The sequence below is a fragment of the Nonomuraea terrae genome, from assembly GCF_004348995.1.
GTDB classification, from domain to species: Bacteria; Actinomycetota; Actinomycetes; order Streptosporangiales; family Streptosporangiaceae; genus Nonomuraea; species Nonomuraea terrae.
This window is the reverse complement of sequence record NZ_SMKQ01000045.1, coordinates 1-50,359: the sequence shown is the minus strand read 5'-3', so window position 1 is coordinate 50,359 and position 50,359 is coordinate 1. Positions and strand designations below refer to the sequence as shown.

The 50,359-nt window shown below is 72.8% G+C and carries 49 protein-coding genes and 1 pseudogene; 24 read left to right on the top strand and 26 right to left on the bottom strand.

Annotated elements, in window-relative coordinates; all coding sequences use genetic code 11:
* Positions 1-115 precede the first annotated feature (115 nt).
* The 5 genes from E1286_RS17395 to E1286_RS17375 form a co-directional block, all read right to left on the bottom strand.
* Positions 116-508, bottom strand: coding sequence for a hypothetical protein (locus tag E1286_RS17395; protein WP_132613729.1), 393 nt, complete (start codon positions 506-508; stop codon positions 116-118).
* Positions 509-595: 87 nt separating this feature from the next.
* Positions 596-958: a cupin domain-containing protein gene (locus tag E1286_RS17390; protein ID WP_132613727.1), complete on the bottom strand. Its 363-nt coding sequence runs from the start codon at positions 956-958 to the stop codon at positions 596-598.
* Between the two features lie 78 nt (positions 959-1,036).
* Complete coding sequence (locus E1286_RS17385) at positions 1,037-1,576, bottom strand: dihydrofolate reductase family protein (protein WP_132613725.1); 540 nt, start codon at positions 1,574-1,576, stop codon at positions 1,037-1,039.
* A 73-nt stretch (positions 1,577-1,649) separates the two neighbouring features.
* The gene (locus E1286_RS17380) at positions 1,650-4,001 is read right to left on the bottom strand and encodes an ABC transporter permease (protein ID WP_132613723.1); all 2,352 of its coding nucleotides are present in this window, start codon (positions 3,999-4,001) and stop codon (positions 1,650-1,652) included.
* The gene (locus E1286_RS17375; protein WP_132613721.1) at positions 3,998-4,708 is read right to left on the bottom strand and encodes an ABC transporter ATP-binding protein; all 711 of its coding nucleotides are present in this window, start codon (positions 4,706-4,708) and stop codon (positions 3,998-4,000) included. The genes E1286_RS17380 and E1286_RS17375 overlap by 4 nt, the downstream gene beginning before the upstream one ends.
* A gap of 128 nt (positions 4,709-4,836) precedes the next feature.
* Here E1286_RS17375 and E1286_RS17370 point away from each other — a divergent pair, with 128 nt between their 5' ends.
* Together E1286_RS17370 and E1286_RS17365 are read left to right on the top strand one after the other, a co-directional pair.
* A complete protein-coding gene (locus tag E1286_RS17370) occupies positions 4,837-5,649 on the top strand; it encodes a sensor histidine kinase (protein ID WP_223190053.1) in 813 nt (270 codons plus the stop codon).
* Positions 5,646-6,317 (top strand): response regulator, encoded by a 672-nt coding sequence (locus tag E1286_RS17365; RefSeq protein WP_132613719.1) that lies wholly within the window; start codon positions 5,646-5,648, stop codon positions 6,315-6,317. Before E1286_RS17370 ends, E1286_RS17365 begins: the two co-directional genes overlap by 4 nt.
* A gap of 329 nt (positions 6,318-6,646) precedes the next feature.
* On the opposite strand, the gene E1286_RS17360 is transcribed toward E1286_RS17365, so the two are convergent.
* Positions 6,647-8,179 (bottom strand): alpha/beta hydrolase, encoded by a 1,533-nt coding sequence (locus E1286_RS17360; protein ID WP_132613717.1) that lies wholly within the window; start codon positions 8,177-8,179, stop codon positions 6,647-6,649.
* A gap of 162 nt (positions 8,180-8,341) precedes the next feature.
* Here E1286_RS17360 and E1286_RS17355 point away from each other — a divergent pair, with 162 nt between their 5' ends.
* The 3 genes and pseudogenes from E1286_RS17355 (at position 8,342) to E1286_RS17345 (ending at position 12,299) form a co-directional block, all read left to right on the top strand.
* Positions 8,342-8,869 (top strand): MarR family winged helix-turn-helix transcriptional regulator, encoded by a 528-nt coding sequence (locus tag E1286_RS17355; protein ID WP_132613715.1) that lies wholly within the window; start codon positions 8,342-8,344, stop codon positions 8,867-8,869.
* 116 nt (positions 8,870-8,985) lie between these two features.
* A pseudogene (locus E1286_RS17350) lies at positions 8,986-9,888 on the top strand (LLM class flavin-dependent oxidoreductase); the annotation flags it as partial.
* 11 nt (positions 9,889-9,899) lie between these two features.
* Positions 9,900-12,299, top strand: a complete 2,400-nt coding sequence (locus tag E1286_RS17345; protein ID WP_132613711.1) for an LLM class flavin-dependent oxidoreductase — start codon at positions 9,900-9,902, stop codon at positions 12,297-12,299.
* On the opposite strand, the gene E1286_RS17340 is transcribed toward E1286_RS17345, so the two are convergent.
* Positions 12,274-13,014 carry an SAM-dependent methyltransferase gene (locus E1286_RS17340; RefSeq protein ID WP_132613709.1) on the bottom strand — a complete coding sequence of 247 codons (741 nt, stop codon included), beginning with the start codon at positions 13,012-13,014 and terminating at the stop codon, positions 12,274-12,276. The two genes, E1286_RS17345 and E1286_RS17340, sit on opposite strands and share 26 nt — an antisense overlap.
* A gap of 49 nt (positions 13,015-13,063) precedes the next feature.
* A complete protein-coding gene (locus E1286_RS17335; protein WP_223190052.1) occupies positions 13,064-14,374 on the bottom strand; it encodes an ankyrin repeat domain-containing protein in 1,311 nt (436 codons plus the stop codon).
* 244 nt (positions 14,375-14,618) lie between these two features.
* On the opposite strand from E1286_RS17335, the gene E1286_RS17330 reads away from it, so the two are divergent.
* Genes E1286_RS17330 through E1286_RS17315 form a run of 4 tightly spaced genes read left to right on the top strand, consistent with a single transcriptional unit; the run spans position 14,619 to position 17,633 of the window.
* A complete protein-coding gene (locus E1286_RS17330) occupies positions 14,619-15,026 on the top strand; it encodes a TOBE domain-containing protein (RefSeq protein WP_132613706.1) in 408 nt (135 codons plus the stop codon).
* Positions 15,023-15,766, top strand: a complete 744-nt coding sequence (gene modA / locus E1286_RS17325; protein ID WP_132613704.1) for a molybdate ABC transporter substrate-binding protein — start codon at positions 15,023-15,025, stop codon at positions 15,764-15,766. The genes E1286_RS17330 and modA overlap by 4 nt, the downstream gene beginning before the upstream one ends.
* Positions 15,763-16,593 carry an ABC transporter permease gene (locus tag E1286_RS17320; RefSeq protein ID WP_132613702.1) on the top strand — a complete coding sequence of 277 codons (831 nt, stop codon included), beginning with the start codon at positions 15,763-15,765 and terminating at the stop codon, positions 16,591-16,593. The genes modA and E1286_RS17320 overlap by 4 nt, the downstream gene beginning before the upstream one ends.
* On the top strand, positions 16,590-17,633 hold the full coding sequence (locus E1286_RS17315) for an ABC transporter ATP-binding protein (protein WP_132613700.1): 1,044 nt from the start codon (positions 16,590-16,592) through the stop codon (positions 17,631-17,633). The genes E1286_RS17320 and E1286_RS17315 overlap by 4 nt, the downstream gene beginning before the upstream one ends.
* Here the strand turns inward: E1286_RS17315 and E1286_RS17310 are convergent.
* A complete protein-coding gene (locus tag E1286_RS17310; protein WP_223190050.1) occupies positions 17,630-18,985 on the bottom strand; it encodes an MFS transporter in 1,356 nt (451 codons plus the stop codon). The genes E1286_RS17315 and E1286_RS17310 overlap by 4 nt on opposite strands.
* A 167-nt stretch (positions 18,986-19,152) precedes the next feature.
* Here E1286_RS17310 and E1286_RS17305 point away from each other — a divergent pair, with 167 nt between their 5' ends.
* Positions 19,153-19,833 carry a TetR family transcriptional regulator gene (locus E1286_RS17305; RefSeq protein ID WP_132613696.1) on the top strand — a complete coding sequence of 227 codons (681 nt, stop codon included), beginning with the start codon at positions 19,153-19,155 and terminating at the stop codon, positions 19,831-19,833.
* 3 nt (positions 19,834-19,836) lie between these two features.
* On the opposite strand, the gene E1286_RS17300 is transcribed toward E1286_RS17305, so the two are convergent.
* Positions 19,837-20,853 (bottom strand): aminotransferase class V-fold PLP-dependent enzyme, encoded by a 1,017-nt coding sequence (locus E1286_RS17300; protein WP_132613694.1) that lies wholly within the window; start codon positions 20,851-20,853, stop codon positions 19,837-19,839.
* A gap of 18 nt (positions 20,854-20,871) precedes the next feature.
* A complete protein-coding gene (locus E1286_RS17295) occupies positions 20,872-23,901 on the bottom strand; it encodes a hypothetical protein (RefSeq protein ID WP_132613692.1) in 3,030 nt (1,009 codons plus the stop codon).
* A 127-nt stretch (positions 23,902-24,028) separates the two neighbouring features.
* Between E1286_RS17295 and E1286_RS17290 the strand changes: the two genes are divergently transcribed.
* The 9 genes from E1286_RS17290 (at position 24,029) to E1286_RS17250 (ending at position 33,589) form a co-directional block, all read left to right on the top strand.
* Complete coding sequence (locus E1286_RS17290) at positions 24,029-24,763, top strand: GntR family transcriptional regulator (RefSeq protein ID WP_165969773.1); 735 nt, start codon at positions 24,029-24,031, stop codon at positions 24,761-24,763.
* A gap of 75 nt (positions 24,764-24,838) precedes the next feature.
* Positions 24,839-25,972 carry an N-methyl-L-tryptophan oxidase gene (solA, locus tag E1286_RS17285; RefSeq protein WP_132613688.1) on the top strand — a complete coding sequence of 378 codons (1,134 nt, stop codon included), beginning with the start codon at positions 24,839-24,841 and terminating at the stop codon, positions 25,970-25,972.
* A complete protein-coding gene (locus E1286_RS17280) occupies positions 25,969-27,021 on the top strand; it encodes an ABC transporter substrate-binding protein (protein WP_132613686.1) in 1,053 nt (350 codons plus the stop codon). Before solA ends, E1286_RS17280 begins: the two co-directional genes overlap by 4 nt.
* Complete coding sequence (locus E1286_RS17275; protein ID WP_132613684.1) at positions 27,018-28,061, top strand: ABC transporter substrate-binding protein; 1,044 nt, start codon at positions 27,018-27,020, stop codon at positions 28,059-28,061. The genes E1286_RS17280 and E1286_RS17275 overlap by 4 nt, the downstream gene beginning before the upstream one ends.
* On the top strand, positions 28,058-29,158 hold the full coding sequence (locus E1286_RS17270) for an ABC transporter ATP-binding protein (RefSeq protein ID WP_132613682.1): 1,101 nt from the start codon (positions 28,058-28,060) through the stop codon (positions 29,156-29,158). The genes E1286_RS17275 and E1286_RS17270 overlap by 4 nt, the downstream gene beginning before the upstream one ends.
* Positions 29,122-29,994, top strand: a complete 873-nt coding sequence (locus tag E1286_RS17265; protein WP_132613680.1) for an ABC transporter permease — start codon at positions 29,122-29,124, stop codon at positions 29,992-29,994. Before E1286_RS17270 ends, E1286_RS17265 begins: the two co-directional genes overlap by 37 nt.
* The gene (locus E1286_RS17260) at positions 29,991-30,797 is read left to right on the top strand and encodes an ABC transporter permease (RefSeq protein ID WP_132613678.1); all 807 of its coding nucleotides are present in this window, start codon (positions 29,991-29,993) and stop codon (positions 30,795-30,797) included. The genes E1286_RS17265 and E1286_RS17260 overlap by 4 nt, the downstream gene beginning before the upstream one ends.
* Before the next feature lie 11 nt (positions 30,798-30,808).
* Positions 30,809-31,945 (top strand): NAD(P)/FAD-dependent oxidoreductase, encoded by a 1,137-nt coding sequence (locus E1286_RS17255; protein ID WP_132613676.1) that lies wholly within the window; start codon positions 30,809-30,811, stop codon positions 31,943-31,945.
* 87 nt (positions 31,946-32,032) lie between these two features.
* Positions 32,033-33,589, top strand: coding sequence for an AMP-binding protein (locus E1286_RS17250; RefSeq protein WP_246074928.1), 1,557 nt, complete (start codon positions 32,033-32,035; stop codon positions 33,587-33,589).
* 7 nt (positions 33,590-33,596) lie between these two features.
* Here E1286_RS17250 and E1286_RS17245 read toward each other — a convergent pair whose 3' ends face one another.
* The 10 genes from E1286_RS17245 to mdcA form a co-directional block, all read right to left on the bottom strand.
* Entirely contained in the window at positions 33,597-34,001 is a 405-nt protein-coding gene (locus tag E1286_RS17245; RefSeq protein WP_132613674.1) for a YybH family protein, read from the bottom strand.
* A gap of 65 nt (positions 34,002-34,066) precedes the next feature.
* A complete protein-coding gene (locus E1286_RS47860) occupies positions 34,067-34,225 on the bottom strand; it encodes a hypothetical protein (RefSeq protein ID WP_165969772.1) in 159 nt (52 codons plus the stop codon).
* Positions 34,226-34,298: 73 nt separating this feature from the next.
* Positions 34,299-35,519, bottom strand: a complete 1,221-nt coding sequence (locus E1286_RS17240; RefSeq protein WP_223190048.1) for an aldo/keto reductase — start codon at positions 35,517-35,519, stop codon at positions 34,299-34,301.
* Between the two features lie 471 nt (positions 35,520-35,990).
* Complete coding sequence (locus E1286_RS17235; RefSeq protein WP_132613672.1) at positions 35,991-36,833, bottom strand: alpha/beta fold hydrolase; 843 nt, start codon at positions 36,831-36,833, stop codon at positions 35,991-35,993.
* On the bottom strand, positions 36,830-37,792 hold the full coding sequence (gene mdcH / locus E1286_RS17230; RefSeq protein WP_165969771.1) for a malonate decarboxylase subunit epsilon: 963 nt from the start codon (positions 37,790-37,792) through the stop codon (positions 36,830-36,832). Before mdcH ends, E1286_RS17235 begins: the two co-directional genes overlap by 4 nt.
* Positions 37,789-38,388, bottom strand: coding sequence for a malonate decarboxylase holo-ACP synthase (locus E1286_RS17225; RefSeq protein ID WP_132613667.1), 600 nt, complete (start codon positions 38,386-38,388; stop codon positions 37,789-37,791). Before E1286_RS17225 ends, mdcH begins: the two co-directional genes overlap by 4 nt.
* Positions 38,379-40,025 carry a biotin-independent malonate decarboxylase subunit beta gene (gene mdcD / locus E1286_RS17220; protein ID WP_132613665.1) on the bottom strand — a complete coding sequence of 549 codons (1,647 nt, stop codon included), beginning with the start codon at positions 40,023-40,025 and terminating at the stop codon, positions 38,379-38,381. The genes E1286_RS17225 and mdcD overlap by 10 nt, the downstream gene beginning before the upstream one ends.
* Positions 40,022-40,312: a malonate decarboxylase subunit delta gene (locus tag E1286_RS17215; protein WP_132613663.1), complete on the bottom strand. Its 291-nt coding sequence runs from the start codon at positions 40,310-40,312 to the stop codon at positions 40,022-40,024. The genes mdcD and E1286_RS17215 overlap by 4 nt, the downstream gene beginning before the upstream one ends.
* On the bottom strand, positions 40,300-41,157 hold the full coding sequence (locus E1286_RS17210) for a triphosphoribosyl-dephospho-CoA synthase (RefSeq protein WP_223190044.1): 858 nt from the start codon (positions 41,155-41,157) through the stop codon (positions 40,300-40,302). The genes E1286_RS17215 and E1286_RS17210 overlap by 13 nt, the downstream gene beginning before the upstream one ends.
* Before the next feature lie 7 nt (positions 41,158-41,164).
* The gene (mdcA, locus tag E1286_RS17205; protein ID WP_132613659.1) at positions 41,165-42,817 is read right to left on the bottom strand and encodes a malonate decarboxylase subunit alpha; all 1,653 of its coding nucleotides are present in this window, start codon (positions 42,815-42,817) and stop codon (positions 41,165-41,167) included.
* A gap of 635 nt (positions 42,818-43,452) precedes the next feature.
* On the opposite strand from mdcA, the gene E1286_RS17200 reads away from it, so the two are divergent.
* The 3 genes from E1286_RS17200 (at position 43,453) to E1286_RS17190 (ending at position 44,676) form a co-directional block, all read left to right on the top strand.
* Positions 43,453-43,971, top strand: a complete 519-nt coding sequence (locus tag E1286_RS17200) for a hypothetical protein (protein WP_132613657.1) — start codon at positions 43,453-43,455, stop codon at positions 43,969-43,971.
* A gap of 199 nt (positions 43,972-44,170) precedes the next feature.
* Positions 44,171-44,437, top strand: coding sequence for a hypothetical protein (locus E1286_RS17195; RefSeq protein WP_132613655.1), 267 nt, complete (start codon positions 44,171-44,173; stop codon positions 44,435-44,437).
* Between the two features lie 23 nt (positions 44,438-44,460).
* Positions 44,461-44,676, top strand: coding sequence for a tautomerase family protein (locus E1286_RS17190; protein ID WP_132613653.1), 216 nt, complete (start codon positions 44,461-44,463; stop codon positions 44,674-44,676).
* Positions 44,677-44,684: 8 nt separating this feature from the next.
* Here the strand turns inward: E1286_RS17190 and E1286_RS17185 are convergent, their stop codons facing one another.
* On the bottom strand, positions 44,685-45,377 hold the full coding sequence (locus E1286_RS17185) for a cation efflux transmembrane domain-containing protein (RefSeq protein WP_246074926.1): 693 nt from the start codon (positions 45,375-45,377) through the stop codon (positions 44,685-44,687).
* 144 nt (positions 45,378-45,521) lie between these two features.
* Here E1286_RS17185 and aroQ point away from each other — a divergent pair, with 144 nt between their 5' ends.
* Positions 45,522-45,977 (top strand): type II 3-dehydroquinate dehydratase, encoded by a 456-nt coding sequence (gene aroQ, locus E1286_RS17180; RefSeq protein WP_132613651.1) that lies wholly within the window; start codon positions 45,522-45,524, stop codon positions 45,975-45,977.
* Positions 45,978-45,985: 8 nt separating this feature from the next.
* Here aroQ and E1286_RS17175 read toward each other — a convergent pair whose 3' ends face one another.
* Entirely contained in the window at positions 45,986-46,561 is a 576-nt protein-coding gene (locus tag E1286_RS17175) for a TetR/AcrR family transcriptional regulator (protein WP_132613649.1), read from the bottom strand.
* 116 nt (positions 46,562-46,677) lie between these two features.
* Here E1286_RS17175 and E1286_RS17170 point away from each other — a divergent pair, with 116 nt between their 5' ends.
* A complete protein-coding gene (locus E1286_RS17170) occupies positions 46,678-47,478 on the top strand; it encodes an alpha/beta fold hydrolase (RefSeq protein WP_132613647.1) in 801 nt (266 codons plus the stop codon).
* Positions 47,479-47,480: 2 nt separating this feature from the next.
* On the opposite strand, the gene E1286_RS17165 is transcribed toward E1286_RS17170, so the two are convergent.
* The 3 genes from E1286_RS17165 to E1286_RS47855 all read right to left on the bottom strand — a co-directional run bounded on the left by E1286_RS17165 (position 47,481) and on the right by E1286_RS47855 (position 50,045).
* A complete protein-coding gene (locus tag E1286_RS17165) occupies positions 47,481-48,146 on the bottom strand; it encodes a GntR family transcriptional regulator (protein ID WP_223190042.1) in 666 nt (221 codons plus the stop codon).
* A 282-nt stretch (positions 48,147-48,428) separates the two neighbouring features.
* Positions 48,429-49,451, bottom strand: coding sequence for a carboxymuconolactone decarboxylase family protein (locus E1286_RS17160; protein WP_132613645.1), 1,023 nt, complete (start codon positions 49,449-49,451; stop codon positions 48,429-48,431).
* 87 nt (positions 49,452-49,538) lie between these two features.
* The gene (locus tag E1286_RS47855) at positions 49,539-50,045 is read right to left on the bottom strand and encodes an MmyB family transcriptional regulator (RefSeq protein ID WP_165969774.1); all 507 of its coding nucleotides are present in this window, start codon (positions 50,043-50,045) and stop codon (positions 49,539-49,541) included.
* Between the last annotated feature and the right edge of the window lie 314 nt (positions 50,046-50,359).

The following is a 50,359-nucleotide window of genomic DNA, read 5'->3' as shown; positions in this document are numbered from 1 at the left end:
CCCGTACGCCCGCCCCGCGAAGGGCGCCGCCCGGGTTTCACGAGCGGCGGCCAGACGCAGGTGCTCATGGCCTTCGCGCGACGAGGAAGGGCGTTGCGAGGTCGGGCCGGTTACCTCAAGGGCGCTTGGCCATCCATACGGTCCTGGTGGTGCGGACCGTGAGGTCGTCGCGCCGCAGGACGCCGACGGGCCCGTCACTGTCGATGAGGGTGTCGAGCGTGGCCAGGTCGTCGGCGCTCACCTGGCCGTCGAGGTGGGACCGGATGCGCCGCAGGGACACCTGGGCGTAGCGGGCGGTGGACGTGGGGAACGGGGGCCTCAAGTCGATGGCCAAGGGCCGCGCGGCCTCGATGACGAAGCCGGCTCCGGACAGGGAAGGGCCCCAGTCGTGGTCCTGTCCTGCGGTCAGGGCGGAGTGGCAGCGCGCTTCGAGCCCGGGGTGGCCGAGGTCGACGTCGTCGGGCAGGAACGGCCGGCGTACCCACCTCCGGCCCTCGTCGTGAACCACTTGCCGCCGCGAAGGGCCACGATGAGCGCCCGGTCCTGGACCGGGCGCTCATCGTGGCACCGTGCGTCCGGGTGGGTGTCCCCGTGGTCAGACGCCGGTGGCCTTGGCGTAGTCCGTCATGCGGCCTGAGAAGTCGTGGATGACGACCTGCTCGTCGCCCACCACCCAGGCGTCGTGTCCCGGCGGGCAGTCGAAGACGTCGCCGGGGCCCACCTCGGATTCGGCGCCGTCCTCCATGCGGATGCGCATGCGTCCCGTGGCGACGAACGCGTAGTGGTGCACCTGGCAGGAGTCCGTGCCGCTGATCTCCCGGAGCGACTCCGACCAGCGCCAGCCGGGCTCGTACGTGGCCACCGCGAACGTCAGACCGCTGAGGTTGCACAGCTCCAGGTGGCCCCTCGGGAAGTCGCGGCGTTCGTCCGGCTTGTCGATGCTCTTGACCTCGATCATGACGTGCCCCCTTCCGTCAGTTCCAGTTTTGCACCGGCCCTGTACTCCGACAAACCCGCCTGACCTGTGCCTATACCGCTATTTCCGGCGTTCGATGGCGTACGTGGACTGCACGACGCCCGCCCCGAACGTCCGGGTGGACACGTGCACGAGCGGAATGTCGCCGCCCACCGGCCCGAACAGCGGCAGCCCGGACCCGATCAGCACCGGAACAGTCGTGATCGTCATCCTGTCGATCAACCCCTCCCGCAGGAAGGTGCGGATGACCTGGCCGCCGTCGACGTACACGCCCTTGACGCCGCGTTCGGTGAGACCCTTCAGGCACGAGTCGAGGTCGCGGTAGACGGTGACGCGCGGGTCGGCGCCCTCCTCCAGGGTGGTGCTGAGCACCGCGCAGTGCCGGTCCTCGTGTGGCCACGTCTCGAAGGAGAGCCCCGCCTCGTACGTGCCGCGCCCGGTCACGACCGCGTCGATGCCGGCGATGAACGCGTCGTAGCCGAGGTCGTCGCCGGCCGCCTCGCCCCGGCTGACGAGCCACTCGAGGTCGCCGTCCTCCCGCGCGATGAACCCGTCGAGGCTGACGCCGATGAACACGGAGCAGGTGAAGGGTACGGGCATGCGTGCCTCCGATTAATAAATGTTGGTTCGTTTACTAACCTATCGAGCGCCGGCCGGATGTGTAAACGCCGATTCACTCACCCCGCAGGACGGTCGCGATCGTGAGCCGCGCAGCCGACCGCGCCGGCACGTACGCACCCAGCACCGCGATCACCACCCCCGCCAGCGCGAGCGGCACGAGCAACGGCGCACTCCAGACCTCGATCATGAACGCGGGCATCACGATGTCGGCCGCCCGTGCCATGGCCGGCACGACGACCCGGTGCGCCGCGACGCCGACCGGGACGCCGAGCAGCCCGCCCGCCGCGCCCAGCGCCGCCATCGAGGTCACCATCATCACCGTGACCTGGCGCGGCGTCATCCCGACCGACTTCAGCGTGCCGAGGTCGCGCCGCCGCTCCCTGGTGGTGAGCACGACCGTGTTGAACACCCCCAGCGCCGCCACCGTGCCCAGCAGCACGGTCAGCAGGGACGCGAACCCGATGACAGTCACGGCGTTCTGGTCGGTCCGGCTCTTGGCGACGGGGCGCAGGCCGGGGTCGGCGGCCCTGACCGCAGCGTGGTACGCCTCGAGGTCGGCGTCAGGTGCCAGGCGGACCTCGTACTGCGTGGCCTTCGCCGACGGCGAAAGCGCGGTGAGGGTCCGCCAGTCGGCGTGGATCAGGTCGGGTTCGCCGCTCATGGTGACGCCGACGACGGTGGCCTGTGTCCGCGCGCGGCCCAGGGAGAGCGTGAGCCGGTCGCCCACCCGCAGGCCCTGCTGCTCCAGGAACGCCGGGGACGCCACCATCTCGCCCGGTCCCTCCAGCCAGCGGCCCTCGACGATCGTCTCACCCAGCGTCGCCGAGTCGCCCCGCAGGAACCTGCCCATGATCGGCTGTGGCTGCCCGACGACGTGGAGGTCGATCCAGGCGTCGGCGGTCACGTACACGGTGCCGGGCAGGCCGCGCAGCAGCGTCTCGATCCCGGCGTCCCCGTGCCGGGGCGGCGTCTCGCGGAAGCGGGCCTGGCCCACGTGGATCACGGTGTGGACGTGGCCGACGCGCTGGGCGGCCGCGCCGTACGCGGTCATCGTGCCGGACAGCCCGGCCGCCAGCGTCACGGTCGCCGCGCCGAGCACGACGGCCGCCAGCGTCAGCGCCGTGCGGGCCGGCCGCGCGAACGGCAGCCCCAGCCCCAGGCTGACCGGGCGGGGCAGCCGGGCCCCGGACAGCAGTCGATGGACGCGCCGCCCTCTCCCGGACGGCTGACCGCCGCCCGCGCTGATCGCCGGGGCCGCGGGCATCCGATGCGCGCGCAGCGCGGGCACGAGCGCGGCCAGCGTGACGACGGCCGTCATCCCCGCGAGTGCGGCGGCGTAGACCCACGGGCTGAGCGCGACGTTGAACACGCTGAGCCCGATGTCGTCGAGCAGCGGCCGCGCGGCCAGGCCGCCCACGACCGTGCCGAGCGCGGCGCCGGCCGACGCGGGCACCAGGATCATCGCCAGGTAGACGGCGACGACCTGGTTGGGCGTGAACCCGAGCGCCTTGAGCATCCCGATGTGCCGGAACCCGGCCACGACCGCGCCGCCCACCACGTTCGCCACGATGATGACCGCGACGACGAGCCCCAGCACGCCGAACCCGGCCAGGAACGGCAGGAACGCCGACGCCGTGCGGCCGTGGTCACGCTTGACGGCCAGGTACGACTGCGTGCCCAGCAGCGAGCCGGCCGGCAGCGCCGCCGTGATCGCGTCCGCCGCCCGACGGACGTCGGCGTCGGTGCCTGCGCCGCCGAGGCGGTAGAGCATCTGCGCGGCGGACGGGCGCAGCTCCTCGGCCTGCGCCGGGGTGACCCACGACTCCGCCGACCTGCTGAGGCTGGAGGCCAGGCCGACGACCGTGAACCCCTGCGGGCGCTCCGGCACCGTGAACCGCACCCCGAGCAGGTAGGACCAGTGCGGGTTGGGCGGCCGGTCCAGGACGATCTCGCCCGGGCGGGCGGGCCACCGCCCGCTCCACAGGTCCAGCCGGTCCACCGGGCCGCCGGGACCGGCGCGCCCGACGACCGTCAGCGGGCCGGGCGGCAGGTGCTCGACCGTGTCCGGGATCGTTACCGTGGCCTGCGCGAACGGCCCCGAGGCCGCCGTCACCGCCGGGACGGGGCGGGCCGGCGCGGACGCCGGGGCCTTGGCCGGGTCGTACACGGCCACGAGGTGCGCGCCGCGCTGGGCGGCGAAGGCCCGGTCGAACGGCGCGGAGACGCTCTCCAGCAGGCCCAGCGCGACGACGACGGACACCGTCGAGCAGAACACCACGATCCCGACGACGGCCGTCTGCACCCGCCGCCTGCGCACCCCGGCCCGCGCCACCTGCCACACGGCGCCCGCCCCGGCCAGCGGCCCTGCGCCGCCGCGCGCCTCGGGGAACACGCTCTCGGTCATGCGGTGTGCTCCAGGGTGTGCTCGGCGACCACCCGGCCGTCGGCCAGCTCCACGAGGCGGCCGGCGCAGCGGGTCGCCAGGCCGGCGTCGTGCGTGACCAGCAGCAGCGTCTGGCCGATCTGGTTGAGGTCGATCAGCAGGTCCATCACCTGCTCGCCCGAACGGCTGTCCAGGGCGCCCGTGGGTTCGTCGGCCAGCAGCAGGGCCGGGCGGTTCATCAGCGCCCTGGCCACCGCCACCCGCTGCCGTTCGCCGCCGCTCAGCGCCGACGGGTAGGCGTCCCGGCGGTCGGCGATGCCGAGCTCGTCGAACAGCTCCAGCGCCCGGTCGCGGGCCTGCCGCGCCGGGACGCCGGTGAGCTGGGCGGCCAGGGCGGCGTTGTCCAGCGCCGGCAGGTCGTCGATGAGGTTGAAGAACTGGAAGACCATGCCGATGTTCCGGCGGCGGAACAGGGCCAGCGCCGTCTCGGTCATCGCCCCCAGGTCCCGGCCGCAGACCTCGGCCGTGCCCGTCGTCGGGCGGTCCAGACCGGCGATCATGTTGAGCAGCGTCGACTTGCCGCAGCCGGACGGCCCCATCACGGCGACCGCCTCACCCGCGCGGATCGCCAGCGACACCCCGTCCAGGGCCGTGGCCGTCCCGTACTCCTTGCGCACGCCGTCGAGCCGTACGACGAGGCGGGCGTCGTGATCGTGGTGAGAGTCCATGGCCCGAACCTAGATCCGGAACCGGGCGCCGTCATCGGACCCCGGATGTAACGCGCGACGGTCGTCATCCCGGGGATGTACGGCTCCGGGAGGATGCGGAGGTGGGCGCGCCGCGTGAAGATGTCCCCGTGGGGGAATGGATGATCGCCGCTCTGGCGCTCGCGTGCGGGGCCGCGGGCGGGCTCGCGGCGGCGCTCGTATGCACGCGCCGCCGCTACCGGGCGGCGCTGGCCGAGCAGGGCCGGCTGCTCGACCGCGAGCGTGACCGCGCGGCCCGTGCGGCCGTCGACGCCGAACGCGCCCGCATCGCGGCCGAGCTGCACGACATCGTCAGCCACAACGTGAGCCTCATGGTCGTGCAGGCGGGCGCCGCCCGCGAGGTGCTGCCCACGATGCCGGGCGAGGCCGAGAACGCGCTCAGGGCCGTCGAGGCGGCCGGCCGCGACGCCATGACAGAGCTGCGCCACCTGCTCGGCCTGCTCGCCCCCGCCCAGGACGGATCCGACGAGCCGGACGAGCTGGCGCCCCAGCCGGGGCTGGGCCAGCTCGGCGCGCTGGCCGACCGGATCGCGTTCGCCGGGCTGCCGGTCGAGGTGCGCGTCTCCGGGGAGGCGCGCCCGGTGCCCGCCGGGGTCGACGTGACCGCGTACCGGATCGTCCAGGAGGCGCTGACGAACGCGCTCAAGCACGGCGACGGCGCCAAGGCCGAGGTGGTCGTCCGCTACACCGACCAGTATCTGCGGGTGGAGGTGCTCAACAGCGGGCCCAGCGTGCTCACCGGAGGCGCCCGCCCGGCGCCGCCGGACGCGGGGGCCGGAACCGGGCGCGGGCTGCTGGGGCTGCGCGAACGGGTCGCCGTCTACGGCGGCGAGCTCGACGCGCGCCGCCGGCTCGGCGGCGGCTACCGCGTCCGCGCCCGCATCCCCCTGGAGCGCGCGTGAGTGACACGGGCGCGGGGCCGCGGGTGCTGATCGCCGACGACCAGGAGCTGGTACGGGCGGGCTTCCGGCTCATCCTCACCGCCCGTGGGATCGATGTGGCGGGCGAGGCCGCCGACGGGGCCGAGGCCGTGGCGATGGCCCGCCGGCTCGCCCCCGACGTCGTGCTGATGGACATCCGCATGCCCGTCATGGACGGCCTGGAGGCGGCGCGCCGGGTGCTGGCCCACGATCCGCGCTGCCGCGTGATCATGCTGACCACCTTCGACCTCGACCGGTACGTCTACACCGCCCTCAGCCTCGGCGCCAGCGGCTTCCTGCTCAAGGACGTCACCCCCGAGCACCTGGCCGCCGCCGTGCGCCTGGTCGGCACCGGCGACGCGCTGCTCGCCCCCTCGATCACCCGCCGCCTCGTCGAACGCTACGCCGCCGCCCAGCCGCCCGCCGCCGTCCACCGCGACCTGGCCGCCCTGACGCCGCGCGAGCGCGAGGTCTTCACGCTGCTCGGCCAGGGCCTGTCCAACGCCGAGCTGGCCGCCGCCCTGCGCCTGAGCGAGGCCACCGTGAAGACGCACGTCGCGCGCATCTTCGCCAAGCTCGGCCTGCGCGACCGCGCCCAGGCCGTGGTCCTGGCGTACGAGACGGGCCTCGTCATCCCCGACCGGCGCTGATCGGCCCGTACATGCCGCGGGCACGGTGACGGGCCGGAGGAGTGTTCGCGGCGCACATCGGGGCGGCCGCCGCCTGGTTGCCGTCGCGGTTCGCACTTTGTCGAGCGGAGCTCGCCGATGAGCCGATACCGGGTCTCCATGGATATCGGCGGCATGGACTCCCCGGGGGACATCTCGTTCGTGCACGGCACCACCCAGGGGCTGAACGCCTTCCTCGAACGGCGTGGTGTGAAGGTGCTGCTGAAGAAGCGGCGGATCGAAGCCCATGTGCGCCGTGCACAGCGAAACGGCGCGCCGCTGTGCGACGCGCCGTTCCCGTGTCCGTTCTCCTACGACAGGTTGTACGTCCACCCAGGCAGCCCGGGCATCGGGCCCGGGAGCGGCCGGGCGCGCAGCGGGCTCACCTCGGCGGGCGGTACGGCCTCGCATCGCGCGCCGTTGGCGGGCACGGTGAGCGAGGTCAGGTACGCGTCGATGGCCTCCGTCGGGCAGGGACCGCGGCCGTAGATGCCGTGCCCCCAGCCCTCGTACGTGAGCAGCCTGGCCTCGTGCCCGATCTGCCGCGCCGCGTTGACCGCCCACGGGTAGCCGGTGGCGGGGTCGTGCAGGGCGTTGCCGAGCAGCAGCGTGGGCGTGCCCGACACGCGCAGGCGGTGCTGCGGGTTCGGGATGGGGGCGGGCGTGCCGAGGCAGGCCGCCGTGATCGGGTGGGCCGCCGCGCTGACCAGCATGTCCGGGGCGATCCTGGCCGACCGCTCCAGCAGCCGCGCCCACTCGCGGTGGTCGCGCACGGGCAGCAGCCAGTCCTGGCAGAAGATCCGGGTGGAGTCGTTGATCACCTGCTCCTGCTGGGCGGCGGCCGGCGGCGTCACGATCGCCCGCGCCGTGCCCTCACCGCTCTCCAGAGCCGCCAGCAGCTCGGCCAGCTGCTGGTACGCCGGCCCGTAGAACGCGCCGAACGCCTGGGAGACGAGACTCATCCTGGTGAGCGTGACGCCGGGCTCGCCGGGGAACTCCAGCTCGCCCCGGTCGGCCCGGGCCAGCAGTTCCTTCCACACCGCCCGCACGTCGCGTCCGTGCAGCGCGCACGAGGCGGTCGCCTCGCACCAGGAGACGAACTCGTCGAAGGAGTCCTGCGCGGTCCACGCCTCGGTGTCGAGGAAGGCCTTCGTGCCGAGGCTGTGGTCCATGTTGCTGTCGAGCATGAGGGCGCGCACCCGGCCGGGGTAGCGCTCGGCGTACAGCTGGCCGATGAGGGTGCCGTACGAGATGCCGTAGTAGGTGAGCTTGTCGTCGCCGAGGGCGGCGCGCAGGGCGTCGAGGTCGCGGACGACGCTGCCGGTGTCGACGTGGTCGTACAGCGCGCCCGTGCGCTCCCGGCAGTCCTGCCGGTAGCGCTCGTTGTGGGCCAGCAGCGCGTCGAAGTCGGCCTGGCTGTCGATGGACAGCGTGTCGGGGGCCTGCCTGGCGAGCTCCAGGGAGCACAGGATCGGATGGCTGCGGGCCACGCCGCGCGGGTCGAAGCCCACGATGTCGAAGCGGCTGGTGAGCTCCGGCGTGAAGCCCATTCCGCCGAGCACGGCGCTCACGCCGGACCCGCCGGGGCCGCCCGGGTTGATCACGAGGGAGCCGATGCGGGCCTCGGGGTCGGTGGCCTTGCGGCGGGCGACGGCGAGTTCGAACGTCTCGCCGTCCGGTTCGTCCCAGTCCACGGGAACGGTGAGCGTGCCGCACTCGGCCGTGGCGTCCTCGGAGCACGGGGCCCACGCGATGGACGTGGTCGTGGCGGCGGCCGGGACCGCGGGGAGGAGGGACAGGAAGAGGGAGCCTAAGAGACTGAGGATCAGTGCTGTTCTTCGCATATCACGCCCAATCATCGGGAAAATCCGATCATTGAGCAGAACGTCTTACAGGTCCATCCGACTCAAGGATGAACCGCGGGTCATCCTTGAGATGTGTGGTGTGACAGATCTTTCGGTAAGCGGAAAATCTGACGGCGCACGGACGGTGGGTAGGATGCGCGCATGAGCAGCGAGCGGCCAGAAACCACCCCTGAGGAAATCTCCCGCGACGTGTCGGAGAACTTCGGCTGGACGCTCGGGGTGCTGCTGCGCGCGTACCACGGCTCGGTGGTCTCCGCGATCGGCGACTTCCCGCACGGGCCGCGGGGCTACCAGACGCTCGCCGCCGTCGTGGGCGGCGACCACCCGACCCAGCTCGCCCTGGCCGCCCATCTCGGCATCGACAGGACTGTCCTGACGTATCTGATCGACGACCTGGTGGGGGCGGGCCTCGTGGAGCGGCGGCTCAACCCGGCCGACCGCCGCCGGCGCCGCATCGTGGCCACGCCCGAGGGCGAGCGCGCGTTCCGGGAGCTGGAAGGGCGCGTCCACGACGCCGAGGACGCCCTGCTCGGCGCGCTCACCTCCGCCGAACGGGCGACGTTCCGGAGGTTGCTGACGCGGGTGGCCTGCGACGTGCGCGACATCGAGCCCGCCAACGACCCCTGCTCCGTGGCCGAGGAGATGCTCTCCGACGGCACTCGCCGCTGACCGTGGAATGACCGGGCCGGAATAACCGGACAGAACCTGCTGTTCTGCCGATCGTCTGGCATTGGATATTCTTCGGGACAACATATCTGCCTTGTGGGGGCAGAGGAGGAGCGCGCATGCCTGACTACGGCCACGACCTGCTGTTCGGGTCGTTCATCACCCCGGCGAACGCCACGCCGCACGAGGTCGTCGCCCTGGCGCAGGAGTCGGAGGCCGCGGGGCTGGACCTCGTGACCTTCCAGGACCACCCCTACCAGGCGGCCTTCCTCGACACCTGGACGCTGCTGTCGTACGTCGCCGCGCGGACGGAGCGCATCCGCCTGTCGGGCAACGTCATCAACCTCCCGCTCCGCCCGCCGGCCGTGCTCGCCCGCGCCGCGGCCAGCCTCGACCTGCTCAGCGGGGGCCGGTTCGAGCTGGGCCTCGGGGCCGGCGGGTTCTGGGACGCCATCGAGGCCATGGGCGGCCGGCGGCTGACCCCCGGCCAGGCCGTGGACGCGCTGAGCGAGGCGATCGACATCATCCGCGGCCTGTGGGACCCGTCCGACACGTCGCGCTTCCGGGTGGACGGCACGTACTACCAGGTCGCAGGGGCCAAACGCGGTCCGGCGCCCGCCCATGACATCGGCATCTGGCTGGGGGCGTACAAGCCGAAGATGCTCCGGCTCACCGGGGCCAAGGCCGACGGGTGGCTGCCGTCGCTGCCGTACATGGGGAGCCTCGACGCTATCACCGAGGCCAACGCGATCATCGACGAGGCCGCGGACGGGGCCGGGCGGGAGCCCGCGGCGGTCCGCCGCCTGCTCAACGTGTCCGGGCGCTTCGGGGCCGCCGGAGACGGGCTGCTGACCGGGCCGCCGGAGCAGTGGGCCGAGCAGCTCGCGGTGCTGACCCTCGAGTACGGCTTCTCGTCGTACATCCTGATGGGCGACGACCCGGCCGTGATCCGGACCTTCGGCGGCGAGGTCGCCCCGCTCGTCCGCGACCTGGTGGCCAAGGAGCGCGCCGCGCGCGGAACGGTGCGTTGATCATGGACTACGGTCACCCCCTACGCTTCGGCGTCCTGCTCGCCCCCGGCGAGCACGTCGCCACCAAGGCGCTGGAAGACCTCGTCGACCTGGCCGAGCTGAGCGAGGAGCTCGGCTACGACCTCGTCACGTTCTCCGGCGGGCCCGCGCAGGCCGACCCCTGGACGCTGGCGAGCTGGGCCGCCGGCCGGACGAGCCGCGTCCGGCTGCTCGCCGCCCCCGCGCGGGACGGCAACCCCGCCGTCGTGGCGCGCGCCGCGGCCAGCCTCGACCTCCTCGCGGGCGGCCGGGTCGACCTGGCCCTCGCCACCGCGCACACGCCGGACGCCGACGCCGTGGGGGAGGCGATCGACGTCATCCGGGGGATCTGGTCGGCCTCCGAACGGTCGCCGCTGTACGTCGAGGGGAAGCACCACCGGGTGGCGGGCGCGGATCGCGGGCCGGCTCCGTCCCGGACCGTTCCGCTGTGGATCGACGGCGCCGACCCCGCCCTCCTGCGCCTGACCGGCCAGAAGGCCGACGGCTGGACGGCCCCGCTCGCCCTCGGAACCCCACCGGCCCACCCCGGCGGCCACGCGGAGGACGGCACCGCGGCCGATTCCGCGCCGGCCGATTCCGCGCCGGCCGGAACCGCGCCGGCCGGAACCGCGCCGGCCGGGACCGCGGCAGGCCCGGCGCCGGACGGGTCTGTGGTGGATGGGGTGTGGGTCGGGGAGCTGGTGGCGGCGCAGCGCGTGATCGACGCGGCGGCGGCCGAGGCGGGACGCGACCCCCGCGAGATCCGCCGCCTGGCCCGGATCGCCGGCCGCTTCACAGCGGACCGCGGCGGCTTCCTGACCGGCCCGCCCGAGAAGTGGGTCGCCGACCTTCTCCCGCTCGTCCTCGACGCCGGCTTCGCCACGTTCGTCCTCTCGGCCGGCGACCCGGAGACCGTGCGGCGCTTCGCCGCCGAGGTCGTACCGGTCCTGCGCACGGCCGTCGACCGCGAACGCCGGGCCCGCGGCGTCGCGGAGTCCGCGCCGGCGCGCAGCGCGTTCGTACGGAGCAAGCGCCGCGAGGGCATCGACTACGACGCCGTCCCCGCCTCCCTGGCCGCCACGGCCGTCGAGCCCGGAGACGCCGCGTACGCGCGCGTGCGCTCCACCTACCTGCGCGGCGGCTCGCCCGGCCTGGTCCTGCGGCCCGGCACGCCGGCCGACGTCGGCGACGCCATCCGCTTCGCCCGCACGCAGCCGGTGAAGCTGTCGATCCGCAGCGCCGGTCACGGCATCAGCGGCCGTTCCACCAACAACGGCGGCATCGTCATCGACGTCTCCCGCCTCAACGCGATCGAGGTCCTCGACAAGGAGACCCGCCGCGTGCGCATCGAGCCGGGCGCGCGCTGGAGCGACGTCGCCGCCGCGCTCGCCCCGCACGGGTGGGCGCTCAGCTCCGGCGACTACGGCGGCGTCGGCGTCGGCGGCCTGGCCACCGCGGGCGGCATCGGCTGGCTCGTCCGCGAGCACGGCCTCACCATCGACCACCTGCGCGCGGTCGAGATGGTGCTCGCCGACGGCTCCCAGGTGCGCGCCGACGAGCAGGAGAACCCCGAGCTGTTCTGGGGCGTACGCGGCGCGGGGGCCAACTTCGGCATCGTCACGTCGTTCGAGTTCGAGGTCGACGAGGTGGGCGACGTGGGATTCGCCCAGTTCGTCCTGGACGCCACCGACACGGCGGACTTCCTGGAACGCTGGGGAGCCGCCATGGAGGCCGCGCCGCGCGACGTGACCAGCGCGGTCATCCTCGGCCGGCCTCGCCCGGGCCAGCCGCTCATCGCCCAGATGATGGCGGTCGTCGACTCCGACGACGCCGACACGATCGTCAGCCGGTTGCAGCCCCTCGCCGCGACCGCGCCGCTGCTCGACTACTCGATCCAGGTGCTGCCGTACGCGGCGGTCATGCACGTCCCGCCGGGCACGCACGACGCCCAGGGGGAGCCGGTGACCCGCGCCGCGCTCGCCGACCACCTCACGCCCGAGCTGTCCGCGGCGGCGGCGCGGCTGGTCCGCAGCGGGCTGACGTACTTCTTCCACATCCGGTCGGTGGGCGGCGCCGCGTCCGACGTCGCCCCTGACGCGACCGCCTACGCGGGCCGCTCGGCCAACTTCCAGCTCGTCGCGTTCGGCCACAGCCGCGGGGACCTGGATCCCGCCTGGGACGCCCTGCTGCCGCACTTCTCCGGCCAGTACATCAACTTCGAGACCGACCGGCGCCCCGAACGCGTGCACGAGGCCTACCCCGGCGACACCCTGCGGCGGCTGCGCGCACTCAAGCGCCGCTACGACCCCGCCAAGGTCTTCCGCGACAACTTCGCCTTCGACCCGGCCGAGGAGGACGTCACACCCGGCGCAGCAGCAGGGTGACGAACCCGAGCACACCCCGGTAGCCGCGCAGCCACATGTCGCGGTGGCCGCGGGCGGCGGCCAGGGCGGCGTCGCCGTCCGGTCCAGGGTGGTCGAGCGCCCAGGAGGTGAGGGTGCCGGTCCACGACCACTCGTACGCGTCCCACTCGCCGGGGGTGCTGGTGTGGCCGTGGACGGCGGCGAAACCGGCCTGCTCCATGGACTCCACCGTGCCGGCGAGGTCGGCGAAGTCATCCGGCTTGGCGTCCAGCAGGCGAAGGGCCTCCGGCGTGGGCGGGCGTTCCCAGAAGCCCTCGCCGACCAGGGCGAGGCCGCGCGGGCCCAGGTGGCGGCGGACGGCCGCGAGCGTCTGCGCCAGCCCGCCGAACGCGTGCGTCGCCCCGACACACAGCACCAGGTCGTACGACGGTCCGGCGGCGAAGTCGGCGGCGGGCGTGCGGTGCAGCCGGAGCCGGTCGGAGACGCCGCGGCGGTCCGCTTCGCGGGCGGCCGCGGCGAGCGCCATCTCCGAGACGTCCACCCCGTCGGCCGTCGCGTCGGGATAACGGGCCAGCGCCCTGGTCAGCCAGGCGCCCTCGCCGCAGCCGAGGTCGAGGATGCGCGCCCCGCGCGGCGGCTTCGCCCGGGCGAGCAGGCGTTCCACGGCGGTCTCACTGAGGGGAGCGGCGATGGGGTGGTCGCCGTGAGCGATGTGACTGATCGACTCTCGTTCCATCCTCGCGACTATTCAGGACCGCACAGAACCCAGCAATCGGATTTCCACCTCATGAGCGACCTGCCGTCCGGCCTCCCGTCAGGAGGGCGTCGATCGCGGCGTCGCCGGTCGGCGGGGTCAGGCGGGTGGGGGCGCCGGCGGCCACGAGGGCGGACACCGTGCCGAGGTAGTCGCCGTCGGCGGCGCGGTTGTGGCGCAGGCCCCACAGGGCGCAGTCGAGCGGGGTCGGGCCCTCCTCGTCGAAGGCGCGGTCGTCGAGATCCGCCCCGCGTTCGATGAGCAACCGCACGGTCGGCGCCCGACCGTGCATGGCGGCCTGGTCCAGAGGGGTGAAGTTGCTCCAGCCTCGGGTGTCCACCGCCATGCCGGCGTCCAGCAGCGCCCGCACCACCTCCGTGCGGCCCAGCTGCGCGAACTGCCCGAGCAGCCAGCCGGAGCCGCCGCCCGGCACACCGAGGACCGGCGGGGGAGCGGCCGGCAGGCGCGCGGACTCGCCGCGCGCCACCGCCAGCACCGCCGCGTCCACCGCGTCGAGGTCCGCCCGCGCGCCGCGCTCGGCCAGCAGCTCGTACGCCGCCAGGTGCCCGCACCGGGCGGCCAGCGCGAGCGGGCGGCGGCCGACGTCCCAGCGGTCCCACGGCAGGTTCACGTCGGCGCCGGCGTCCAGCAGCATCGTCAGCACGGTCGTGCCGCGGCCCCGGGCGATCGCGTGGTGCAGCGCGCGGCACGCGTTCACATCGGCCCCGCGGCCGAGGAACCAGCGCAGGCCCGCCGTGTCCTCGAAGTCCAGCTTGCGGACGATCAGGCGTTCGAAGCCCGGCCGGTGGAGCAGGTCGAGGAACGCGCCGCCGGAGTGCTCGCAGGCGCGGTAGAAGGCGTCCTCGTCCGGCGGCGCGCCGCGGTCGAGCAGCAGGCGGACGAGAGCCAGGTCGCCGCGCGCCACGGCGTCGAACAGCGCGGTCCGCCTGCTCTCACCGTTCCACTCGACGGTGTGGCAGGCGGGGTCGGCTCCGGCGTCGAGCAGCACGCGTACGCACGCGCGGATGCGCTCGGCCGGGCCGGTGCCGTGCCGCAGCAGCGCGAGCAGCGGCGGCAGCCCGCCGACCGGCGCCGTCGCCGCCTCGGGCTCGGCGGCAAGCAGCGCCGCGAGCGCGTCGGCGTCGGCCAGGGCGACCGCCCGTTCGACGCCCGCCAGCCCCGTCGCGCGTACGTACGCCACCAGCCTCGGCCAGCTGGGGAAGCCGTGGTCGCGGGCGAGGTCGAACTGCGCCCGGCTCAGCGGGACGCCACGGGCGCGGGCGAGCGCCTTGGCCTGCTTGCGCAGGTGCTCCAGGGAAGGGCGCTGGGGAAGGTCAGGCACGGCGAACCTCCGTCTGCCCGTGTCCGCGTCTGCGGGCCGAGGTCCGTCGACCAGGTGTGCGGTGCTGCCGGTGGGATCGTCCCTGCCCCGCGGACTGGATGCGCCCGGCTGCGCACCCGCGAGTCTACCGGAGGGCCGCCCGGCGTATGCGTGCGTATGCGCCAGGCCTCTGCCCGGAATGGGGGGGCGAATGCTGAGGGTTGGAGGCTTCTGGGGTGGATTGTGCGAGAGTATCGTGTGGACTGTGACGACGTTCAGGATCAGCGAGGCCGCGGCGCTGCTCGGGGTCAGCGCCGACACCGTGCGCCGGTGGGTCGACTCCGGGCGGCTCGCGGCCGAGCGTGACGAGCACGGCCACCGGCGGGTGCAGGGCGCCGACCTGGCCGCGTTCGCCCGATCCCAGGTGGAGTCGCCGGAGAGCGGACGGTCCTCGGCCCGCAACCGGCTGCGCGGCATCGTCACCGACGTGCTGAAGGACGCGGTGATGGCGCAGGTGGAGATCGCGGCGGGGCCGTACCGCGTGGTGTCGCTGATGAGCCGGCAGGCCGCCGACGAGCTGGGGCTGGCGCCGGGTGTGATGGCCGAGGCCGTGATCAAGTCCACCAATGTCGTGGTCGAGGTCCCCGGCCGCGAGCGCGCGGGGACCTCGTGAGACGCGTCCTGCTGACGGTCCTCGCGGCGGCGCTCGCCCTCGCGGGGTGCGGGGCGGAGGCGTCCGGCGGCGGGAAGGTGACGGTGTTCGCGGCGGCGTCGCTGACCGAGAGCTTCACCCGGCTCGGTGCGGAGTTCGAGGCCGCGCACCCCGGCACGGCGGTGACGTTCAACTTCGGGTCGAGCGCGACCCTCGCCCAGCAGATCGTGCAGGGTGCTCCGGCCGACGTGTTCGCCGCGGCCAGCCCCGCCACGATGCGGACCGTCACCGACGCCTCTCTGGCCGGTGCGCCGGTCACGTTCGCGCGCAACAAGCTGGAGATCGCCGTCCCCGCCGGCAACCCGGCCAAGGTCCGGACGCCGGCCGATCTGGCCGCCCCGGGGGTGAAGGTCGCGCTCTGCGCCGAGCAGGTGCCGTGCGGGGTCGCCGCCGCCCAGGCGCTCAAGGCCGCGGGCGTACGGGTCACGCCCGTGACGCTGGAGCAGGACGTCAAGGCCACGCTCACCAAGGTCCGCCTCGGCGAGGTCGACGCGGCGCTCGTCTACCGCACCGACGTGCTGGCGGCGGCCGGCGAGGTGCGCGGCATCCCCTTCCCCGAGGCCGACCGGGCGGTCAACGACTACCCGATCGCGGTGCTCGACGACGCACCCGCGGGTGACCTCGCCAAGCAGTTCGTCCAGCTCGTGCGCTCGCCGCAGGGCAAGGACGTGCTGGCCGAGGCCGGATTCGAGGCCCCATGACGACGACGTCCCGCAGCGGCTCCGCCCGTGGCGGCGGGCGTGTCGTCGCCGGGCGGTTGCCGTGGGTGCTCGTGGTGCCCGCGCTCCTCGGGCTGGCCTTCCTCGTGCTGCCGCTGGCCGGGCTGCTGATCCGGGCCCCCTGGCCGACGCTGCTCCAGCGGCTGAGCGAGCCGCAGATCCTGGAGGCGCTGCGCCTGTCGGTGGTGACGGCCACCATCGCGACCGCCGTGTGCCTGCTGCTCGGCGTGCCGCTCGCCTGGCTGCTCGCCCGGGTCGACCTGCCCGGCAAGCGGGTGGTGCGGGCGCTCGTCACCGTGCCGCTCGTGCTGCCCCCGGTCGTGGGCGGCGTGGCGCTGCTGCTCGTTCTCGGCCGGCGCGGGCTCGTCGGCCAGTGGCTGGAGTCGGCGTTCGGCGTCACGCTGCCGTTCACCACCGCCGGGGTGGTCATCGCGGAGGCGTTCGTCGCGATGCCGTTCCTCGTCATCAGTGTGGAGGGCGCGCTGCGCGCGGCCGACCAGCGCTACGAGGAGGCCGCGGCCACCCTGGGCGCCTCCCGCTGGACGGTCTTCCGCCGCGTCACCCTGCCGCTCGTCGCCCCCGGCATCGTGGCCGGGGCGGTGCTGTGCTGGGCGCGGGCGCTCGGCGAGTTCGGGGCCACGATCACGTTCGCCGGGAACTTCCCCGGCACCACCCGCACCATGCCGCTGGCCGTCTACCTCGCCCTGGAGACCGAGCCGGAGGCCGCCATCGTGCTCAGTCTCGTCCTGCTCGCCGTCTCCGTGGTCATCCTGGCGAGCCTGCGCGACCGGTGGGTGAACGCCGCATGACCGCGCCCGGCCTGAGCGCCCGGCTCGTCGTCACCCGGCCCGCGTTCCGGCTCGACGTCTCCTTCGACGTCGTCCCCGGCGAGGTCGTCGCGCTGCTCGGCCCCAACGGCGCGGGCAAGACCACCGCCCTGCGCGCCCTCGCGGGACTCATCGGCCTGGCTGCGGAGGGGCACATCACCCTCGACGGCCGCCCCCTGCACACCGAACCCCCCGACCGGCGGCCCATCGGCATGGTGTTCCAGGACTACCTGCTCTTCCCCCACCTGTCCGCCCTCGACAACGTCGCCTTCGGGCCGCGCTGCCGCGGCGCCTCCAAGGCCGAGGCCCGCCGCGTCGCGGCCGGCCTGCTCGAACGCGTCGGCCTCGCCGCCCAGGCCGGCGCCAAACCCCGCCGGCTGTCCGGCGGCCAGGCGCAGCGGGTCGCGCTCGCCCGGGCGCTGGCCGTACGGCCGCGGCTGCTGCTGCTCGACGAGCCGCTCGCCGCGCTCGACGCGCACACCCGGCTGGAGATCCGCTCCCAGCTGCGCCGCCACCTGGCCGGGTTCGACGGTGCCACCGTGCTCGTCACGCACGACCCGCTCGACGCCATGGTGCTCGCCGACCGGCTGGTGGTGGTGGAGGACGGCGCCGTCGTCCAGCAGGGCGGGCCCGCCGAGGTGGCCAGGCGCCCCCGTACGGACTACGTGGCGCGGCTGGTCGGGCTCAACCTGTACCGGGGGAGCGGCGACGGGGCTCGCGTCAAGGTGGGCGAGCTGCCCTTCAGCACGATCGAGCAGGTCGACGGGCCGGCGTTCGTGGCCTTCTCGCCGGCCGCCGTCGCGCTCTACCGCACCCGGCCCGACGGCAGCCCGCGCAACCTGTGGCAGGCCGCCGTCGAGGGCGTCGAACGCCACGGCGACAACGTCCGCGTCCACCTCGGCGGGCCCATCGCCGCGTTCGTCGACATCACGCCCGCCGCACTCGCCGACCTCGACCTGAGCCCCGGCCGGCAGGTGTGGGCCGCGGTGAAGGCCACCGAGACCCACGCCTACCCGGCCTAGCCTCGGGCCGGGGCCTGCTCGCGTGTCGCGGGCAGGCCGAGCTCCTCGGTCGGCACACGGTACGTCTCCCGCGCCGTGGCCACCGCGACGGCGCTGATCGCGCAGAGGACGGCGGTGAAGATGCCCACGCCGACCCAGCCCCGCAGGCCCAGCCAGCCCTCCGGCGAGACGATGCCCGCGGCCGAGGCCACCGCGAACCCGGCCACCGCGAAGCCGATCTGGGTGCCGATCGCCATGCCCGACAGGCGCACCTTCGTGCTGAACATCTCGCCGTACAGCGCCGGCCAGATGCCGTTGGAGGCGCTGTAGACGACGCCGAGCGTCAGGATGCCGACCACGAAGACCAGCGCGTAGTTGCGCGAGTTGATCGCCGCCAGGTACGCGAAGATCATGATCGGGCTGCCGATCGCGCCGACGAGGAAGACGGGCTTGCGGCCGATCCGGTCCGACAGCCGGGCCCACAGCGGGATCGCTACCAGCGCGACGGCGTTCGCGGCGATGCTCACCCAGAGCATCGTGGCGTTGTCGAGGCCGATCTCGTCGCTGGTGGCGTAGTTGAGCGCCCACACCGTGAAGATCGTGCTGACGGTGGCGATGAGCGCCGCGCACACCACGCGCACCACACTGCGCCAGTGGTCGCGGAACAGCACCGCCAGCGGCATCCGCGGCACGGTGCCCTGGGCGAGCTCCGCCTCGAAGGCCGGGGTCTCCTCCAGCCGCCTGCGGATGATCCAGCCGACCACCGCGACGGCCACACTCAGCCAGAACGGCACCCGCCAGCCCCAGCTGAGCAGTTGCTCCTCCGGCAGCGCCGCCACCGGGATGAACACGAACGTGGCCAGGATCTGGCCGAACTGGGTGCCGTTCAGCGTGAAGCTGGTGAAGTAGCCGCGCCGGTCGCTCGGGGAGTGCTCCAGGGTCATCGAGTTGGCGCTGGCCTGCTCGCCCGCCGCCGACAGACCCTGCAGGATGCGCAGCAGCACCAGCAGCGCCGGCGCGAGGTTGCCGATCTGGTCGCGGGTGGGCAGGCAGCCGATGAGGAACGTGGAGACGCCCATCAGCACCAGCGTGAACACCATGATCTTCTTGCGGCCGAACCGGTCGCCCACGTGACCCAGGATGAACGCGCCCACGGGCCGGGCGGCGTAGGCGACGCCGAAGCTGGCCAGCGACTGCAGGGTGGCGGTGGCCGGGTCGGAGTCGTCGAAGAAGACCCTGCTGAAGATCAGCGCGGCGGCGCTGCCGTAGATGAAGAAGTCGTAGTACTCGAGAGCGCTGCCGATCCAGGCGGCGACGGCGGCCTTGCGGGGGGTGCCCCGGCTCAGGGGGGTGTCCGGTGAGCTGTCGGTCACGGTTGCTCTCCTCGGTGAGCGCGGTCCGGCGGCCCCCGACGCGCCGATAACCTGCGTTTTACGTACTAGATAGTTAATTAATGTCGCGGCCATGCTGCAGGGCCGCGCGGCGGCTGTCAAGGGACCGGTCGCCGTACGGTGTCGCGAGCGGTCATTACTATGGGCGGATGACCTCGCAGCCGGCCACCCAGCCTGCCACCCAGCCGGCCGACAGGCCGCGCCGGCGTGACGCCGAGCGCACCCGGGCGGAGATCCTCGCGGTCGCGCAGAGCGAGTTCGCCCGCCACGGCTACGCCGGGGCGCGGGTCGACGAGATCGCCGAGCTCATGCGCACGACCAAGCGCATGATCTACTACTACTTCGGCAGCAAGGAGCGCCTCTACGTCGCGGTGCTGGAGAAGGCGTACTCCGAGGTGCGCGCCGTCGAGCGCACGGTCGACGTCGAGCACCTGGCGCCGGTCGAGGCGATCCGCACGCTGGCCGAGCTGACGTTCGACCACCACGACGCCCACCGCGACTTCATCAAGCTCGTCGCCATCGAGAACATCCACCAGGGCGAGCACATCCGCACGTCCGAGGTGCTGGCCAACCTCGGGGCGCCGGTGCTCGACCTCATCTCGCGCATCCTGGAGGCGGGGCGGGCCTCCGGCGACTTCGTCACCGAGGCCGACGCCATCGACGTGCACATGATGATCAGTGCGTTCTGCTTCTTCCGGGTGGCCAACCAGCACACGTTCGGGGCGCTGTTCGGACGCGACATGACCGCCCCCGAGCATCGTGAACGGTTGCGCCGCATGGTCGGTGAGATGACGGTGGCCTACCTCCGGGGCGCCGGCGGCAGCGCCTGATGCTCACGTCAGGGCATTGAGGGCACGGTCCACGTCGTCGGTCGTCGTGTAGACGTGGAAGCCGGCACGGACCTTGCCCGCCCGCACGGCCGCCCTGATCCCGGCCGCCTCCAGGCGTTCGCCCGGGGCGTCGACCGAGACGATGGCGGTGTTCGAGGGCTCCAGGCCGAGGCCCGTTCTGAAGCGGTTGGCGAGAGTCACGTCGTGCTCGTGGATCCGTTCCATGCCGATCTCGTTGAGCAGTTCGAGGGCGGGGGCCGCGCCGACGTACGAGAACCAGGCGGGCGACAGGTCGAACGCGCGCGCGTCGTCGGCGAGGCGCAGCGGCGGGCCGTAGTAGGAGCCGCCCTCGTCGGCGCCGCCGTACCAGTTGGCGGCCAGCGGGCGCATCCGCTCGCGCAGGCCCGGCGACAGGTAGCCGAACGCCGCGCCGCGCGGCGCCATCAGCCACTTGTACGCGGCGCAGGCCAGCGCGTCCACGCCCGCCACGTCCACGGGCAGCCAGCCGCACGCCTGCGAGCCGTCGGCGATCACCAGCGCGTCGTGGGCGCGGGCGGCGGCGACGATGTCGGCGAGCGGGGCGACGTACCCGGTGGCGGACTGCACCAGGCTGAACGCGACGGCGGCGGTGTCACGGGTGATCGCGTCGGCGAGGCGGTCGGCCGGCACCGTACGGACCCGGGCGCTGACCATCCACGGGAACAGGTTGCTGGTGAACTCCTCCTCCGGCGCCACGACCTCGGCGCCCGCCGGCAGGGCGGTGGCCACGACGGACATGATCTGGGAGACCGACGAGCTGATCATCACGTCGGCGGGGGAGGCCCCGACCAGGCGGGCGAACGCGGAACGGGAGCGCCCGACGGAGGCGTCCCACGGTTTCCAGTCGCTGCTTCCGTGCCGCCACTGGGTCAGGGCGGTCTGCAACTCGTCGAACGCGCGGCGCGGGGGGATGCCGTAGGAAGGGGTGTTCAGCCAGCCCGGGTCCGCGTCCCAGAGCTTGACGGCCGTGGCGATGTCCATGCGCTCAGCCTAGGCAGCTCACCGCCGGACCACGAGATCCCCTCGGCCGGTTCGGGTGGGGCTCGGGGCAGGGCGGTGGCTGGCTGAGCGGTGCCAGAGCGCGGGCCAGCCGCCGCGGCCGAGCCAGGCGGCCGGGACGCGGAGTCCGTCCGCGGCGACCCGCTCCCAGAAGGCATCCAGGTCAGCGCCCAGCTCCACCGCACCTGGGAACGCCCGCCGCCATGGACCGTCCGGGTCCTCCAGGCTCGAACGGGGAAAGCCGGGCACGGACGCCTTCCCCGGCCCGGCCACCGCGACGGTCGGCGGCCCGTCCGCGCGGCTGGTGACCGCGATGACGAGCGCGCAGAGTACGGCCGTGTCCGCGTCGCGCGCGACGCGGTAGGCGAGCACCGGGTCGTCGGCGTGGGCCAGAAGGCCGAGCGTGGCGCGGACCCGCCGTGCCACGAGCTCCATCGTCCTGGCGGGCGCGATCGCCTCGTGCCGGGCGAGCGCGCGCAGCGAGCCCGGCAGCGGCGCGTCGGCCAGGAGCAGGTCCAGGTGATCGTGGCGGGCGCGCAGGGCCGGGTCGAGCGCGTCCAGGGCACGGGCGAGCGGACGGACACCGGTGGCCGCCCACAGCGCTGCCGGCCCCACCGCGGACAGGCCCTGGCGGCAGGCGTGCGCCATCCCTTCCGTGGAGAGACGGCGCAGCGCCGTCACGACGGCGGCGCCCGTTCCGGCTCCGGGCCAGGCCACGGCGGTCCCGACCGCGCCCGGATCGGCACCGCCCACCGTGGCGTCGACCGTGCCGGTCGGCCCCGTGCCGGTCAGCCCGATGTTGCCCGTTTCGGCGGGCCTGGTGCGGGTGGCGTCGAGGGTGCTCAGGGCCGCCAAGGCGGTCGTGGTGTCGGCGGCGGTCATCGACTGATGGGCCAAGTCCGCCAGTGGGGTGCTGATCTCCAGGAACGTACGGTTCGCGCGCCGCCGAGGCGACGGGCGGGGCCAGTCTCGTTCGACGGGTTCGGGGTGCGGCCGTTCGCGGGCCGGCGGTGGGAGGGTGGCCGCCCAGGTGGTGAATCGTTCGTGGAGCTCCGCGGGCGGGTCGGCGTTGAAGCGGGCGCGGAGCTCGGTGACGTGCCAGGCGCGGCCGTGCAGCCGCAGCTCGGCGTTGGCGACGATCTCGCCCTTCGCGCCGCGCAGCGCCAGCAGCGCACACCTGCCCAGCTCGGCCGCCTCCACGTAGTGCGGGAAGCCGATGCAGTTGCCCATGTACGCCGCCCACTCGGCGAGCATGCGCGCGTCCCGGGCGCACTCCACGCGCACGTCCGTACCGGGCAGCACCGTGCCGTCCCGTACGGCCAGCGGCTCGGGCAGCGGGAACACCTGCGGCACGGGGAGGCCGGCGACCAGCCCGGCGGTCAGCTCCGCCCACGTACGGCACCGCCGCGGCGGCCGAGCGCCGAACGACACGAACTGCGCGGCGGCGGCCAGCGCGGAGGGGATGGAGCCGGGCATGCGGGTGTCGTCCGGCGACGGGTCCGGGTTGGCATCGGGGGTGAGGGGACCGTAGGCGACGGCGGCGCGGTCGTGGCCGTTGAACCGGGCGAGGGCGTCGGCGAGCTCGGCGTACCACAGCAGGTCGCCGACCGTCTCCACCTCCTGCGGCGGCACGCCAGGTCGTGCGGCGAGGCGTTCCGACAGCGGGGGACGCCGCCCGGCCGCCGGCGGCTGCGCCCATCCGGTGGGGTCGCGCTGCGCGGTGTACCCGACGGCGGATCGCCAGTTCCTCATCCCGGCCTCCGACCAGGGCCCCAGGAACGCCAGGACACGCTGGTCGCCGAGCAGTTCGGTGACGGCCTCCATGACGACCTCGGCGTACTCGGCCGCCCTCGCCAGGCGTTGGCGTACGTACTCCGCCGGCTCCGCCCGCGCCGCCAGCTCCCTGACGTAGCAGCCGGGACGGGCGGGGAACCCGGCCATACCGCGCACCCGGCGCGCCGCCGATCCGGCTTCGGCGTCCGTCATGAAGGCCGTGGCCGCGGCGAGTTGCCCGGCGCACCGCGCGACGCCCCTTTCTACGCCGTCCTCCGCCACCGCCACGGCGGTGCGCAGCAGCACGGTCGCGGCCAGGGCGTCGTGCATCGCGCGGCCCACGATGACCGTCCAGTGCCAGGGCCGCGGCAGCCACCGCGCGGCCTCCGCCGCCGTCGGCTCGTGGCCCAGCTCGGCGCGGACCAGGCCGAGCACGAAGTCGTCGGCGTGGGCGCGGTAACGGTCGCGCAGCTCGTCCAGCCTGCTCTGCCGACCGCGGACGGCTCGCAACCGCTCCTCGCGCCGCTCCTCGGCCTGCCGCGCCGCCACCTGCCGCCAGAGATCCCGCAGCAGCTCGAACCGCCGCCGCCGCGGAAACCCGCCGAGGACCCGTTCCAGATGATCCGCCACGGCGGACGCCGCCGCCTCCGGCACGGCCTCGACGACCTCCCTGAGATCCGCGTCCTGAGCGGTGGCGGAACCTGCGGCCGGTGCGCTCTGCCGGTCGGCAGAGGCGGTGTGGGAGCCCCACTGCAGGACGCGTTCGATCTGTTCGGCGGCGAGCAGGCCGCCGGCGGCCGAGGCCAGGTGGAGCGCCGCCCAGCGGCCGTCGGCGACGGCCTTCGCGGCCGCGGCGGCGACCGGCTTGGTCGCCGCCGTCCCGAACAACGCCACCAGCACCCTCGTACGCTCGCCCAGCCGGTGCAGCCCGTCCAGCCCCAGCACCTGGAGGGCGGCCAGCACGGCGTCCCGCCGATCGCCGCGCACACCGTCGAGCCGGGCCGAGACGAATCCAGGGCACAACTCGACGCCCGCCCCCGCCGCCACCACTCCCAGCTCCGCGTACGGGCCGGGCACCGCCGGCGTGCCCGCGACGAGCCGGGCCAGCGCGGTCACGGCGGGTGCCGGATCGGCGCCGACGGGCCCGACCACGACGGGCAGGGCGGAGCGGTCGGGTTCCTCTGTGAGCAGGCGTCCGCGCGCGTCCCAGACCTGCTGACCGCGTCCCGTCACCATCCCGAAGGCAAGCCGTACCACGTGCTCATGATTCGGGCATCCGGCCCGGAACGGCAAACGAATTCAAGCCGCCTCACTTCGGGCATCTCGCATTAGTTATATCAAAAGGTCTATTGACATGATTTATCAACAAGAGAAGTATTTGGGCATGTCAGAAGACGGCCTCCCGCTCCATGTGCGGACCCGCAGGGCGCTGGAGGCCCGAATCCGCGGCGGCCAGTGGGGCCCGGGCACCCGGATCCCCACCGAGGCCGAGCTCTGCCAGGAGTTCGGCGTCTCGCGCATCACCGTGCAACGGGCCCTGCGGGATCTCGCCGACGCCGGGCTCATCGTCCGCTTCCGCAAGCGCGGCAGCTTCGTGGCCCAGGCCGTCGGCCGGCACAACTTGCTGCGCTTCACGGGGCTGCTCATCCAGGGCCCGGAAACGCACGGCGACCACCGGGTCGTCTCGGCGCAGGTGCTGCCCGCCCACAAGGCGAGGCTGCGGCTGCCGGGCGTGCCAGGAGAGGAGGCGGTCGTGCAGATGGAGCGTCACAAGCTGGGCCCGGACGGCGCGGTGCTGAACACCGAGCTTCACGTGCTGCCCTTCCGGCTGGCGCCCGACCTGCTCGAGCAGCCGTTAGGGCCGCTCACCACGCACGCCTACCTCCGCGACCGCGGCGTCGAGCTCGTACGCGCCAGGCTCTACGTGGAGCCGTACGCGCTCGGCGAGGCCGAGGCGGAGCTGTTCGGCCTGCCGGCGGGCACGCCGGTGTTCCGCTGGCTGCGCGAGACCTGGACCAGGCGCGGCGAGATCGCCGAACTCCTGGAAGAGGTCGTCCCGCCGAGATCCGAGCGCTTCTACGTGGAGACCGACCTGGGCGGCCCTCCCGACCGCCCCTGAACGACAACACCCGTACGACCGCACCGTGCGCCGTAGGCGCGACGGTCCCCCGTCCTGCCCTTGAGGAGCGGTTCCATGACCTCTGTCGCCGTCGTCGGCACCGGCGCCGTCGGCTCGATGGCCCTGTGGCGCCTGGCCGAACGCGGCATCCCGGCAGTCGGCTTCGACGCCTACGCCCCCGGCCACGACCGCGGGGCAGCCGGCGGCGAGTCGCGGATCTTCCGCACCGCGTACAAGGAGGGCCCGGAGTACGTGCCGCTGCTGCGCGAGGCGCGCACCCTGTGGGAGGAGCTGGAACGCGTCTCGGGCCGCCGTCTGCTGACCCCGGTCGGCGGCGTCACGGCGGGCCCGCGCGACCACCCCAAGATCCGCGCCGTGCTGGCCGCCGCCCGGGCGCACGACCTGCCCGTCGAGGTCCTGACCGGGCGGGACGCGCGCGAGCGGGTCCCCGAGCATCCGCTGCGCGAGGGCGAGGTCCTGGTCGCCGACCCCGACGCCGGCCACCTGCGCCCTGAGCCCGCCGTGGTCGCCGCCGCGAACGCCGCCGAACAGGCCGGCGCCCGCATCGCCCGCTACACGCCGGTCCACGAGGTACGTGCGGACGCCACCGGCGTGACCGTCGTGACCGGCGACGGCCGGCACCGTTTCACACACGCCGTCCTCGCCCCCGGCCCCTGGGCGGCCACGCCCGGCGTCCTGCTCCCCCAGCCCCTCGCCCGGCACGTCAGCGCCATGGCCATCACCTCGACCTGGTTCCCGCGCCGCGACGAGACGCTCTTCGGCCCGCAGCGGTGCCCGATCGCCATCCGCGTCGGCGAGCCCGCCTACTCCTGCTTCCCCTCGGTGGACGGCGCCGGCGTCAAGGTCAACCTGCACGTCCCGTGGCGGCCGATCGGCTCACCGGAGTCGCTGCCCCGCAGCGTCCCGGTCGCTTACGTGCGGCAGGTCGCCGAGGCGGTCGCCGCGACCCTGCCGGGCCTGCGGCCCGACCCGATCCGCGTGGCCACGTACGCCGACGCCTTCAGCCCCGACGGCCACGGCCTGCTCGGCAGGATGGGCCGCACGGTGGTCGCGGCCGCGTTCAGCGGGCACGGCTTCAAGCTCGCCCCCGTCTTCGGCGACATCGTCGCCGACCTGGTCGAGACCGGCGCGACGGCGCGCGGCATCGGCCACCTTGCCCCGAACCGCCCCCTTCGGAGGTCGCCATGACACCCAGACCGCTGGCCGCCGGGCTCCTCGCCGGGCTCCTCGCCCTCACCTCCTGCGGCGCGCCCACCCCGTCGGCCGCCCCCGGCACCCTCGTCATCGCCGGGTACGGCGGCTCGTACGAGGAGGCGTTCAAGCAGTCCGTCATCCCGGGCTTCGAGAAGTCCTGCTCCTGCAAGGTCACCTACATCGCCGGCAGCTCCACCGACACCGTCGCCAAGCTCAAGGCGCAGCAGGCCGCGCCGCAGATCGACGTCGCCCTCATCGACGACGGCGTGCAGGCCCAGGCGGTCGAGGCGGGACTGCTGGCCCCCCTCGATCCGAAGGTGGTTACCAACCTGCCGAACGTCATCGACCTCGCCCGCCTGCCCGGGGACGTCGGCGTCGGCTTCTCCCTGAACGCCACAGGCCTGGCCTACAACACCGACTACTACGCCAAGAACGGCCTGCCCGCGCCGAAGCGGCTGGCCGACCTGGAGAACCCCGGGCTCAAGGGCAAGCTCGTGATGCCGTCCATCACCCAGACGTACGGCCTGGGCGCGCTGCTCATCGCCGCCAAGGTCGGCGGCGGCTCCGAGCAGGACATCGAACCGGGCTTCGCGGGCGTGAAGAAGATCGCGGCCAACGCCGTCACGTTCGACACCACGGCCGACGTGTCCAACTACTTCCTGCAAGGACAGGCCGTGGCCACGGTGTGGGGCAACTCGCGCGTGCAGACGCTGGCCGACAAGGGTTTCCCGATCGCGTTCGTCTACCCGGAAGAGGGCGCGCTGCCGCTGATCGCCACCGTCAACGTGGTGAACAAGGCGCCGCACGCCGACCTGGCGCAGAAGTTCGTCAACACGCTCCTGGAGCCGTCGGCGCAGCAGGCCATGGCCGCCTCCAACTTCAACGGCCCGGTCGTCAGGGGGGTAACGCTCGACCCCTCGCTCGCCGGCAAGGTCGTCGACCAGAACCGCGCCGCCGACCTGCGCAAGCTCGACTGGGAAACGATCAACAAGAACCGTTCCGCCTGGACGGAGCGCTGGAACAAGGAGGTCGAGACCTCATGACCAGGCTGCTCGCCGTGGCGCTGGCCCTCATCGGCCTGACGGCCTGCTCCCCGCCCAGCCCGGCCGTCTCGGCGGGCAGGCTCGTGGTGGCAGGGTACGGGGGCTCGTACCAGGAGGCGTTCGAGCAGGCGGTGCTGCCCGACTTCGAGAAATCGTGCGGCTGCGAGGTCACCTACATCGCCGGCAGCTCCACCGACACCGTCGCCAAGCTGAAGGCGCAGCAGGCCGCGCCGCAGATCGACGTCGCCCTCATCGACGACGGGCCGCAGGCCCAGGCGGCGCAGGCGGGCCTGCTGGCCGAGCTGGACCCCGCCACCGTGACGCGCCTGGCGAAAGTCGAGAAGGTGGCCCGCCTGCCCGGAGACATCGGCGTCGGCTTCGCGCTGACCGCGACCGGGATCGCGTACAACGACAAGTGGTACGCCGACAACGGCGTGCCCGCGCCCAGGAAGTTGTCCGACCTGGCGGACCCGAGGCTCAAGGGCAAGGTCGTGTTCCCGTCGATCAGCAACACCTACGGCGTGGGCGCCCTCATGCTGGCGGCCCGCGAGGGCGGCGGCTCCGAGCGGGACGCCGAGCCCGGCTTCGCGGGCGTGGAGAAGGTCGCGGTCAACGCCTTCACCTTCGACACCACGGCCGACGTGTCGAACTACTTCCTGCAGGGGCAGGCGGTCGCCTCCGTCTGGGGCGGCTCGCGGGTGGAGACGCTGGCCGACAAGGGCTTCCCGATCACGTTCGCCTACCCGGAGGAAGGCGCCATCCCGTTGCTGGCGACCGCGAACGTCGTCGCCAAGGCGCCGCACCCTGACCTGGCGCAGAAGTTCGTCAACGCCCTGCTGGAGCCGGCCATCCAACGCAAGCTGGCCGCCGAGGGCTACGACGCCCCCACCGTCACCGACGCCGAGCTCGACCCCGCCGTGGCCAAGCGCGTCGTCGGCGCGGAGCAGGCGGCCGGGATGACGCCGCTGGACTGGAGCGTGATCAACGACTCGCGCGCCGGCTGGACCGACCGATGGACGAAGGAGGTTGAGCGCTCATGAGCACGAGCGTCACCGAGGCGCCGGCGCGGTCCGACGTCCGGCGCGGGCGGCTGCGGCTGGACGGCGTGCGCAAGGTGCTGGGCGGCAAGGAGGTGGTCTCGTCGGTGGACCTGGAGACCGAGCCCGGCGAGTTCCTCACGCTGCTCGGCCCCTCCGGCTGCGGCAAGACGACGACCCTCAACATGGTCGCCGGGCACCTGACCGCCGACGGCGGCGTGATCGAGGTGGACGGCCGCGACATCACCGCCGTCCCGCCGCACCGCCGTTCCATGGGGATGGTCTTCCAGTCGTACGCGCTGTTCCCGCACATGACGGTCGCCGAGAACGTCGCGTTCGGCCTGCGCATGCGCAAGGTTCCCGCCGCCGACCGGCGCAGGCAGGTCGCCGAGATGCTGGAGCTGGTCGGCCTGGACGGCATGGCCGACCGGCACCCCGGCCGGCTGTCCGGCGGCCAGCAGCAGCGGGCCGCGCTGGCCAGGGCGCTGGTCGTCCAGCCCGACCTGTTGCTGCTCGACGAGCCCTTCTCCAACCTCGATGCCCAGCTGCGGGTACGCCTGCGTGAGGAGGTCGCCGCCCTGCAGCGCCGCATCGGCACCACCACGATCCTCGTCACCCACGACCAGGAGGAGGCGCTGGCCGTCTCCGACCGGATCGCGGTCATGGCCGACGGCGTGATCCACCAGCTCGACCGGCCGCGCGAGATCTACCTGCGCCCCGGCACGGACTTCGTGGCCCGCTTCATCGGTGAGGTCAACGCCATCGAGGGCACCGCCGCCGGGCCCGTGGCCGACGGGTACGCCTGCACGGTCGCCGGGGAGACCGTGGCCGCCACCCCCGCCGGTGACCCGCCTGCCGCGGGCGAGGCCGTGCGGCTGTACGTACGGCCTGAGGTCGTGCGGATCAGCACGGACGGCGCGCAGGGACTGCGCGGCACGGTCCGCGAGACGCGTTTTCTCGGCTCGCGCATCCGCTGCGTCGTCGCCACCCCGGCCGGCGAGGTGACGGCGGCGCTGCCGTTCGACGCCCGGGTGCCCGCGGTGGGGGAGGAGGTGACCTGCGCATGGCGGCCGTCGGACGCGTCGCTGGCGGCTCGCTGAACCGCTCCGGCCGGCGCACGGGCCTGCTGCTCGCGCTCCCGGCCATCCTGATCTTCGCGCTGCTGTTCGTGGCGCCGCTGTGCACGCTGGTGGCCAACAGCTTCAGGACGCAGACGGGCGCGTTCACGCTGGACAACTACCAGCGTTTCCTCGGCGACCCGTTCTACCGGGACGTCCTGTGGAACACGCTCAAGGTGGCCGCGCTGACCACGATCGGCTGCCTGGTCGTCGGCTACCCCTTCGCGCTGTACCTGCGCGGCCGCTCGCCGCGTGTGCGCAACTGGCTGGCCCTGCTCCTGCTGTCGCCGCTGCTGATCAGCATGGTCATCCGCGCGTACGGATGGCTGGTGGTGCTCGGGCCGCAGGGGCCGGTCGCCGCCGTGATCGAGTGGTTCGGGCTCACCCCGCCACAGCTGCTCTACAACGACACGGCCGTGCTCATCGGCATGGTCCACGTCATGCTCGCGTACATGGTGCTGCCGCTCATGGGCAGCCTCGACCGGATCGACCGCACCCTCGTGCCGGCCGCCAGGGGGCTCGGCGCGTCCGGCTGGACCTGCTTCTGGCGGATCACGCTGCCGCTGTCGGCGCCCGGCATGCTGGCCGGAGCCATGATCGTCTTCAGCCTGACGGCCTCCAGCTTCGTCACCCCGGCGATCCTCGGCGGCCCGAAGGTGAAGCTCATGCCGTACTTCGTCTACACGCAGGCCACCGTCACGCTCGACTGGCCGTACGCGGCCGCGATCGGCTTCGTGCTGGTGGTCGTGACGACCGGGCTGCTGCTGGCGTACTCGCGGCTGCTGCGCAGGGGCGGCGGGGAGGTGGTGTTCGGATGACGCGGCTCACCGCCCTGCTCGGCGGCGCGTTCGCGGTGCTCGTCGGGCTGTTCCTGATCGCGCCCGTCGCGGTCACGGTGGCCTCCTCGCTCACCACGACCGCGTACGTGACGTTCCCGCCGCAGGGCATCACCCTGCGCTGGTACGCCGAGGTGTTCCAGAAGCCCGAGTTCCTGTCGTCGTTCGCGCTCAGCGTGGGCGTGGCCCTGGGCGCGGCGGCCGTGTCGGCGGTGGCCGGGCTGGCCGGCGGGCTCGCCATCCACCGCTACCGCTTCCCCGGCCGGGCCGCGCTGGAGGCGGTGCTGTCCAGCGCGTTCGCGGTGCCCACGATCGTGCTCGGCATCGGACTGCTGCAGTGGTTCGCGCAGATGGGGCTGGCCTCCAGCCCGTTCACGCTGCTGCTGGCGCACCTGGTGCTGACCGTCCCGTACGCGGTGCGGCTGGTCCTGGCCGGGCTCGCCGGGCTCGACCGGTCGGCGGAGAAGGCCGCGGCCGGGCTGGGCGCCCCGCCGTTCGCGGTGTTCTGGCACGTGACGCTGCCGGCTGTGCGCGGGGCGCTGATCGGGGGTGCGTTCTTCGCCTTCATCACCTCCTTCGACGACCTGACGGTGGCACTGTTCGTGGTCACCACCGACCTGCAGACGCTGCCCGTCAGGATCTTCAACTACATGCAGTACGACTACGACCCCACGGTCACCGCGATCGGCACGCTGATGGTGCTGTTCGCCGTGGTCGCGGTCGTCGTCATCGAACGTTTCGTCGGCGTGGCCAGGCTGTTCGGCGCCGACCGGGATCAACAGTGAAAGGAACCGGCATGCGGGTCGTCGTCATCGGCGCGGGAGTGGTGGGATCGGCGGTCGCGGCGGGGCTGGTCCGGCGCGGCGCCCAGGTCACGGTCCTGGAGGCGCGTACGCCGGGAGCCGGCACCACGTCCACCTCGGTCGCGTGGGTCAACGCCAACAACAAGACCCCCAAGGCGTACTTCGAGCTCAACCACGCCGCCGTCTGGGCGCACCACCAGCTGCCCGGCGACTGGTTCTTCCCCACCGGCAACCTCGAGTGCGCGGTCACCGACGAGCACAAGGAGAACCTTGAGGCCCGCGTCGGCCGGCTGCTCGACCTGGGCTACCCGGTCGAACGGGTGACCGCGCGGCGGGCGCTGGCGCTGGAGCCCGACCTCGTCCCGCCTCCTGGCGCCGAGTACGTGTTCTTCCCCGGCGAGGCGTACGTCCAGCCCCTGCGCCTGCTCGGGCGGCTGCTCGGCGAGGCGCGCGACGGCGGCGCGGTGGTCGAGTGCGGCGCCGAGGTCACCGCGGTCGAGACGTCGGCGTCCGGGGTGAAGGTGCTGGCCGGTGGGCGCACGTTCGCCGGAGACGCCGTCGTCACCTGCGCCGGCCGCTGGACCCGTCAGGTCGCCGCCCTGGCCGGGGCGACGGTGCCGATGCTGGACCCGGTCGTGTCCGGCTCGGTCACCAACGGGTTCCTGGTCACCACGACGCCGGTGCCCGCACGGCTGTCCCGCGTGCTCACCACCGCCGGGCTCAACCTGCGCCCGGACGGCGGCGGGCGGCTGCTGCTGCAGTCGCTGCCCCTGGACGGGCTCGCCGACCCGGCCGAGCCGGTGCCGGCGGAGATCCGCGCCGACATCCTCGGACGGCTGCCCGGCGTGCTGCGCGGCACGGAGGGAGCCGAGGTGGAGCGGGCGGTCGTGGGGCAGCGGGCGATGCCCGGCGACGGGCTCACCGTGGCCGGGTTCGCCGACGCCGACCGGCGCGTGTACACGGTGGCCACGCACAGCGGGGTCACGCTGGCGCCGCTGCTGATGGAGGAGGTGGCGGGGGAGCTGTTCGGTGTGGAGTCGGCGCTGCTGGAGCCGTTCCGCCCCGGCCGTTTCGCCGACGGCACGGCCGGTCCCGCGCCCGTCCCGGCTCGCCGGCCGGGTCAGCAGTGACGCGCCGCCGTCGCTGAGCGGCGGGTTCCGGAGGCGTGCGGGCGGGCAGGCGTACCTCGTCTCGGGGAAGAAAGGCCTGATGAGCCCATGATCGGAAAGCTGATGGAGCTGGGCGGCTTCGGGGTGGAGGCCGCCGTCACGCTCACCCGCAACGGGCTGCTGCGCCCGCTGCCGCCCGGCGTGCTGGCCCGCGTGGTGGAGGCGTACCGGACCTTCGACGTGTCGCTCGCGGCGGGCGTGGCGGCGGCCGCTGCCCGCTGGCCGGAGCGGCCCGCCGTGCTGGACGAGGACGGGACGCTGACGTTCGCCGAGCTGGACGCCCGCGCCGCGGCGCTGGCCGCCGCGCTGCGCTCCCGCTACGGCGCGGGGCCGGGCACGACGGTGGCGGTCATGTGGCCCAACCACCGCGGCTTCGTCACGGCCGCCGCGGCCGTGTCCCGCCTCGGCGCCGACCTGCTGCTGCTCAACACCGGGCTGGCCGGGCCGCAGCTGCGGGACATCCTGCGCCGCGAGGGCGTCCACGTGCTCATCGCGGACCCGGGCCTCGCGCGGGTCCAGTTCGGCGGGCCGCGCGTCAGCGACCTCGACGACCTGGTGAGCGAGGGCGGGCCGCCCGTGCCGAGGCCCCGGCGGCCGGGGCGGCTGGTGCTGCTCACCTCCGGCACGACCGGCGTGCCCAAGGGCGCCCCGCGCAGGCTCTCCCTGGGGGCGGTGGCGGAGCCGTTCGTGTCGATGCTGGCCACCGTGCCCGTACGCGGCGGGGAGCCGATGCTCGTCGCGCCGCCGCTGTTCCACGGGCTCGGCATCCTGTGGTACGCGGTCGCGCTCGTGCTCGGCTGCCCGGTCGTGCTCATACGCCGCTTCGACCCGCAGGGCGTTCTCGACGCGCTCGAACGCACCGGTGCGGGCAGCATGGTCGCCGTGCCGGTGATGCTGCAGCGGCTGCTCGCCCTCCCGCCCCGGCGGCTGCCGCACCTTCGCGTGGTGCTCTGCGGTGGCTCGGCGCTGCGGCCAGACCTCGCCACCGCGTTCATGGACGCCTACGGTGACGTCCTCTACAACCTGTACGGCTCCACCGAGGCCGGCTGGGCGGCCCTGGCCACGCCCGCCGACCTGCGGGCCGCCCCTGAGACGGTGGGCCGCCCGCCGCGCGGAGCGACCGTGCGCGTCGAAGGGCCTGAGGGGCGCGAGCAGCCGGCCGGCGAGGTGGGACGGGTTCTGGTCGGCGGCGGCCTGACGTTCGGGACGGCACCGCGCGGGGAGGACGGCCTGCTGGCCACCGGCGACCTTGGCCACCGGGACGAGCACGGCCTGCTGTTCATCGACGGCCGCGACGACGACATGATCGTCTCCGGTGGCGAGAACGTGTTCCCGCAGGAGGTCGAGAACCTGCTCGCCCGCCGCCCCGGCGTCGCCGACGTGGCGGTGCTCGGCGTGCCGGACGAGGAGTTCGGGCAGCGACTGGCCGCGTACGTGGTGGCCGAGCAAGGGGTCACGCTGTCGGCGGACGAGCTGAAGCAGGCCGTCAAGGAGGAGCTGGCCGGGTTCAAGGTGCCGCGCGACGTGGTCTTCGTGCCGTCCCTGCCCAGGAACCAGACCGGCAAGGTGGACCGGTCCCGGCTCCTGGCCGACTCACGATCGTGACAGGTGGTCACGCGGTGCCGTGCGGGTTGTCGATGACGTAGCGCCATCGGCCGTCCGGGCCGCGGCGGACGACGTCGGTGGCGGTGCCGCTCAGGTCGACCGCGCTGCCGTCGCGCGCGGTGCCGCGCATCGACCAGTCGACGATGAGCAGGGCGATGTCCCCGGCCACGTACGCGTGCCGGGGGCGGGTTTCGATCGGCAGGCCGAAGCTCTGCAGGTGACGGTTGGCGGCGGCCAGGGCGGGGCCGCTGACGGGGTGGCCCGGCACCGGCACGAGGACGGCGCCGTCCTCGTAGACGTGGTCCAACGCGTCGGGATCGCCGGAGTTCATCGCCGCGACGAACTGCACGGCGGGATTGCCGGGGTCGCCGGTGAGAACCAGGCGAGGCTGAGCATCGTCATGAAGGGTCATGACAAAATGATCATATCACATGCCGATGGTTCAGGATCACCGCGTTCGTTGAAGCGGCTCTCACGTCAGTTGAAGGTGCCACCCATGCAGGTACTGGCGACCACTCCTGAAAACATCATGGCGACGATCGACCACATCAGCTGCCACCTTCCACACGCCACCCGAACAGACCCCAGCAACGCGACAGGCGCCGCTACCGCGTTGGTGTCGTGTTCGCGCAGCATCCGCAGGACGGTGGCCGGGTAAGGTACCTCTGAGAATCCCCGGCAATGATCTTGTCTGAGACGTGATCGCGAGCTAGCGGATCCGCGCCTGCACCGGGAACTGCACGGTCGCGTCCGCGGACGCGCTGCCGAGGTGCACGGGTCCGGGGGAGAGCACGCCATTGATGGTGGTGCCGCCCTGCTGGGTGGAGGCGGCATGCCGGGAGAGGAAGTCGGCCGGGAAGTTCAGGTTCGGCCGGGTGAGCGTGTCGAGTTCGGCGAGTTGCCGCTTGGTCAGGTTCACCTCCAGCGAGGTGAGGTTCGCTTCGAGTTGCGCCGTGGTGCGGACCCCGATGGCGATCGTGGTCACCTCGGTCTGCTGCCGTACCCACGCGAGCGCGATGGCCGCCACCGGCACGCCGTGATCGTCGCTCATTCGCCGCATGGCGTCGAGCAGGGTGAACGTCGCCTCGTTGAGGTACGGCGCGACCCACGCGCCGGCACGGCCGGATTCTTTGACGGCGTTGATCCTGCGCGTGTACTTGCCTGACAGCACTCCGTTCGCCAGCGGGCTCCAGGGCATCACCCCGAGTCCCAGTTCGCGAGCGGCGCCGAACAGTTCCCCTTCGGAGGTGCGCTGCAGCAGCGAGTATTCGACCTGGATCGCCGCGGCGTTCGCCCAGCCGCGGAACTCGGCGATGGACGCCATCCGGGCGACCGCCCACGCCGGCGTGTCGGACAGGCCGATGTAGCGGATCTTGCCCTGGTGGACGAGGTCGTTCAGGGTCGACATCGTCTCTTCGAGGGGAGTGTGCCGGTCCCAGTTGTGCAGCCAGTACAGGTCGATGTAGTCGGTGCGCAGCCGGCGCAGCGACTCCTCGGCCTGTTGCATGATCGCCTTGCGGCCCGCGCCGCCGCCGTTGGGGTCGTTGGGAAACAGGGTGCCCGCGAACTTGGTGCTGATGACGACGCGGTCACGCAGGCTGGGCCGACTGCCGAAGTAGGTGCCGATGAGTTCCTCGGAACGCCCGCCGGTGTAGATGTTGGCCGTGTCGATGAGGTTCCCGCCCGCCCCGAGGTAGCGGTCGAGGATCGCGTAGGTGGTGTAGTCGTCGGAGCCGGCAACGCTGTCGCCGAACGTCAGTCCGCCGAGGGCCAGAGGGCTCACCCGCAAACCTGTGTTGCCGAGCGTACGGAAGGAGTCGAGCCGGACGGCCGTGTGCCGCCCGTTGGGCGCGGTGCCCGGGCGATGTGGATCGGCGAGCGGCGACGGCACGTCCCGCCGCTGCCACGAAAGTCCTTCAGTGCTCGTCAAGGCGTCCCCCGTTTACCTGCGATGACGTTCTTGTCCAGAAATGTGCTCGATGTCGTATCCCACCATCGAGGTGCGTAACGATCTACGTAGATCTGCACATTCAGGGAGCCGGCGCGATCACTTCCGCGTGGCCGGCCGCGGCCATCCGGCACAACCGCGCCACCGACCAGGCCATCACCCGATCACCGATCGCCTACATCGCTGACCCCGCAGTTCCTGGGCGCGGGTGACGATCTGGTCGTAACGCTCTTGGCTGACGCGCCCGACCATGGTCTGCATGGTCCGCTCTCCCCTCGCACACGACGTACGCGACAACGGCGGGGTACGGATCACCAACACCTGTCATGCGCTTGATCAGGACTGTGACAATCCCTTCTGGGCTGAAGAGGCCCAGACTGATCAGGGGTTGGACGACCGCACCGAACAGACGGCGCGCCCGGTGGAGGTTCACCGGCGCTGACGACAGATCGCCTAATCCCCCTTCACGGAGCAGACTGCCGATGCGATCACCGACGTGACCGCGTCCGGGTGCGAGATCAGGGTGAGATGGGACCCGCCCGAGAACTTGGTGACCTTCGCGTGGGCTCGCCGTGCCATGGAAAGCTGCGACGCCGGCGTGATGATCCGGTCGCCGGTGCTGACGAAGTACCAGGACGGGATCTTCTTCCACGCCGCGGCCCGTGACGGGGTCTGGAACGCGCTGGTCGACGCGGCTCGCTGCGAGGCCCACAAGCGTACGGCAGTGTCGCGCGGCAGGCCCGAGGCGAACGAGCCGACGAAGACGTCCCGTTTGAGGTACAGGTCGCTCGCGCCCTGGGGCGCGTTCGAGTAGGAAGCCTTGTCGTACAGGGTGTCCGGGTCGCCGTTGAGCGCGGAGCCGGATCCGCTGAGCTGGGCGGTGGTCTCTCCCGTGTCCGGTGCCGCCGCGTCGACGTACACCAGGGCTTTGACGTTGGGGGCGTTCACGGCGGCGTTCGTGATGACCGAGCCGCCGTAGGAGTGCCCCACCAGGACGACCGGGCCGGAGACGGTTGTCAGGAAGTCCGCGACGGTCGCCGCGTCGTCGTCGAGGTTGCGCAGCGGGTTGCCGATGGCGCGTGCCGGGTAGCCCGCCCGGCGCAGCGCGTCCACCTCTCCGTTCCAACTGGAGGTGTCGGCCCATGCTCCATGGACCAGGACGACCGTCGGTTTGGTCGTGCCCGCTGACGGACAGGGCAGCGGTCCACTCGCGTGGGCCGTGGCCGCTTGCGCGGCGATGGTCGCGGTGAGCACCGTGAGGCATGCGATCGTCGTTCCAGTACCTGGACGGCTCATCGTCTTTCCCCCTTGACCGGATCGTGTGTCTGAGGTGGTCGCCGGGCACGGCGAGCGAGGAACACCACGTCGGTGATGCGGGTGCCGGCCAGAGCCACGACGCGCGCGTCCGGGTGGGCCGCGCGGGCGAACCGGGCCAGGACGTGTCCCGGCGGTGTCTGGACGAACAGGGTGATGCCGAGTTCGCCGAGCAGAGCGGTGACGTCGCGCCATCGCACCGTGGTGGCGACGCCGCGCGCAAGGTCGTCCAAGATGGCGCCGGCGTCGTGGAGCAGCCTGCCCGTGGAGTCGCTGAGGTACGGAACGGTGAGGCGACGCCGCGGTACCGCGGCGAGGTGGTCTGTCATGGCGTCGGCGACGCCGGCGAGCAGCGGACAGTGCGAGGGGACGGCGATGTCCAGGCGCTGTACGTGCCGCGCGCCGGCCTCGGCGGCCGTCGCCGCGAGGCGTTCCAGCGCGTGCGCCCCGCCCGCGACCACGACTTGCTGGTCGGAGTCGATGACGGCGACGTACGCCGGGTCGGCCTCGGTTGCCACCTTCTCCACCACACGGCGCACCTGGGGCACGCTCAGGCCGAGGACGGCGGCCATGCCGTACCCGCGGGGATACGCGTCCCGCATCAACTCGCCCCGTTTACGCACGGCCGTGAGAGCTTCGGTGAAGGTCAGGGCTCCAGAAGCGACGGCGGCGGGGAACGCCCCGGCGGAGTGGCCGGCCACGGCGTCGGGCGTGGCGCCTTCGCGATCGAGGGCGCGGGTCGCGGCCACCCCGGCGATGCAGAGCGCGACCTGCGCGGTGACGGACGATCTCAGCGCCTCCGCGCTGTCCTGGAGGGACGAGCCGGGCAGGATGTGTTCGGCTTCGGCGAGGGTCTCGGCGACGGCCGGATGGGCCGGCAGGTCGTGCAGCATCCCGGGGCGCTGGGTGCCCTGGCCGGGGTAGAGGAAGGCGACCTTCATGCCGCGTCCCACGGGTCGGTCACGAGCTGCGGGCCGTGGGCGGTGCGGGCCACGACGGAACCGCCGGCACGGGACCATTCCACGAGATTGACACCGCCTCGCGGGGTTTCCAGCAGGCAGTCGACCCGGGCGGGCAGCGCCGCGAATGCCTCGGCGAGGCGAGTGGCCACAGCCTGGTCCCACCTGTACGGCGCCCTGACGAGCACGTCGAGATCGCTCGCGGCGTGCGTGGCCGAGCGCCCGGTGGCGAGCTCGAAGCCGACGCCGCCGGTGGGGCCCCAGACGGCGACGCCGTCCAGCAGCCGGGCGACGGCGGACAGAGTGGCCGCCAGATGGGGCAGGCGCGGATGGGAGCGCAGGGCTTCCGGCAGTACGCGGCGGATCACCGCTGCGGTGGGGACAAGGGCGGCGTGGCGCTGCGACCGGTTCGGACCGCGTACGCCGACCGGGATCAGGCCGGGCGGGCACAGCGCCCGGCGTACGACGGCCCAGGGGCAGCCGGCGAGCGACGTGCGCGCCCAGTCGGAGAGCGCGGCCTCCCACGACCCGCCGCCGGCGAGGAGCAGCAAGTCGTGAGGACGGACGATCAGTCCCATTGGGAGGTCAACGCCTCGCGGACGCGGTGGGAGGCCGCGCGGGTTCGGCGCGCACCAGGCGAGTCGAGCCGGTTGCTCAGGTCACGCGGGCCCCGCCGCGCCCGTGCGACCGCCGCGGTGAGCGCGTCCTTTGCCTTGCGCACGTCCCTCTCGGTCGGGTCGCCGGCGTTCTCCACCGTCAGGAGCTCGTCGCACAGGCCGAGCCCCGCCCAGTCGGTGACATCGTAGGACAGGGGCACGATACGCCCGGCCAGCTCCTCGAGCTCGGCCACGGTACGCAAGGTCACCCGCGCCGCTGCCTTCTTGTGCATGGCATGGATCAGTACGCCCGGGTCGTCGAGCGCCAGGATCTGGTTCGCCTGGAAGCCGTGCGCGAGCAGTCCGCCGGACAGCGCCGTGCCGACGATGAGGGCGATCACCGGGTGCCCGGCCGTGCGGGCGGTGGCGTAGGCGTCCACGGCGGCGGCCAGCGTCTGGTGGATGCCGAGCGTCTCCTCGACGCGCCCGTACGCCTGGCTGGGCAGGTCGACGAGCGCGACGATCGGGCGGCGGCGCTCGTCAGGCAGGTGCGCGTCCTCCGTGACCGTCCTGGTCACCTCGGAGGCGAGGGCGAGCCCCTCGCGGAGGCCGACCTGGCCCCGGCGGGCCCGATGGTACGGGCTGTGCGGGTCGGGGACGACGGTGAGGATGCGGGCGATGTCGTCGCCCAGTGTGAGGTCCGCGGTGATCAGGGACGGGACGCCGCCGTTCACGCCTCCGTCGGCGAGTGCCTGAGTCCAGGCCCGCCCGCGGCTCATCGGTGGGGCTCCCCCGGCCACGACGTCGTGTGTCCCGGACGGGCGGGCGGCCTCGATGCGCGCCCGCAACTCGCTGCGCTGGGAGCGGTGCTCGGCCGGTACGCCCTGCGCCACCGCGCCTATCACCGCGGACCGCAGCGCGGCGACGTCGTCGAGGACCAGCTCGTCCGCCAGGCCGGTCCGGGTGCGCGTTCCCCCGCCGGTGATCGACCAGATGAGCGGGTGGTCGGAGGCGTCCAGCTCGGCCACCCCCGCCTCCGACTCGATCACCGCCGGGCCGTCGAGCCCGAGCCGGCCCTCCTCGGTCATGATCAGCTTGGTGCACAGCCCGGCGGCGATGCTCATGCCGCCGAAACAGCCCAGCGCTCCAGCGATGACGCCGACGACCGGCGCGAGGGGCCGTAGCTCCAACAGGGCGGAGCACACCTCGGCGACCGTGGCCAGGCCCAGGTTGGCCTCCTGAAGGCGCACGCCCCCGGTCTCCAGCAGCAGTACCGCGGCGGTCGTGGCGCCACCGCGGCTGTCGCGGGCCGCAAGGGACAGCGCGGTCGCGATCTTGGCGCCGGACACCTCGCCGATGCCTCCGCCCTGGAATGCCTGCTCGATCGCGATCACGACCGCAGGGCGTCCGCCGAGCCGTCCCCTGAACACCACGACCCCGTCGTCGGACTGCGGGACCACGCCCTGTGGCTCCAGCCAAGGCGACTCGATTCGGTCGAACGGACCGCACAACTCGTGGGTCGCGCCGTCGTCGAGCAGCGCCGCGGCCCGGGCGCGAGCGTCCAGTTCGATGAAGCTGGTACGCGCAAGTCGCGCCGCCCAGTCCGTGGCGGACGTCATGCCCTGCCCTCCTCGATGGCCTGCCACAGGCGCAGCGTGACCACGCCCGGTGTGGCCCCGAAGTCGTTGAGCTCGAAGCTCGCGGAGACGGGGTGCCGGGCGAAGAACCGCTCCAGCACGGTTCGCCACACCGTGTCGAACCCGTCCACACTCGTACGCACCCGCACTCGCGCGGTACCGTTCGCCGGCGTCATCAGGACCTCAAGATCGCCCGAGCCGACCACCCCCACATGCGTACGCCGGGCGGGCGGCCGGTCCGCCGGGAACTCGTAGGTCAGCGTCTGCATGCCGTCACCTCCAGTTCGGCGCGGAGACGTCGCCCCGGCCATGGCAGCATGTCGAGGAAAAGCGCGGCGGCCAGCAGGTCGCCGCTCCCGCCCGGCGACAGCCGCAGTCCGCGGAGCCGGTGGTCCAGCTCAAGGAGCGCGGATCGGCCGCGGTCCGTGCCCGCGCCTCCCTCGGCCAGGACATGTGAGGCCCCGAGTTGTACGACGCGCAGTCCCGCGCGGCCGCCACGGTGCAGGACGCACGTGTCGTTCAGGAGACTCATCACCGCCAGCAACGCGTCCAGCCTGGCCACCTCCTCGCTACGGCCGTCCGCCCTCGCCCGGCGCAGCCGCGGCAGCGCGACCTCGATGACGTGGGGGAAGGCGTCCTCGGCCTCACCGCGCGCACCGCCGGTTCCGTACCGCCGCCGGACCAGCTCGCCATGGGAAGCCTGTCCCGCCGGGATCCACTGGTCGGGAAGCGCGGCCAGCCCGGCCGCACCGCCGGCCGCGCACCGTTCGTCGCCGGCGCCGCCCGCGATGGCGGCGACCAGCAGGCCGAGCGCCCACAACGCCCCGCGATGGGTGTTGACCTCACCGGTGGCTCGCGACATCGCCTGATCTCCCGCACGGCCGAGCCGGCCCAGCTCCTCCCGCAGCTCGGCGCCGAAGACCAGGCGTTTCGCCGTGTCCGCGACGGCGCGGAACGTGGGGCGCAGCGCCTCGGCGGAGGCCAGCAGGAGCGGCAGGTCCATGTCGTCGTGCGCGCCGCTGCCCCGCGCGTCGACCAGGCCGGGCTTGGGGCTCAGCAGGGCCTCCGCCCGCAGGGCCCGCACCGCCGTGTCAGCCAGTACGTCCGCCCGCACCGACGGGTCACCAGGTCCGGAACCGGGCGGGCGGGTCATAGAGTCCTCCGGACCAGGCCACGAGATCTTCGATGCTGCGGGCCGCCAGCAGGGAGCGCCGCGCCTTGCGTACGTCCACCTTGAGGTCCTCGGGCAGCGCTACCAGGCCGTCACGGCGCAGTGCCGCCAAACGCCGCTCGTCGGCACGGCGGCCGACCGGGGTGGCGCCCGCGACCGCGGCCACCGCCTCTCGCCGTTCGGCCGGACCCTCGGCCTTGTAGAGGTAGGCCACCCCCTCTTCGGTCACCACGTGGGTCACGTCCTCGCCGTATATCATGATCGGCGGGATAGGCATACCGGCATCCTTGCCCACCTGGATCGCGTCCAGCGACTCCACGAAGGCCGGAGTGCCGCCCGAGCGGAAGGTCTGCGTAATCTGCACGACGAGCTTGCGCCCGCGCACCGCTGGCGCCTGGCCGGTCAGGAGGTTCAGCCACGCGGCGGAGGGGTGCCTGCGGCCGCGCGCGTCGTGCCCCATGTTGGGCGCTCCACCGAACCCGGTCAGCCGGCCCTCGGTGACCGTCGAGGAGTTCGCGTACGCGTCGATCTGCAGCGACGACCCGATGAACAGGTCCACCGCGTACTGCCCCGCGAGCTGGCACAAGACCCGGTTCGACCGCAGGGAGCCGTCGTGGCCGGTGAAGAACACGTCCGGCCGGGCGGCGACGTACCGCTCCATGCCGGGCTCGCCTCCGAAGCAGTGCACCGATTCCACCCAGCCGCTCTCGATGGCGGGGATGAGCGTCGGATGCGGGTTGAGCGTCCAGTGCCGGCAGATCTTCCCGCGCAGTCCCAGCTCCTCGCCGTAGGTGGGCAGGAGAAGCTCGATCGCCGCGGTGTCGTAGCCGATCCCGTGGTTCAGCGTGACCACGCCGTGCCGCTCGTAGATCCCGCGCAGGGCCATCATGGCCATCAGGATCTCCACCTGACCGATGTGACGGGGATCGCGGGTGAACAGCGGCTCAAGCGCGAACGGCCGCGGGCTCTCGACGATCAGATCCACCCAGTCGCCCGGGATGTCCACCCTGGGAACCTTGTCGACCAGCTCGTTCACCTGGACCACGATCACGCCGCCGGAGAACGCCACCGCCTCGGCGATGGTCGGTGTGTCCTCGGTGCCGGGCCCGGTGAACAGGTTACCGTCGTGGTCGGCCTGCTCCGCGCAGAGCAGCGCGATGTTCGGCGTGAGGTCCACGAACATGCGCGCGTACAGTTCGACGTAGGTGTGAATCGCACCGACCTCGACCTTGCCATCGGCCAGCAACTGCGCCATGCGCACGCTCTGCGGGCCGGCGTACGCGAAGTCGAGACGGCGAGCCACGCCACGCTCGAACACGTCAAGGTGCGCTGGCAGGCTGATCGAGGAGATCAGCAGGTGCAGGTCGTTTACCACGTCCGGATCGCAGCCGGCCAGTGCCTCGGCCAGGAAGTCAGCCTGTTTCTGGTTGTCGCCCTCCATCGCCACCCGGTCACCGGGACGCAGCAGGGCCTCGAGTGCGCCGCCGATACGCCCGGCATCCAGCTCCCGCCCCGAAACGTACGGGCGAACCGCCTCGAGTCGCTCGAGTTTCGCGGTCTTGCGCCGGGTCCAGTCCCTGGCGCCCGTCGCCGTGGAGGCCATCGCTCACCCCCCGTAGCGCGCTGACCAGGGTGTTCTCCTACCTCAGAAGCAGTTCCCCAAACTCGGCGAGGACCGCCCTCGACGCCGCCGGGCGTGCGGCCGCTGCCGAGCGCCCACACGGTGCGGGTGTCGGGTGGTGATCAGCCCGGCACTCGATACTCGTCCGCTGCTTTTGGCCAGCAGCGAAAAGACGGGATGTGACCGCGCCGCCCCAGGTTCGGCGCGGCAGCCACGAGCATGTCCAGTTCGTCAGCAGGTCCCCCACCGCGACGTCTGATCGGCCACCATCCGCTTCACCGGACCCGGACCAAGCTCCTACAACCGCCGTCGCGACCTGCAGAAGCGCCACCTCGGCCTGCGCATCCTGCAGATGCTGCTCGAGCTCCAGCCCGGGATCACCTACGAGCGAACGAAAAACCTGAACTACGACGAGGCGCTGGACCAACTCTCCTCAGCGTCAGCTGCAGCACGGCAATCGAAGGAAGCGCGACACCTAATTGACTCTTCAGACCTTGCCTGTGAAGGCCAACGGCCACCTGCCACACGAGAGCGAGGTGGAGGTCCTCCGGCTGTTCGGCAGCGGGGAGCCCCACATCTCAGGTGGCCCTTACCGGTGCGCAGCGTGTGATCACTGGATGAAATTCAAGGTCAGTGAACACGCCGTCTCTGTGCAGGACCCCTGCCCCTACCCGGATGGCATCACCACAACGATCACGATTGAGGTTCCCTCAGGGAAACTGCTCGTCACCGACGACCTCCGCCCCATCTTCGACTGGGATGAGGGAAACCTCGCTAGTTACAACTCAGCCCTCGGCCAGGCCCAGGCCGTGGAACTGATGGCTGCCATCGGGTGCGCCTACGAGCCAACCAGTAACTGCGGCCTCGGCCTGTACCGCACCGGCCCCGACAGCTACATCATCGCCACCCCCAGCTACGACGAGGACGAGAACCCGTCACCACCCGACAGCGCCTGCCTAGCCAGCATCTGCACCGAGCTTTGGGCCTACTCGATCTGCTGCTACTCGAACTGGTTATCCCGGGGCGGCGACCCCGCGAAGCCCTTGCAGGAGCTCGACTTCGTCGTTAGGCGTGTTCTCGACATCGAGAACGACTCCGACTTCACCCGAAAGTTGGATCGTGTCGTAAAGTCGTAGGAATCACACGTCTTCCCGCTGTCGGCGAGGTCGCGTTCGTATGCAGCGGCTGGGTTCCGCTGGTCGGTTCCCTTCGCGTCACCCACAACGCCGTGCGCGGTTCCACGCCCTGGACGGGCTGAGCGGCATCGCGTTCACACCTGATGGGTCTGTCTGGTCGAGCATGCCGGCCGGACAGACCCCATCGAGTAACCGCGATATGGATCTGGCGGCGCTTTCGCTTCGGCTGATCACCAAAACGGAGCAGACCCTGAGAAAAGGACATATGGCTGACGTGACCATGCAACGCAACTACCGGCTGTGCCAGCGCGGCGGGTTGAGCGGTGAAGGCGGCTCCCTGCCGTTTCTCCGCGTGGAGCGAAAGATGACGCTCCCTACGGTGCTTCACCTGGCCAGCGTGCTTTCCGGCGGGCTCATCGGGCCATTCTGGCGGGACGGCCTGCACGGCGCAGGCGGTTTCCCGTGAGCGCCCATCGAAAGAGAGCCACCATGCCGTTCGCCAACTTCAAGGTCCCCGCCGGAACCCTCGACGACAAGCAGAAGCAGACGATCGTCACCCGTGCCACCGAGTTGTACGTCGAGATCTACGGCGAGCGCGCCTGGGCCAACACCATGGTCCTGGTCGAGGAGGTCGCCGACGGCGGCTGGGGCATCGGCGGGGACGTCCTGACCCAGGCGATGCTCCAGCGGCACGCCGAAGAGTGACGACCCGCTCATCGCGGGTCCTCCTGAGCGGGCGAGCAACAATCGCAGGGCGGCGCGGAGGCGGTCGGGACGGCGCAGCAGGTGTCGCCGCGCCAGGCTTCGCGGCCTTCCCTGACCGCGACGGCGGCGATCACCAGGGCCGCGATCGGGTCGGCCCAGGCCCAGCCGAACACGCTGTTCAGGGCCAGCCCGGCGAGCAGCACCGCCGACAGGTACGTGCACAGCAGGGTCTGCTTGGAGTCGGCCACCGCGCTGGCGGAGCCGAGCTCGCGGCCGGCGCGGCGTTGCGCGTACGACAGGAACGGCATGACCGCCAGGGACAGCGCGGCCAGGATGAGGCCGGGGGTGGAGGGTTCGGCCTCGCCGGCGCCGAGCAGCGCCCGGACGGCGTCGAAGGCGACGTAGGCGGCCAGGGCGAAGAAGGACACCGCGATGATCCGCAGCGCGGTCCTCTCGCGGCGTTCGTGGTCGGTCGCGGAGAACTGCCAGGCCACCGCGGCGGCCGAGGCCACCTCGACGACCGAGTCGAGGCCGAAGCCGATCAGCGCGGCGGAGGAGGCGATGGTGCCGGCGGTGATGGCCACCACCGCCTCGATCACGTTGTACACGATGGTGGCGGCGACCAGCAGCCGGATGCGGCGCCGCAGCACGGCACGCCGGCCCGGACTCGACGCGAGCACCGAATCATGATTCATCGCCATATGGCGATGATAACTGGCTCGCGGCATACGTCGACAAGAGGGTCCGTGCGGTGGCGGGGGGATCGGCGGGTCGTTAGGGTGCAAGCGGTTCCATCAAGGTCAGCGCGCCGGCGGCGCGCCCGCACGATCGTGAAGCGAGACTCCATGCCTTCGGTGCTTGTCCTCAACGGCCCCAACCTCAACCTGCTCGGCACACGCAAGCCGGAGATCTACGGCTCGGCCACCCTGGCCGACGTCGAACGCCTGTGCCGCGGCACGGCCGAGAAGCTGGGGCTGGACGTGGAGTTCCGGCAGTCCAACCACGAGGGGCAGCTGATCGACTGGATCCAGGAGGAGGGGCCGCGGGTCAAGGCGGGGGAGTCGATCGGCGCGGTGCTCAACGCAGGCGCGTTCACCCACACCTCGGTCGCGCTGCACGACGCGATCGAGTCCGTCGAGCTGCCGGTCATCGAGGTGCACATCTCGAACGTCCACCGGCGCGAGCCGTTCCGTCACCATTCGTACATCTCGCCCGTGGCGACCGGGATCATCGTGGGCCTGGGCATCGCCGGCTACGGCCTGGCCATCACGGCGCTCCACGAGCGCGCGGCGAACGGCTGAGGCCGGGGTCAGCGGGTCCAGGAGTCGGCGGTGTCGGCCAGTGCGCCGAGCGCGGCCTCGACGCGTTCCGTGTCACCCGTGGTGAGGTAGTCGATCTGCAGGCCGGTGTAGGCGGCGTTGAGCAGGGTGGCGTTGCGCAGCGCCACGTCGGCGGGCACGCCGTGGGCGCGCAGCACCTCGGCGACGTACTCGGCGCGCTCGCCCAGCATCCTGGGCACGTACGGCCCGGTGAGGCGGCCGGCGGCGGACAGGCCCTCGATCTCGTGCAGCAGCCGCACCATGGGCAGGTCCTCGGTGATGTGCCAGGCCCAGGAGGCGCGGACGACGTCGCCGAGGCCGCCGCCGGTCTCGCCCGGCCGGGGCAGAGCGGCCAGGCGTTCCTGCTGCCGCCGGTCGAGATGGGCGAGGACGGCGCTGATGAGCTCGTCCTTGCCGGCGAAGTGGTGGGTGAGCACGTACGTGCTGTGGCCCAGGGCCTTGGCGAGGGGACGCAGGGAGAGGCCGGCGATGCCGTGCTCGGTGAGGTAGGCGAGGATCGCGTCGAGCAGCTCGGTGCGGCGCTGCGGATCGCGGGGCCTGGCCACGTCGTCACCTTCCCTGTCGGGCTCCGGGGCGGTCAGCCTATGCGCATGACGACTTTTTTGCGCCATTCACATGACGGTCGTTATGCTCGCGGATCGGGAAAGGAGCGGCCGGTCCGATGACGTTCATGACGGAGAGGTACGCGACCGTCCGCGGGCTGCGCCTGGCCTGGCTGGACGCGGGCGCCGGTGACGTGGTCGTGCTGGCGCTGCACGGGCACTTCGGGCGGGCGCGCATGTTCGCGCACCTGGCCGGCGCGCTGGGCCCGCGTTACCGGGTGATCGCGCTGGAGCAGCGCGGGCACGGGCACTCGGGCCGCGACGGCGACTTCGGCCCGGACGCGTACGTGGCCGACGCCGCCGCGTTCCTGCGTGATCTCGGGGCCGGGCCCGTGGTGGTGCTCGGGCACTCCATGGGCGGGGTGGTCGCGTTCCGGCTGGCCGCCCGGCACCCGGAGCTGGTCAGGGCGCTGGTCGTGGAGGAGGGCGGGGCGGTCAACCGGCCGCCGGACGTGCCGGACCCCGTGCTGGACGTGAGCGACTGGCCGCGCCGCGCCCCCACGCTGGACGCGCTGCGCCGGGCCATCGAGGCGCGCGGCATCCCCGACGCCGGCTACTTCCTGGACAGCGCCGTCGAGCGCCCCGACGGGTGGGGGCTGCTGTTCGACCTCGACGACATGATGGCCTCGCAGCGGGCGCTCGTCGGCGACTGGTGGGCCGACTGGCTCGGCTCGGCCTGCCCGGCGCTGCTCGTCCACGGCCTGGACAGTTTCGTGCTGCCCACCGCGCTGGCCAGGCGGATGGCCGCGCGCCGGCCGGGCGCCGTGCTGCGCGAGTTCCCCGGTTGCGGCCACTGGGTGCACGACGACGATCCCGCCGGGTTCGCCCGTGCCGTCCGCGAGTTCCTGGACGGGCTGTGAGCTCAACCCAGGTCGGCGATCATCTGCTCCTCCACCTCGTCCAGGTGCACGGCGGCGGCGCGCTGGGCGGCCTCGACGTCCCGGGCGGCCATGGCGTCGAGGATCTCCAGGTGACGTCGGGTGGAGCCGGCGACGCGGCGCCGCCCGGTCGCGCCGAGCGCCCGCAGCCACTGGACGAACGGCTCGGCGGATGAACGTGCTTTGACCAGGCGGGCGTTGCCGGTGGCGGCGACGATCTCGTTGTGCAGGCGGCTGTCGCTGGCGAAGAACGGCTCGTAGTCGCCGCGTTCGGCGCGCCGCAGCGCCTCGACGGCCTCGTCGCGCAGGTCGGCGATCCGATCCTGGGGCATCGTCTTCGCCGCGATCCCGGTGGCGACCCACTCGATGCCCTTGCGCAGTTGGCAGACCTCGCGGACGTCGGTGACGCCCGGCCGGGCGACGAAGGTGCCCGAGCGGGGGCGGGTGACGATGAGCTGGTCGTGTTCGAGGCGGGCGAGCGCCTCGCGGACGGGGGTGCGGGAGACGCCGAACTCCGTCGCGATCGCCTGCGGGTCGAGCCGGGAGCCGGGGGCGTAGGTCCCGCCGGTGATCCGGTGGCAGAGGATCCGGTAGAGCTGGTCCGCGATCGACTCCACGACAAGGGCCGAGCCCTTCGGCAGAGGCGCCACTTCGTCTCCCTTTGCGCGATATATGAGTTAAGCGATCAGCTTAACCGCGCACACCGGGGCGATCCGGTCCCAAAGCGATGATTTCCGCCAGCAGGCCGTCCTTCGGCTGAGGTCCTTCGGGAGGGGTGTGGGGCTGCGGTGCTCTGCGTACTTCGTGGGATGCGGCTGGGGCAACGGACCTGACCGCTCGCGGAGCATCCCTCCCGAGGGCCACCGACCACCCAGCTCACCCGGAGCCTCCCGGCCGGCCGAACTGCGAGGCGCACCGCATCCGCCGGCGGGTCAGAGGGTGAGGTCGGACTCGATGTGGGTGACCGCCGTCATGGCGCCGTACGCGAGCAGGTGGACCGTGCAGTGGTCGCTGAGGCGGCGGTCGGTGGCCCGCCAGGCGGCGACCTCCGCGTCCGTGATGGTCTCCGGGGCCAGCCCGGCCAGGATCGCGAGGCGCGCCCCCGCCCGTTCCGCCACCGGCAAGCCCTGCAGCGCGTCGTCCAGCGGGCCGCCTGGCGGCGTGTCGTCCGAGGAGGCGTCCGCGGTCAGGCGGCGTCCGCGGTGGTCGGCGAGCACACGTTCGGCGGTCTTGGACGCCGCGGGGGAGAGGAGGCCGGCGCCCTGGGCGGCGGTGGCCGTCAGGGCGGCGTACGCGGTGCCGATCGGCAGCCCGGCGGCCCACGCCGGCTCCTTCCCGGCGGGCAGGCCCTCCAGCAGCGGGAGCGTGGTGCCGGGCGGCAGCGCGCGGCGCAGGCCGTGCAGCACCGGGGCGCCCTCGAACGCGGGCTCGTCACCCGGGTCCATGGTGCCCGGCGTCAGCCCCGGGGGCAGCATGGCGGCGGCCACCCGGTTCACGAAGTGCGTGAACAGCAGCGTGCCGACGTGCTCGGCGACCGGCCCGCCGGGGAACGGCTCCGGCTCCCCGCCCGCCACGCCGGTCGAGGACGCCCAGCTCAGCAGCGCCGCCAGCCGGTCGTCGGCCGGGCGTTCCCAGCGCGCGACCGCGTCGGCGAGCTCCGCCTCGCCCAGCAGTCGCAGCACCGACAGGTACGCCTCGACGTCGTACGCCAGCCCGTTGGCCCGCGCCGCCCCCAGGGCCACCACCGTCCGGTCCACCGGCGGCACGTCCCCGGCCAGCTGGGCCTCGCGCATCAGCGACCAGCCCGCCGCCATCAGCTGCGGCGCCGGGGACATCATCATCACCGCCGGTCCGATGCTGCTGAACTCGGCGTCGACCTGCGCGTACACCTCGGCCAGCACGCCGTCGGCGCGGTCGGGGGCGACGGGGGTGATGTGACGGATGAGAGACGACATGTCAGATGCCCTTCTGAAGTGGTCACGGACATCGACTATCGCCGCCGCGACCAGGCCGCGTCGTCGTACGGGCGGAGTCATTCGGTGCTACTCCCCCGGAAGCGGGAAAGTCCTTCGCCAAGGCCGAGCCCTGCTTGCGGACGGCCAGCCGGAAGCGGGCGGTGTGGTGCCGTACGCCACGAGGGTGAGACCGTCGGCGGGCGGGTCCATGGATTCGTAGGTGAGGTGGAGGTCACCGACGACGGGGTGGTGGAAGGGCTTGGCTCCGAGGTGGTGCTGGCGGACGTCGTGGCGTGCCGGGCGGGTACGGAAGTCCTCGCTCCTGGTCGGCAACTCGCCGACCTGGTCGGCGAGGTCCTTGTCGTAGGGGTTGCGGCCGGCCTGGGCGTGCAGCAGGGCGACGGTGTCGTCGTCGGCGCGGTCCCAGTCGCCCCAGAACCGGCGGGAGCGGGGGTCGAGGAAGATGAAGCGGGTGTGGTCGGGGGTGGCGTCGAACTGGCGGCCCGGGCCAGAGGCTCCAGGTGGGTGCGTTCTGCTTCGTTCAACCGCAGCGGCGGGCCAGGGCGTCCAGGACTTGGTCGGAGCCCCGGCCAGGTCGCCCGGCCCGGCGGGAGGTCAGGAACTCACGGATCTCGCGGCGGTTGTCCACCCTCCCGAGGCTGTGCGACCTGGCAGCTGGCAGGGGGGTCCTGTCAGCGCACCTCTCACGGGTGCCTTCCTCGCCGTCTGCCCGGCGGGTTTCATGGGCAGGTGATCAGTGGCTGTCGGTTTCTGAAGTCCTCTGCACTGATTCCCGAGGTCGTCTTCAAACTGACTGATCTGAACGCGCCTTGCTCATCCGAGCTTCGCGGTACGCCGTCGCCGACGCCCTCCGCGACGCCCCCCGGATGGAGCCGACGACCCCGCCC

Excerpts from the sequence above, each read along its gene's own strand:
- E1286_RS17215 (WP_132613663.1), bottom strand. The coding sequence starts at position 40,312 with ATGCAGACGCTGACCTACGAGTTCCCGGCGGACCGGCCGCCCGCCCGG.
- E1286_RS17300 (WP_132613694.1), bottom strand. The coding sequence starts at position 20,853 with ATGGACATCGCCACGGCCGTCAAGCTCTGGGACGCGGACCCGGGCTGG.
- E1286_RS17345 (WP_132613711.1), top strand. The coding sequence starts at position 9,900 with ATGGACTACGGTCACCCCCTACGCTTCGGCGTCCTGCTCGCCCCCGGC.
- E1286_RS47860 (WP_165969772.1), bottom strand. The coding sequence starts at position 34,225 with ATGCTGCGCGAACACGACACCAACGCGGTAGCGGCGCCTGTCGCGTTG.
- E1286_RS17305 (WP_132613696.1), top strand. The coding sequence starts at position 19,153 with ATGACCTCGCAGCCGGCCACCCAGCCTGCCACCCAGCCGGCCGACAGG.
- E1286_RS17170 (WP_132613647.1), top strand. The coding sequence starts at position 46,678 with ATGACGTTCATGACGGAGAGGTACGCGACCGTCCGCGGGCTGCGCCTG.
- E1286_RS17255 (WP_132613676.1), top strand. The coding sequence starts at position 30,809 with ATGCGGGTCGTCGTCATCGGCGCGGGAGTGGTGGGATCGGCGGTCGCG.
- E1286_RS17195 (WP_132613655.1), top strand. The coding sequence starts at position 44,171 with ATGGATCTGGCGGCGCTTTCGCTTCGGCTGATCACCAAAACGGAGCAG.
- E1286_RS17200 (WP_132613657.1), top strand. The coding sequence starts at position 43,453 with ATGAAATTCAAGGTCAGTGAACACGCCGTCTCTGTGCAGGACCCCTGC.
- E1286_RS17265 (WP_132613680.1), top strand. The coding sequence starts at position 29,122 with ATGGCGGCCGTCGGACGCGTCGCTGGCGGCTCGCTGAACCGCTCCGGC.
- E1286_RS17280 (WP_132613686.1), top strand. The coding sequence starts at position 25,969 with ATGACACCCAGACCGCTGGCCGCCGGGCTCCTCGCCGGGCTCCTCGCC.
- E1286_RS17290 (WP_165969773.1), top strand. The coding sequence starts at position 24,029 with ATGTCAGAAGACGGCCTCCCGCTCCATGTGCGGACCCGCAGGGCGCTG.
- E1286_RS17340 (WP_132613709.1), bottom strand. The coding sequence starts at position 13,014 with ATGGAACGAGAGTCGATCAGTCACATCGCTCACGGCGACCACCCCATC.
- E1286_RS17260 (WP_132613678.1), top strand. The coding sequence starts at position 29,991 with ATGACGCGGCTCACCGCCCTGCTCGGCGGCGCGTTCGCGGTGCTCGTC.
- E1286_RS17375 (WP_132613721.1), bottom strand. The coding sequence starts at position 4,708 with ATGGACTCTCACCACGATCACGACGCCCGCCTCGTCGTACGGCTCGAC.
- aroQ (WP_132613651.1), top strand. The coding sequence starts at position 45,522 with ATGCCTTCGGTGCTTGTCCTCAACGGCCCCAACCTCAACCTGCTCGGC.
- E1286_RS17385 (WP_132613725.1), bottom strand. The coding sequence starts at position 1,576 with ATGCCCGTACCCTTCACCTGCTCCGTGTTCATCGGCGTCAGCCTCGAC.
- solA (WP_132613688.1), top strand. The coding sequence starts at position 24,839 with ATGACCTCTGTCGCCGTCGTCGGCACCGGCGCCGTCGGCTCGATGGCC.
- E1286_RS17250 (WP_246074928.1), top strand. The coding sequence starts at position 32,033 with ATGATCGGAAAGCTGATGGAGCTGGGCGGCTTCGGGGTGGAGGCCGCC.
- E1286_RS17360 (WP_132613717.1), bottom strand. The coding sequence starts at position 8,179 with ATGCGAAGAACAGCACTGATCCTCAGTCTCTTAGGCTCCCTCTTCCTG.
- E1286_RS17320 (WP_132613702.1), top strand. The coding sequence starts at position 15,763 with ATGACGACGACGTCCCGCAGCGGCTCCGCCCGTGGCGGCGGGCGTGTC.
- E1286_RS17315 (WP_132613700.1), top strand. The coding sequence starts at position 16,590 with ATGACCGCGCCCGGCCTGAGCGCCCGGCTCGTCGTCACCCGGCCCGCG.
- E1286_RS17235 (WP_132613672.1), bottom strand. The coding sequence starts at position 36,833 with ATGAGCCGTCCAGGTACTGGAACGACGATCGCATGCCTCACGGTGCTC.
- E1286_RS17380 (WP_132613723.1), bottom strand. The coding sequence starts at position 4,001 with ATGACCGAGAGCGTGTTCCCCGAGGCGCGCGGCGGCGCAGGGCCGCTG.
- E1286_RS17185 (WP_246074926.1), bottom strand. The coding sequence starts at position 45,377 with ATGGCGATGAATCATGATTCGGTGCTCGCGTCGAGTCCGGGCCGGCGT.
- E1286_RS17390 (WP_132613727.1), bottom strand. The coding sequence starts at position 958 with ATGATCGAGGTCAAGAGCATCGACAAGCCGGACGAACGCCGCGACTTC.
- mdcD (WP_132613665.1), bottom strand. The coding sequence starts at position 40,025 with ATGACGTCCGCCACGGACTGGGCGGCGCGACTTGCGCGTACCAGCTTC.
- E1286_RS17270 (WP_132613682.1), top strand. The coding sequence starts at position 28,058 with ATGAGCACGAGCGTCACCGAGGCGCCGGCGCGGTCCGACGTCCGGCGC.
- E1286_RS17275 (WP_132613684.1), top strand. The coding sequence starts at position 27,018 with ATGACCAGGCTGCTCGCCGTGGCGCTGGCCCTCATCGGCCTGACGGCC.
- E1286_RS17190 (WP_132613653.1), top strand. The coding sequence starts at position 44,461 with ATGCCGTTCGCCAACTTCAAGGTCCCCGCCGGAACCCTCGACGACAAG.
- E1286_RS17225 (WP_132613667.1), bottom strand. The coding sequence starts at position 38,388 with ATGGGACTGATCGTCCGTCCTCACGACTTGCTGCTCCTCGCCGGCGGC.
- mdcA (WP_132613659.1), bottom strand. The coding sequence starts at position 42,817 with ATGGCCTCCACGGCGACGGGCGCCAGGGACTGGACCCGGCGCAAGACC.
- E1286_RS17160 (WP_132613645.1), bottom strand. The coding sequence starts at position 49,451 with ATGTCGTCTCTCATCCGTCACATCACCCCCGTCGCCCCCGACCGCGCC.
- E1286_RS17245 (WP_132613674.1), bottom strand. The coding sequence starts at position 34,001 with ATGACCCTTCATGACGATGCTCAGCCTCGCCTGGTTCTCACCGGCGAC.
- E1286_RS17355 (WP_132613715.1), top strand. The coding sequence starts at position 8,342 with ATGAGCAGCGAGCGGCCAGAAACCACCCCTGAGGAAATCTCCCGCGAC.
- mdcH (WP_165969771.1), bottom strand. The coding sequence starts at position 37,792 with ATGAAGGTCGCCTTCCTCTACCCCGGCCAGGGCACCCAGCGCCCCGGG.